Origin of the sequence: Psychroserpens sp. XS_ASV72, from assembly GCF_041224425.1 — a bacterium.
GTDB lineage: Bacteria > Bacteroidota > Bacteroidia > Flavobacteriales > Flavobacteriaceae > Psychroserpens.
On the sequence record NZ_JBGFGL010000071.1, the window covers coordinates 1 to 57,671 of the forward strand.

The 57,671-nt window shown below is 35.0% G+C and carries 58 protein-coding genes, 2 tRNA genes and 1 pseudogene (1 of these 61 running past the window's edge); 33 read left to right on the top strand and 28 right to left on the bottom strand.

Annotated features, from left to right (window positions below; translation table 11 throughout):
• Positions 1-145, top strand: a 145-nt coding sequence (locus AB9K26_RS03720; RefSeq protein ID WP_369971537.1) for a T9SS type B sorting domain-containing protein, incomplete at its 5' end; no start/stop codon positions are given.
• A gap of 8 nt (positions 146-153) precedes the next feature.
• Positions 154-1,164: a type IX secretion system membrane protein PorP/SprF gene (locus tag AB9K26_RS03725; protein WP_369971197.1), complete on the top strand. Its 1,011-nt coding sequence runs from the start codon at positions 154-156 to the stop codon at positions 1,162-1,164.
• Positions 1,165-1,330: 166 nt separating this feature from the next.
• On the opposite strand, the gene AB9K26_RS03730 is transcribed toward AB9K26_RS03725, so the two are convergent.
• Positions 1,331-2,488 carry a hypothetical protein gene (locus AB9K26_RS03730; protein ID WP_369971198.1) on the bottom strand — a complete coding sequence of 386 codons (1,158 nt, stop codon included), beginning with the start codon at positions 2,486-2,488 and terminating at the stop codon, positions 1,331-1,333.
• A gap of 209 nt (positions 2,489-2,697) precedes the next feature.
• On the opposite strand from AB9K26_RS03730, the gene AB9K26_RS03735 reads away from it, so the two are divergent.
• Genes AB9K26_RS03735 through AB9K26_RS03745 form a run of 3 tightly spaced genes read left to right on the top strand, consistent with a single transcriptional unit; the run spans position 2,698 to position 6,136 of the window.
• On the top strand, positions 2,698-4,836 hold the full coding sequence (locus AB9K26_RS03735) for a histidine kinase (RefSeq protein WP_369971199.1): 2,139 nt from the start codon (positions 2,698-2,700) through the stop codon (positions 4,834-4,836).
• Positions 4,837-4,872: 36 nt separating this feature from the next.
• Positions 4,873-5,607 (top strand): LytR/AlgR family response regulator transcription factor, encoded by a 735-nt coding sequence (locus tag AB9K26_RS03740; protein ID WP_369971200.1) that lies wholly within the window; start codon positions 4,873-4,875, stop codon positions 5,605-5,607.
• A 16-nt stretch (positions 5,608-5,623) separates the two neighbouring features.
• Positions 5,624-6,136: a gamma carbonic anhydrase family protein gene (locus tag AB9K26_RS03745; RefSeq protein ID WP_369971201.1), complete on the top strand. Its 513-nt coding sequence runs from the start codon at positions 5,624-5,626 to the stop codon at positions 6,134-6,136.
• Here AB9K26_RS03745 and murI read toward each other — a convergent pair whose 3' ends face one another.
• From murI to AB9K26_RS03785, 8 genes are all read right to left on the bottom strand, one after another.
• Positions 6,137-6,913 (bottom strand): glutamate racemase, encoded by a 777-nt coding sequence (gene murI, locus AB9K26_RS03750; protein WP_369971202.1) that lies wholly within the window; start codon positions 6,911-6,913, stop codon positions 6,137-6,139. It lies immediately after the preceding gene.
• A 68-nt stretch (positions 6,914-6,981) separates the two neighbouring features.
• Positions 6,982-7,491, bottom strand: coding sequence for an OmpH family outer membrane protein (locus tag AB9K26_RS03755; protein WP_369971203.1), 510 nt, complete (start codon positions 7,489-7,491; stop codon positions 6,982-6,984).
• Between the two features lie 32 nt (positions 7,492-7,523).
• Positions 7,524-8,579, bottom strand: coding sequence for an OmpH family outer membrane protein (locus tag AB9K26_RS03760; protein ID WP_369971204.1), 1,056 nt, complete (start codon positions 8,577-8,579; stop codon positions 7,524-7,526).
• A gap of 158 nt (positions 8,580-8,737) precedes the next feature.
• On the bottom strand, positions 8,738-11,236 hold the full coding sequence (gene bamA, locus AB9K26_RS03765; RefSeq protein ID WP_369971538.1) for an outer membrane protein assembly factor BamA: 2,499 nt from the start codon (positions 11,234-11,236) through the stop codon (positions 8,738-8,740).
• A 58-nt stretch (positions 11,237-11,294) separates the two neighbouring features.
• On the bottom strand, positions 11,295-12,035 hold the full coding sequence (locus AB9K26_RS03770) for an isoprenyl transferase (protein WP_369971205.1): 741 nt from the start codon (positions 12,033-12,035) through the stop codon (positions 11,295-11,297).
• Positions 12,036-12,725 (bottom strand): DUF6089 family protein, encoded by a 690-nt coding sequence (locus AB9K26_RS03775; RefSeq protein ID WP_369971206.1) that lies wholly within the window; start codon positions 12,723-12,725, stop codon positions 12,036-12,038.
• Positions 12,726-12,824: 99 nt separating this feature from the next.
• On the bottom strand, positions 12,825-13,709 hold the full coding sequence (locus tag AB9K26_RS03780; RefSeq protein WP_369971207.1) for an NAD kinase: 885 nt from the start codon (positions 13,707-13,709) through the stop codon (positions 12,825-12,827).
• Entirely contained in the window at positions 13,709-14,365 is a 657-nt protein-coding gene (locus AB9K26_RS03785; RefSeq protein ID WP_369971208.1) for an acetoin utilization protein acuB, read from the bottom strand. Before AB9K26_RS03785 ends, AB9K26_RS03780 begins: the two co-directional genes overlap by 1 nt.
• 88 nt (positions 14,366-14,453) lie before the next feature.
• Here AB9K26_RS03785 and AB9K26_RS03790 point away from each other — a divergent pair, with 88 nt between their 5' ends.
• From AB9K26_RS03790 to clpX, 6 genes are all read left to right on the top strand, one after another.
• Positions 14,454-15,167: a pyridoxine 5'-phosphate synthase gene (locus tag AB9K26_RS03790; protein ID WP_369971209.1), complete on the top strand. Its 714-nt coding sequence runs from the start codon at positions 14,454-14,456 to the stop codon at positions 15,165-15,167.
• Complete coding sequence (locus AB9K26_RS03795) at positions 15,167-15,940, top strand: alpha/beta fold hydrolase (RefSeq protein ID WP_369971210.1); 774 nt, start codon at positions 15,167-15,169, stop codon at positions 15,938-15,940. The genes AB9K26_RS03790 and AB9K26_RS03795 overlap by 1 nt, the downstream gene beginning before the upstream one ends.
• Before the next feature lie 11 nt (positions 15,941-15,951).
• Positions 15,952-16,305, top strand: coding sequence for a phage holin family protein (locus tag AB9K26_RS03800; protein WP_369971211.1), 354 nt, complete (start codon positions 15,952-15,954; stop codon positions 16,303-16,305).
• Between the two features lie 76 nt (positions 16,306-16,381).
• Positions 16,382-17,704, top strand: coding sequence for a trigger factor (tig, locus tag AB9K26_RS03805; RefSeq protein ID WP_369971212.1), 1,323 nt, complete (start codon positions 16,382-16,384; stop codon positions 17,702-17,704).
• Between the two features lie 88 nt (positions 17,705-17,792).
• Positions 17,793-18,467, top strand: a complete 675-nt coding sequence (gene clpP, locus AB9K26_RS03810) for an ATP-dependent Clp endopeptidase proteolytic subunit ClpP (protein WP_369971213.1) — start codon at positions 17,793-17,795, stop codon at positions 18,465-18,467.
• 39 nt (positions 18,468-18,506) lie between these two features.
• Complete coding sequence (gene clpX / locus AB9K26_RS03815; RefSeq protein WP_369971214.1) at positions 18,507-19,739, top strand: ATP-dependent Clp protease ATP-binding subunit ClpX; 1,233 nt, start codon at positions 18,507-18,509, stop codon at positions 19,737-19,739.
• A gap of 273 nt (positions 19,740-20,012) precedes the next feature.
• Here clpX and AB9K26_RS03820 read toward each other — a convergent pair whose 3' ends face one another.
• Positions 20,013-21,545 carry a GH3 auxin-responsive promoter family protein gene (locus tag AB9K26_RS03820; protein ID WP_369971215.1) on the bottom strand — a complete coding sequence of 511 codons (1,533 nt, stop codon included), beginning with the start codon at positions 21,543-21,545 and terminating at the stop codon, positions 20,013-20,015.
• Positions 21,546-21,589: 44 nt separating this feature from the next.
• Here AB9K26_RS03820 and AB9K26_RS03825 point away from each other — a divergent pair, with 44 nt between their 5' ends.
• Together AB9K26_RS03825 and AB9K26_RS03830 are read left to right on the top strand one after the other, a co-directional pair.
• Positions 21,590-22,384 (top strand): DUF2797 domain-containing protein, encoded by a 795-nt coding sequence (locus tag AB9K26_RS03825; protein WP_369971216.1) that lies wholly within the window; start codon positions 21,590-21,592, stop codon positions 22,382-22,384.
• A 74-nt stretch (positions 22,385-22,458) separates the two neighbouring features.
• Positions 22,459-22,692 (top strand): hypothetical protein, encoded by a 234-nt coding sequence (locus AB9K26_RS03830; RefSeq protein ID WP_369971217.1) that lies wholly within the window; start codon positions 22,459-22,461, stop codon positions 22,690-22,692.
• A gap of 90 nt (positions 22,693-22,782) precedes the next feature.
• Here AB9K26_RS03830 and rpsU read toward each other — a convergent pair whose 3' ends face one another.
• From rpsU to AB9K26_RS03850, 4 genes are all read right to left on the bottom strand, one after another.
• The gene (gene rpsU, locus AB9K26_RS03835; RefSeq protein WP_369971218.1) at positions 22,783-22,977 is read right to left on the bottom strand and encodes a 30S ribosomal protein S21; all 195 of its coding nucleotides are present in this window, start codon (positions 22,975-22,977) and stop codon (positions 22,783-22,785) included.
• 24 nt (positions 22,978-23,001) lie between these two features.
• Positions 23,002-23,865, bottom strand: coding sequence for an RNA polymerase sigma factor RpoD/SigA (locus tag AB9K26_RS03840; RefSeq protein WP_369971219.1), 864 nt, complete (start codon positions 23,863-23,865; stop codon positions 23,002-23,004).
• A gap of 135 nt (positions 23,866-24,000) precedes the next feature.
• Complete coding sequence (locus AB9K26_RS03845) at positions 24,001-26,643, bottom strand: AsmA-like C-terminal region-containing protein (protein WP_369971220.1); 2,643 nt, start codon at positions 26,641-26,643, stop codon at positions 24,001-24,003.
• Between the two features lie 108 nt (positions 26,644-26,751).
• A complete protein-coding gene (locus AB9K26_RS03850; RefSeq protein ID WP_369971221.1) occupies positions 26,752-27,456 on the bottom strand; it encodes a queuosine precursor transporter in 705 nt (234 codons plus the stop codon).
• A gap of 69 nt (positions 27,457-27,525) precedes the next feature.
• Between AB9K26_RS03850 and folK the strand changes: the two genes are divergently transcribed.
• Positions 27,526-28,656 (top strand): 2-amino-4-hydroxy-6-hydroxymethyldihydropteridine diphosphokinase, encoded by a 1,131-nt coding sequence (gene folK, locus AB9K26_RS03855; protein WP_369971222.1) that lies wholly within the window; start codon positions 27,526-27,528, stop codon positions 28,654-28,656.
• Positions 28,653-29,141: a GyrI-like domain-containing protein gene (locus tag AB9K26_RS03860; RefSeq protein WP_369971223.1), complete on the top strand. Its 489-nt coding sequence runs from the start codon at positions 28,653-28,655 to the stop codon at positions 29,139-29,141. Before folK ends, AB9K26_RS03860 begins: the two co-directional genes overlap by 4 nt.
• An 18-nt stretch (positions 29,142-29,159) precedes the next feature.
• On the opposite strand, the gene AB9K26_RS03865 is transcribed toward AB9K26_RS03860, so the two are convergent.
• Positions 29,160-29,825, bottom strand: coding sequence for a class I SAM-dependent methyltransferase (locus AB9K26_RS03865; protein ID WP_369971224.1), 666 nt, complete (start codon positions 29,823-29,825; stop codon positions 29,160-29,162).
• 547 nt (positions 29,826-30,372) lie between these two features.
• Positions 30,373-30,903: pseudogene (locus AB9K26_RS03870) on the bottom strand (RNA methyltransferase); the annotation flags it as partial.
• Positions 30,904-31,024: 121 nt separating this feature from the next.
• Between AB9K26_RS03870 and mutS the strand changes: the two are divergent.
• From mutS to AB9K26_RS03900, 6 genes are all read left to right on the top strand, one after another.
• Entirely contained in the window at positions 31,025-33,637 is a 2,613-nt protein-coding gene (gene mutS, locus AB9K26_RS03875) for a DNA mismatch repair protein MutS (RefSeq protein WP_369971225.1), read from the top strand.
• Between the two features lie 94 nt (positions 33,638-33,731).
• A tRNA-Gly gene (locus AB9K26_RS03880) sits at positions 33,732-33,803 on the top strand.
• 36 nt (positions 33,804-33,839) lie between these two features.
• Positions 33,840-33,924: transfer RNA gene (locus tag AB9K26_RS03885), tRNA-Leu, on the top strand.
• Between the two features lie 384 nt (positions 33,925-34,308).
• Positions 34,309-34,743 (top strand): Rrf2 family transcriptional regulator, encoded by a 435-nt coding sequence (locus AB9K26_RS03890; protein WP_369971226.1) that lies wholly within the window; start codon positions 34,309-34,311, stop codon positions 34,741-34,743.
• Positions 34,744-34,795: 52 nt separating this feature from the next.
• Positions 34,796-35,524, top strand: a complete 729-nt coding sequence (gene ric / locus AB9K26_RS03895) for an iron-sulfur cluster repair di-iron protein (protein ID WP_369971227.1) — start codon at positions 34,796-34,798, stop codon at positions 35,522-35,524.
• A 141-nt stretch (positions 35,525-35,665) separates the two neighbouring features.
• Positions 35,666-36,805 carry a hypothetical protein gene (locus tag AB9K26_RS03900; RefSeq protein WP_369971228.1) on the top strand — a complete coding sequence of 380 codons (1,140 nt, stop codon included), beginning with the start codon at positions 35,666-35,668 and terminating at the stop codon, positions 36,803-36,805.
• A gap of 22 nt (positions 36,806-36,827) precedes the next feature.
• Here the strand turns inward: AB9K26_RS03900 and AB9K26_RS03905 are convergent, their stop codons facing one another.
• From AB9K26_RS03905 to AB9K26_RS03960, 12 genes are all read right to left on the bottom strand, one after another.
• Positions 36,828-38,831, bottom strand: coding sequence for a TonB-dependent receptor plug domain-containing protein (locus AB9K26_RS03905; RefSeq protein WP_369971229.1), 2,004 nt, complete (start codon positions 38,829-38,831; stop codon positions 36,828-36,830).
• A 112-nt stretch (positions 38,832-38,943) separates the two neighbouring features.
• Positions 38,944-39,807 carry a hypothetical protein gene (locus AB9K26_RS03910; protein WP_369971230.1) on the bottom strand — a complete coding sequence of 288 codons (864 nt, stop codon included), beginning with the start codon at positions 39,805-39,807 and terminating at the stop codon, positions 38,944-38,946.
• Between the two features lie 97 nt (positions 39,808-39,904).
• The gene (locus tag AB9K26_RS03915; RefSeq protein WP_369971231.1) at positions 39,905-40,300 is read right to left on the bottom strand and encodes a hypothetical protein; all 396 of its coding nucleotides are present in this window, start codon (positions 40,298-40,300) and stop codon (positions 39,905-39,907) included.
• 54 nt (positions 40,301-40,354) lie between these two features.
• Entirely contained in the window at positions 40,355-40,786 is a 432-nt protein-coding gene (locus AB9K26_RS03920) for a hypothetical protein (protein ID WP_369971232.1), read from the bottom strand.
• Between the two features lies 1 nt (position 40,787).
• The gene (locus AB9K26_RS03925) at positions 40,788-41,570 is read right to left on the bottom strand and encodes an ABC transporter permease (RefSeq protein ID WP_369971233.1); all 783 of its coding nucleotides are present in this window, start codon (positions 41,568-41,570) and stop codon (positions 40,788-40,790) included.
• Positions 41,563-42,270, bottom strand: coding sequence for an ABC transporter ATP-binding protein (locus tag AB9K26_RS03930; RefSeq protein ID WP_369971234.1), 708 nt, complete (start codon positions 42,268-42,270; stop codon positions 41,563-41,565). The genes AB9K26_RS03925 and AB9K26_RS03930 overlap by 8 nt, the downstream gene beginning before the upstream one ends.
• Positions 42,264-43,505, bottom strand: coding sequence for a nitrous oxide reductase family maturation protein NosD (locus AB9K26_RS03935; protein ID WP_369971235.1), 1,242 nt, complete (start codon positions 43,503-43,505; stop codon positions 42,264-42,266). The genes AB9K26_RS03930 and AB9K26_RS03935 overlap by 7 nt, the downstream gene beginning before the upstream one ends.
• 6 nt (positions 43,506-43,511) lie before the next feature.
• Positions 43,512-43,943: a nitrous oxide reductase accessory protein NosL gene (locus tag AB9K26_RS03940; protein ID WP_369971236.1), complete on the bottom strand. Its 432-nt coding sequence runs from the start codon at positions 43,941-43,943 to the stop codon at positions 43,512-43,514.
• A 5-nt stretch (positions 43,944-43,948) separates the two neighbouring features.
• Positions 43,949-44,557 (bottom strand): hypothetical protein, encoded by a 609-nt coding sequence (locus AB9K26_RS03945; RefSeq protein WP_369971237.1) that lies wholly within the window; start codon positions 44,555-44,557, stop codon positions 43,949-43,951.
• Positions 44,558-44,646: 89 nt separating this feature from the next.
• Positions 44,647-46,599 (bottom strand): Sec-dependent nitrous-oxide reductase, encoded by a 1,953-nt coding sequence (gene nosZ / locus AB9K26_RS03950; RefSeq protein WP_369971238.1) that lies wholly within the window; start codon positions 46,597-46,599, stop codon positions 44,647-44,649.
• Between the two features lie 27 nt (positions 46,600-46,626).
• Positions 46,627-47,211, bottom strand: a complete 585-nt coding sequence (locus AB9K26_RS03955; protein WP_369971239.1) for a fasciclin domain-containing protein — start codon at positions 47,209-47,211, stop codon at positions 46,627-46,629.
• A 24-nt stretch (positions 47,212-47,235) separates the two neighbouring features.
• Positions 47,236-47,715 carry a c-type cytochrome gene (locus AB9K26_RS03960; RefSeq protein ID WP_369971240.1) on the bottom strand — a complete coding sequence of 160 codons (480 nt, stop codon included), beginning with the start codon at positions 47,713-47,715 and terminating at the stop codon, positions 47,236-47,238.
• 119 nt (positions 47,716-47,834) lie between these two features.
• Here AB9K26_RS03960 and AB9K26_RS03965 point away from each other — a divergent pair, with 119 nt between their 5' ends.
• From AB9K26_RS03965 to AB9K26_RS04020, 12 genes are all read left to right on the top strand, one after another.
• Entirely contained in the window at positions 47,835-48,266 is a 432-nt protein-coding gene (locus tag AB9K26_RS03965) for an Rrf2 family transcriptional regulator (RefSeq protein ID WP_369971241.1), read from the top strand.
• A 224-nt stretch (positions 48,267-48,490) separates the two neighbouring features.
• Positions 48,491-49,096, top strand: a complete 606-nt coding sequence (locus AB9K26_RS03970) for an MCP four helix bundle domain-containing protein (protein WP_369971242.1) — start codon at positions 48,491-48,493, stop codon at positions 49,094-49,096.
• 16 nt (positions 49,097-49,112) lie between these two features.
• Positions 49,113-49,694, top strand: coding sequence for an HD domain-containing protein (locus tag AB9K26_RS03975; RefSeq protein ID WP_369971243.1), 582 nt, complete (start codon positions 49,113-49,115; stop codon positions 49,692-49,694).
• A 63-nt stretch (positions 49,695-49,757) separates the two neighbouring features.
• Positions 49,758-50,852 carry a sensor histidine kinase gene (locus AB9K26_RS03980; protein ID WP_369971244.1) on the top strand — a complete coding sequence of 365 codons (1,095 nt, stop codon included), beginning with the start codon at positions 49,758-49,760 and terminating at the stop codon, positions 50,850-50,852.
• 8 nt (positions 50,853-50,860) lie between these two features.
• Entirely contained in the window at positions 50,861-52,189 is a 1,329-nt protein-coding gene (locus AB9K26_RS03985; RefSeq protein ID WP_369971245.1) for a sigma-54-dependent transcriptional regulator, read from the top strand.
• A 729-nt stretch (positions 52,190-52,918) separates the two neighbouring features.
• Positions 52,919-54,226 carry a Glu/Leu/Phe/Val dehydrogenase gene (locus AB9K26_RS03990; protein ID WP_369971246.1) on the top strand — a complete coding sequence of 436 codons (1,308 nt, stop codon included), beginning with the start codon at positions 52,919-52,921 and terminating at the stop codon, positions 54,224-54,226.
• A 20-nt stretch (positions 54,227-54,246) separates the two neighbouring features.
• Entirely contained in the window at positions 54,247-54,666 is a 420-nt protein-coding gene (locus tag AB9K26_RS03995) for a GreA/GreB family elongation factor (protein ID WP_369971247.1), read from the top strand.
• An 11-nt stretch (positions 54,667-54,677) separates the two neighbouring features.
• Entirely contained in the window at positions 54,678-55,097 is a 420-nt protein-coding gene (locus AB9K26_RS04000; protein WP_369971248.1) for a hypothetical protein, read from the top strand.
• 13 nt (positions 55,098-55,110) lie between these two features.
• A complete protein-coding gene (locus AB9K26_RS04005) occupies positions 55,111-55,500 on the top strand; it encodes a hypothetical protein (RefSeq protein WP_369971249.1) in 390 nt (129 codons plus the stop codon).
• Positions 55,501-55,658: 158 nt separating this feature from the next.
• The gene (locus AB9K26_RS04010) at positions 55,659-56,489 is read left to right on the top strand and encodes a hypothetical protein (protein WP_369971250.1); all 831 of its coding nucleotides are present in this window, start codon (positions 55,659-55,661) and stop codon (positions 56,487-56,489) included.
• Positions 56,490-56,692: 203 nt separating this feature from the next.
• Positions 56,693-56,827: a hypothetical protein gene (locus tag AB9K26_RS04015; RefSeq protein ID WP_369971251.1), complete on the top strand. Its 135-nt coding sequence runs from the start codon at positions 56,693-56,695 to the stop codon at positions 56,825-56,827.
• Between the two features lie 36 nt (positions 56,828-56,863).
• Positions 56,864-57,671, top strand: partial view of a hypothetical protein gene (locus AB9K26_RS04020; RefSeq protein ID WP_369971252.1) — the 5' portion only. Its footprint extends 767 nt past the window's final position; only the first 808 of its 1,575 coding nucleotides appear in the window; its start codon is at positions 56,864-56,866; its stop codon lies off the right edge, out of view.

The following is a 57,671-nucleotide window of genomic DNA, read 5'->3' on the forward strand; positions in this document are numbered from 1 at the left end:
GATCAGCCCTACCGGTGACGGTTGGGACGGAACCTACAACGGCAGCCCGATGCCAACGAGCGATTACTGGTTCGTGGTGGAGTACGGCGAGCCGAACACAGGCGAGAGAAAAGAGTTCAAAGCCCATTTTACCCTGAAAAGATAAAGATAGATATGAATTTATTTAAAAGACTTAGTTTACTAGCTAGCTTAGCATTATTAACAACATTAGGAAATGCACAAGAAGGATTACCAATTTATGCTGATTATCTAACAGATAATTATTATTTGATCCATCCTTCAATGGCAGGTGTCGCAAACTGTGCTAAAGTAAGATTAACAGCACGACAACAATGGTTTGGACAAGATGAAGCTCCATCTTTACAGACATTGAGTGTTAATAGTAGGATAGGAGATTCACCATCTGCAGTTGGTGCTATTGTTTACAATGATAAGAATGGGTACCATTCGCAAACAGGTGCATATTTAACATACGCCCACCATCTTATGTTTTCAAGAAATGAAATTGATCTGAACATGCTTTCATTTGGTTTAAGTGCAGGTCTTATTCAATATAAGCTTGATGAAACAGAGTTTTTAGCGGATGGATATGATCCTATTATTGCTGGTGTTGAGCAAAGTGCAACAAACTTTAATGTAGACTTTGGGTTTTCCTATCACTATATTGATTTTTATGCCCATGCTACTATTAAAAATGTCTTAAGTAATGAAGGGATTAATTTTAATGAACAAGGTCTGAGCTATGACAACTTAAGAACGTATTTACTTTCTTTAGGAAACACCTTTAGTAGCTATGGTAGTGATTGGAGTTATGAGCCTTCAATTATGTACATGTATAGAGATGCTACCGAGGAATCATCAATTGATATTAATGCCAAGGTATACCGAGAAATGGATTTTGGTAAGCTTTGGGGTGGTTTATCGTATAGAAGAAGTTTTGATGGTGCCGAGTTTTTAGAAGGCACAGGAGTAAGTAGCCAAAAGTTGCAATACTTCACACCGTTTATTGGAGTTGATTATAACAACTTTGTGTTTGCTTATACGTATTCATATCAAGCAAATTCTGTAGTCTTTAACAATGGAGGGTTTCACCAAATTACTTTAGGTTATAACTTCAATTGTAAGCGTGAAAAATACGAGTGTAATTGTCCTGCAATTAATTAATACAATTGCTGTAGAAAACACCAAAAAAGTCTCGAGGTTAATCGAGACTTTTTGCGTTAATGATCGAAGCTTTGTTGGAGCTCTTCAAAATATTTATTTTGAAAGCGACTGCTGAGAGCATGACCTTCTTGTTTTTAAAACGAGAAGGAACGCCCAAATTTTAATATTACCATTTATACTTTTTAGCTTTTGCTTGTGTTTTGATGGCTTTAATCATAGCATTATCAAGCCTACTTTCATCATTCTTGTGTTGCCCAATAATATAATCCCGACGCTTTTGATTAAGGGTTTGGATTTGATATTGGATGGATTTACGCTCTTCCGATTTTTTGGAAATATAGGCTTCGACTTCTTCAGCAGTTTTACCTTGTAAGTTTTTAGGTAGGTCTTTTTTATCAATAGACTTAAAGTCAAAGTCTTTTTCTTGAGCAGCATCAACCAAATCCCAAGTGGCATTCTTATATAGATGAGAACTTTTGCTTACGGTTCTACTAACGGCATTTTCTGAACTATATCCTTTTGCATTGTCATCTTGTTGTGATTGGAGTTCCATTTTTGTTTGCCCTAGGCTTCCATAAGCAATATAAGTATTGTTTAATTGTTGGTTTAGATTAAGAATTTGATCATCAAAAGGTGTTGACACATAAGTTGTTGCTTTGTTGTGATTAATTGCCATGTAATCACCATGAGCTAAATCTGCGCCTTCTTTCCAATAGGTTGAAATACCTAGATTATAGTCTCCACAAAATATTGTATTAACCGTTACATCATTATCTAGTGCCAGTTTAGATGCCATTTGATAGTTTACAGACCCTTGAGTATAAGGCTCATTACCTGCTATAAAAATAAATTTTAAGTCGTCTGGATTGTTTCCCCAGGAAAGTTGGTTTACTGCACTTTGAATCACATGACCACAATATTCATTACCTCCATTGGTGGTAAGGGAAAATAATTGTTTTGAAATTTCATCTAAATCGTCACTGAAACCTAAAACCTGACGAATATAACCTTCTCTACTGTTAAGATTATCATTGCCATATTCATATAATGCTATTTCGAGTTTTGGTTTTTCATTGCCGCATTTTGCATAAGACAACTCATTGACAATATCCCATAATTGAGCTTTGGCTTGATCTATTAACCCATCCATACTATTACTGGTATCCAGTAAAAGTGCAACTTTGATATATTGTTGTGTGGATTCGTGAATCTTAACTTCAGCAAGAGCAGTAGAAGTTTTTTTATTAGCGTTTTCGTTGGCATTGCATGATAGACTTGTAATAGTCATAACACTTAGTAGAAGTGTTTTAAGGATTGTTTTCATTTTAAAATGTTTTAAGATTGATAGTATAAAACTAGATGCAACATTTTTAAAATAAAATCCGCAATGAGCGAGTGTTTCTCTTTAATTAGTAAAGCCGTATTTAAAATGAGTGAAATAGACTATTTAGAGAATGAAATCGTCCAAAATGCCATTTTACTATTTTATTTAATGGATTAAAGTATGTAAGTTAGTCAGTGCAAATTATAGAAATGAAACAGATTACCATCATATTACTATTACTTGTTTGTGGGTTGTCAACAGATGTTGTTTTGGCTCAGGAAAAAGACCAGCTCCTAACCATTAGAGGCTCTGTTAGAGAAAGCGATACGTATTTACCGATTCCTAAAGTAAACATCCAAATTAATGGAGGTGCTTATACGATTACTGATTCTGAGGGACGTTTTAGAATCCAGGCTCAAATAGGAGATGAACTTGTTGTTAGGCACAAAGATTTTGAAACAGTATACCATACCATTACGAGTAATGAGCGTATTACAGTTGAAGTTGAACCTGCTGTTAAACGACCTACAAATTCTAGATATAAGCGAAACACCAAGCTTTTTAATTCACTAATTGATTCAGTATTAGCATATAAAAAAGAAGATGTAGCGAAAAGCATCAAGTTTGTTGGAGAAGCTTTAACGCAAAGCAATTCTGTGGCACAAAACGCTGAAGCCTATCAGGTTTTAGCTGAAGTCTATATGCATTGGAAACAATATGATTTGGCGGTTACAAATTACAGAATTAGTCTTCAAAATGTTGAAACCAACGATGCAAAATTAGGATTGGCAAAAGCTTATGAACTCAATGAAAATTATCAAGAGAGCATAGATACATACAAGGCTATCGATAAAAATAAACTTGGTAACTATCAATTGGTAACTTTATATGAAGGTCTAGGCGATACATATAACAATATTAAAGATTATGAGGCGTCGCTTGATGCTTACCAAAAAGGCTTGGACGTTGCTAAGAAACATTTGATTTCTCCTAAGATTACCGATTTAAGCTCTAAAATTGCCCAAACCTACAGTGCTGCAGGAAAAACACAAAAAGCTGAAGAGTATTTTGATAGTTCGATGAATTTGGCTTCAAAGGAAAACAAAAAGCGCGCCTTACAAGAAAAAGTAACTGTTGCCGATTTTCAGAATACCAACAGAAATTATGAAGAGGAAATTCAACTTAGAAAAGAAATCATTGAAGATGTTATTGGGATTCAAAACGATTCCATAATCGACAATTCCAGTGCGCTCACACCTCAAAAACAAAATTATAAAATTGGAAGTGCTTATGCTTTGCAAAACGACTACACTAATGCCATTCCATACTTAGAGCGCAGTATAGAAGAAGCCGATGACAAAGAAGATCTTATTGTTAAAAAGGACGCGACTAAGAAGCTTTCAGATGTTTTTGTTGACGCTGGAAATTATCAAAAGGCTTTAGAAACATTTCGAGCTTATACGGAAGTTGTTGATGAACTCTACATCAAACGTGAACAAGAATTATCTCAAGCAGATCGTTTTAGAAGAAATATAACAGAACAGCAAAATAGAATCACAAGTCTTGAAAGTGACCGTGCCCTAAATAGGAGTTTGGTTGAAGAACGAAACAAGAACCAGCAAATCATTATTTATTCTTTAATAGCTGGAATTTTATTGTTGACTGTGACGGCATTTGTGATGTACAAATACATTAAGCAACAGCGATTGGCCAATAATCTTTTGGCATTGAAATCACTTAGAAGTCAGATGAATCCACATTTCATTTTTAATGCCTTAAACTCTGTCAATAGTTTTATAGCATCCAGTGATGAACGTACTGCTAATAAATACTTATCAGATTTTTCGCGTCTTATGCGTTCGGTTTTAGAAAACAGTGAAGAAGATTTTATTCCATTGGAAAAGGAAATCGAGCTACTTGATTTATACGCTAAATTGGAACATTTCAGGTTTAAGGATAAGTTTGATTACAGCATTATCGTTGAAGAAGATGTGCGTGTTTATGATTATAAGATTCCGCCGATGCTTCTTCAACCATACATTGAAAATGCAGTTTGGCATGGCTTGCGTTACAAAACTGAAAAAGGGCATTTAAATATACAGATTGCCAAGAAAAGTAAACATGAAATTACTATAACCGTTTCCGATGATGGTATCGGTAGAGCACGCTCTAAGGCTTTGAAAACAGAACATCAACAAAAGCAAAATTCAAAAGGCATGGGTAATATTAAAAAACGTGTTGCTATTTTAAATGAAATGTATAAAGACAAGGTTGATGTATCTATTGAAGATTTTCAAGATCAAGATGATGTGGGTACCAAAGTTGTTGTTACCTTAAAAAAGGATTAATCAAAAAATAAGTTCCTGCTTCCTCAGGCTCATACCATGAAACTAAAATCTATTATAGTTGAAGACGAAGAAACCAGTAGAGATATTCTAAGGAATTATCTTAAAAAATACTGTCCGAATATTGATATTATAGGAGAGGCATCAAATATTGACGATGCTCTGGTGTTAATAAGAACCCATACTTTGGATCTGGTGTTTTTAGATGTGGAAATGCCTTACGGAAATGCATTTGATTTGTTGGATAAGGTTGGTGATGTAAATTTTGAAACCATTTTTGTAACGGCTTATGACCATTACGCTATCGAGGCCTTGAACGCACATGCTTCTTATTATTTAATGAAGCCTATTTCCATTGATGATTTGATCAAGGCTGTAGATTATGTTACAGACATCAAATTGAAGGAGGAAGCACTACAAGATCAGGTGTTAGTACCAAATACCAATAGCGTAAATGGTAAGATTACAATACCACAGCAAAATGGTTTTGAGGTTTTGGAAACAGCTGATATTTTGTATTGTAAAGCAGATGATAACTATACCGAGATTTATTTAAATAATAATAAGAAGCGACTTGTGAGTAAAACATTAAAGTACTTTGAAGACATTTTAAGTGAAAGCGGATTTGCGAGAGTACATAAAAGTTACCTAGTCAATGTTAATGAGGTTACTAAGTATCTCAAAGGTAAAGGTGGTTGTGTCGAATTGAGCAATGGGAAACAAATTATGGTATCAGCCTCAAAAAAAGCCAATTTATTAGCGTATTTCAAATAATTTAAAAAAGGAAACAATGCCAATTATAAAACCAGTTAATAATATACATCCTCAAATACCAAGCGATTGTTTTATTGCCGATAATGCAACAATAGTTGGTAATGTCACGATGGGTAAACAATGCAGTATTTGGTTCAATGCTGTTGTTAGAGGTGATGTACACTTTATAAAAATGGGAGACAAGGTTAATGTACAGGATGGAGCCGTCATTCATGCTACCTATCAAAAATCACCCACTACAATTGGTAATAATGTTTCAATTGGTCACAACGCCATCGTTCATGGATGTACCATTCATGATAACGTGCTAATTGGCATGGGAAGTATTGTTATGGATGATTGTGTTGTTGAGCAAAACTCAATTATTGCAGCAGGTGCAGTTGTAACAGCTAATACAAGAGTGGAAGCTGGTAGTATTTATGCTGGGATCCCAGCCAAGAAAATTAAGGATATTAGCGAAGAGTTGATTTCTGGAGAAATCGATCGAATAGCCAACAACTATGTAAAATACTCCAGTTGGTTTAAATAGCTAGAAGTCTAGAGATTTTACTTCAAATTGATTCTCAAGAATGTCTTTTAGAATGGACACGCGACCATTGGTATAGAATATATTTTTTGAAGCCTTTTTACGAAGATTCAACAGCGTGTTCTGTTCTAGAATATTTTTGGTTTGACGAGCAACTGCTAATCCAGAGTCAATTATTTTTACATGCTTCGGAAGCATTTCCAAAAGTAAGGGGATAAGATAAGGGTAATGGGTGCATCCTAGAACAAGATAGTCAATGTTTGCTTTAAGCATTGGTTTGAGATAAGCTTCCAACAAAGCTTTCATTTCTTCGGAATAGGTTTTTCCATCTTCAATAAGTGGTACGATACCTTCACCAACTTGCTCAACTACATTGATACCATTACTATACAAGTCTGTCGTTTGGTGAAACAATTCACTAGACAAGGTTCCTTTTGTAGCGAGTATGCCAATAGCTTTTGTTTGAGTATTTAACGCTGCAGGTTTAATTGCAGGTTCTATACCAATAAAAGGAACATTATAATTGTTTCTTAAGATTTTGATAGCATTAGTGGTTGCCGTATTACACGCCACAACAATGAGTTTGCAATTTTTCGATAACAATAATTCGGTATTCTTGATACTAAGATCAATAATCTCTTGCTTACTTTTATTACCATAAGGCGCATATTTACTATCGGCTAAATAAATAGTGTTCTCATAAGGCAAAAGGGCATGAATTTCCTTAAAGATGGAAGTGCCTCCAATTCCAGAATCAAATATACCGATAGGTTGTGTCATAATGATACAAAAATAAAAAAGCCACTATTAAGAAGTGGCTTTCATATTTATATTTTTAAGCGTTTTGATTAAAATCCAAGTTCTTTTTTAACATCTGGTAATAAATCTTTTCCATCTGCTACCAATACACCACCACCTTGAGTAGAGTCTAATACGTATTGAAATCCTTGGGCTTTGGCTACTTTATCGATAGCTGCTTTGGCTTTCTCAAAAATTGGCTTTAACAAATCAGCTTCTTTCTTTTGAAGGTCTTGCTGCGCATTCCCTTGATATTGACGGATACTTTGCTCAATTTGCTGAACTTCTTGAGCTCTTGTAGCATTTTCTTCTTCTGTTTTGGTATCCATTTCAGCTTGATATTGTTTTACCTTGTTTTGCAAATCAGTCATCATGGTCTTGATTTCAGCTTCATAGGTTTTAGACAGTTTTTCAATTTCTGCCTGTGCAGATTTCATCTCTGGCATCGCCTCAACCAACTGCGTTGTATTTATATGTGCAATTTTACTTTGTGCTGTTGATAAGCTAGTCGCTCCAACAAAAATTAAGCATGCAAATAAAAGGGTTTTTAATTGTTTCATTTTCAAATTTTTACGTGTTATAATTATTGTTTTTAGTTATCTTCATTAGGGACCGAATCTTTAGCTTTACGTTGCGCTTCGCGCTCTTCTTTTGCTTTTCTTCGTTCTTCTAAAATCTTTTTTCTTCTTTCGTCTAAGGCCTTTTGCCTTGCTTCACGATCTTTAATTTTTTGTTGTCTTTTTTCTTCAGCAAGTTCCGCTGGTGTTTTTTCTGAGTCGTCTTTTTTGGAAGCCTCCTCTTTGTCTCCTGATTTTCTTGCAGATTGAGTTGAATCTTTAGCTTTGTTACGATTAGCATTGTTCATACTATCGCGTTTGGCCTTTGCTTCAGCTCTTTCATCTAATATTTTTTGACGACGCTCTGCTGCAGCATTTTTTAGAGAATCTCTACGTCTTTGTTGTTCTTCTTGACGCTCTGCAATGGCAGTTTCACGAGCTGATTTTTTTTCTTCCAAAGCCTTCTGACGTTCGTCAAGTTCTTCATTTATTTCAGGTACCACTTCTTCTTTTTCAGCTTCTCTTCGCTCTGCTCGAGAATTAGCTTGTGTACGTTTTGATGTTCTAGTAATGCTTCGAATAACCAATTCACTAATATCAAATCGTTCAGCTGAATAAAGCATTACAACATCGGCAGATTTATCAAAAATAAAATCATACTTTTTATTTCCAGCAATTTCTTGTACTGCAGCAAAAATTTGATCTTGTATAGGTTGCATTAATTGTTTCTTCTGAATCATTAAGTCACCATTAGGACCAAATCTTTTTTGTTGGTAATCTAAGATTTCTGCTTCTTCGTAAGTAATGTCTTCTAAACGTTCTTCATAGAGTTCTTTTGTTAAAAGAACACTTTCATTTTCAAGCTGTTTTTTCTTTTGTTCAACAGCATTTAAACGTTGTTCAATTTCAGCTTTCCATTGCTGTACCTTTTGTTCTAGTTGTGATGTGGCTTGTTGATACTCTGGAATATTCTGTAAAATATATTCGGTATCAATATAACCTATTCTAACACCACGTTGTGCATTGGAAATAAAGCTCATTAGACTTAAACAGGTCACTAAAAAAAGAACTTTATACTTCATCTGTTTCATATTATGATTTATAGATATCTACTTTTAATAATTAAATGACAGATAAAGATAACGATTCCGCCATTGTTTTGCTTTTCAAAGTAACGAAATATATTCTGAAAAATTTTAACACTGCCATTAAATCGTCCATAATGCATATAGAAAATATCGTGCCAAAATTAAAATTGTTGACCAATTATGAAGTGAGTTTCCCATCCGTTTTTGGTATTTGTACCAGGAATAGGATCAAATCCGTGACCAAAATCAATACCAAGTAATCCAAAGGCAGGCATAAAAATTCTAAGTCCGAAACCTGCAGAACGATTAAGACTAAAAGGATTGTAATCTCTAAAATTATCATACGATGCGCCTCCTTCAGTAAATAGCAATCCGTAGATTTTGGCTTGTGCACCAAGTGTAATAGGATAACGTAATTCCAAAGAGAATTTATTATATATGGTTCCACCATCAACGGAAGATAAAGACTGATTAGGATATCCTCTAAGCTGAATAACCTCACGACCATCTAGAGAGAAATTACCCAAACCATCACCTCCTAAGAAGAAACGCTCAAAAGGGATAAGTCCTCGGTCGTTATTATAGGCACCCAAGAAACCAAATTCTAAACCAGACTTGATTACTAATTTATCTACGATACGCGTATACCAATCTCCCTTAACCTTGATTTTGTAAAATTCCAACCAATTAAAGCGTTCTTGATCAATTTCACCTATACGTTCCAAATCATCTGCATCGGAAGGGTCTAAGCCATCACGTTCATCAGCAAGTGCTTTGTAATCTACATTGTTAAACAACGAATATGGGAAAGACATTTTAGCACTAATGGTAAAGCTAGAACCACCTTCAGGATAAATAGGGTCTGTGTAGAGGTTATTTCGACTCAAACCGATAGTATATGATAGGTTATTTGAATAACCATCGCCAAAAGTGAATAATCCAGTATTGTAATTTTTTAGATTGTAATGTTGAAAACCAATAGCTTGTGATAATGTAAAATAATCATCAGGCACTTTAAGACGTTTAGCCAATCCAACAGAAAGACCAGTAATGTTAAAGCGTCTATCTCTGTCGGCACCTCTTGTTACAGGGTCAAAAAGAAATTGCTTTGTGTGCGACAATGATGTCGATAGCTGTACTGGACGTTTACCTCCAAGCCAAGGTTCTGAAAACGAGAAACTATACGTTTGGAAAAACTGTGACGCTTGTAAGCGTAAAGCTAAAGTTTGTCCATCTCCCATTGGCACAGGCTTGTAAGCTTCTTTTTTGAAAATATCCTTAATGGCAAAGTTGTTAAATGATAACCCAAGCGTACCAATGAAGCCACCACCTCCGTAACCACCTTGAAGCTCTATCTGACTTGAACCACGTTCTACAACACTGTATTCTAAGTCTACAGTTCCTTCATTAGGATTCATGTTTTTGAAATCAGGTGTGAGTAGTTGGGCATCAAAAAATCCAAGCTGACCAAGTTCTCTAATGGTTCTAATAACATTTGCCTTACTGTATAATTGTCCAGGCTTAGTTCGTAATTCTCTGTAGATTACATGGTCGTTGGTTCTGTCGTTTCCTGTAACGGTAACATTGTTGAAGTATGCAGGTTTTCCTTCAGAAATACGTATTTCCATATCAATAACGTTACCCTCGGCACTCACTTCTACTGGGTTTATGGTAGAGAACAGATAACCATTATTTTGATATAAATTAGTTAAATCAAGTGCGTCAGGTTTCGTGTCGTCTGCAATACGTTTTCTAAGTTCAACACCATTATAGGTAGACCCTTCTTTTATACGTAACACCGAATGTAATTGCTCATCGGTGTAGACGCTGTTTCCAACAAAAGTTATCTTACCAAACTTATATTGCTCTCCTTCCTCGAGTGTGATATCCAAACGAATGGAATTATCATCAACATAAGTAATGGAATCAGAAATAATTCTTGCATCCCTATAACCGTTTTCTTTGTATTTGTCAACAATACTAACGAGGTCTTCTTTGTAGTTTTCCTCAATATATTTTGAACGTTTAAGAATGCGAATAAAATTCTTCTGTTTTGTATTTTTCATAGCCTTGCGAAGCTTTCTGTCTGAAAGCTTGTTATTGCCATGAAAAGTGATTTTGTCAATCTTTACCTTCTCACCCTTATCAATGTAAACCAACATGTCTACACGGTTTTTAGGAATGGAATCGTTTGTAGCATCCTTTGTGGTTACTGTAACCTTTGTGTTAAGGAATCCATCCTCTTTGTATTTGTTGGTAAGGTAGTTTCTTGTAGTAGTGATTAAGTTTTCGGTAACTTTTACACCTTTATTGAGATTATTATCCTTTATAAGATCTTCTTTTTTACCTTTTCTGACACCTTGTATTTCAACATTGTTCAATTCTGGTAAGTCAGAAAGATTGATTTCTAGATAAGCTTTGTTGCCATCTGTTTTAACCAAGTAAACATTAATACTGCTGAATAATTTACTATTCCATAGTTTTTTAATGGCATTACTGATTTTTTCACCTGGAATTACAATTTGTTCGCCTTCCCTTAGTCCAGAAAAGGAAACAATAGTGGCTTCACTAAAGTTGGTATCACCTGATACAGTAACCTCTTCTAAAATATATGTTTGACCATTATTGAATGCAATGTCTTGAGCATTAAGAGAACTCATAACGACAATAAATGCGAAAGTAAATAGGTGCTTAAAAAAAGTTTTCAAAAGTAATTTGTTAGCTAAGTTGTTCACTGGTTTTTCCAAATCGTCGTTCTCTGTTTTGATAATTGATCAAAGCCTCATAAAGGTCCTCTTTGGTGAAATCAGGCCACAAGATATCAGTAAAATACAATTCGGCATAAGCAATTTGCCATAAAAGGAAATTGCTAATACGTTGTTCACCACTCGTTCTAATTAGCAAATCTACGTCTGGTAAATTTTGCGTGTAAAGATGCTTATTTATAATTGATTCGTCAATACTTTCAACAGAAATTATATTATTTTTAACGTTCGTTGCAATATTCTTGATTGTGTTTATAAGCTCTTCTCTTGAACCATAGCTTAAAGCCAGAGTTAGAGTCATATGCGAATTGTCTTTTGTTTTTTCAATGACTTCGGAAAGCTCTTCACGAGCTTTTTTTGGCAAGTCGTTAAGACATCCTATTGCAGAGAGCTTTATATTGTTGTCTTGTAAAGTCTTGATTTCCTTTTTTAAAGATTTCACTAATAACTTCATCAAAGTCTGCACTTCAATTTTAGGTCGTTTCCAATTTTCCGTAGAAAAGGCATATAAGGTTAAATGTTTGATACCTAACTCTGCACTCGCTTCAACAACTTGCCTTACAGACTTGGTGCCACTTTCGTGCCCCATAACCCTGACAAGTCCTTTTTGCTTGGCCCAACGTCCATTTCCATCCATGATGATTGCAACATGGTTTGGTAACCTTTTTAATATGATTTGTTCTTTTAAATCCATTTAAAAATTACAATAACACGGCCTTTGTCCGAAAGTATAGGTTAGTGTCAACCCAGTAAACACATACCAATCATTACTATTGGTGTTTCCTATACTGAATTGACCGTTAAAGTCACCATCTGGAACACTACCATCAATTTCATCTGAAAAAGTATATCTGGCACCAATTTCAGCACCTAAAATGATATGATTGGTTATATTGGTTTTAATCCCCAAAGTTATAGGAATACCGTAGGCCCAACTACTTGTGTTTTCATCTACGATGTCTCCATTCAGGTCATAGTAAAAATTATCATGTTTAGCCACAGATATACCAGAATAGAGATAAGGCGTGACTTTCATTTCTGAAGTATGAAGGTCGAAATCAAAAAAAGTAAACTCCATACCTGCAGAGAACTCAAGCAAATTGGAGTCAAATTCATAATTTCTTTGGATTCGTCTCGGGTCGTCAGAATCTTTGTCATAGCCTTTAAGATCAGCATAGATTACCGAAACTCTCCATGAATGTCTCGGACTCCGATTCCACTTCAACATCAATCCAAGAGCAGCTGTATTTGGGGATATATAATTAGTAGCTCCAACATCACCAATAAAATTACTTCCACCAACAAAACCACCAACTTCATATATTTGGGAATGACTGGAATTCAAACAAATTAAACTTAATAATAACAAGATTAAGTATCTCATAGATTTTTAAAAGTTTGCAAATATAATAATTATGTTTTGCCTATAACAATTTGAGGCAAATAGTCTTACAGATAAACAGTTTTTGCAAGATTTTATTGTTTAATTACGCTTGTCTTCGCCCCAAAGCATTTTTTTTCTTAGTGTATCAATAAAGCTTTCATGGAACAGCTCTACCATCTTGATTTTAAAATCCGCTTTTTTAATGCTCACAATGGTCGAATTGTGTAAGGAGGCTATTCGGGAATCTAACGATATAAGGTAAAACTCTTCCCTGCCATCTACTTTAAGTCTAATTTCTGTAGTGTCAGGAATTACCAATGGTCTTGCATTAAGGTTATGAGGTGCTATAGGTGTTAGAACAAAACTATTGGTTTCAGGGGTAATTACAGGACCGCCACAACTTAAGGAGTAACCTGTAGATCCTGTTGGTGTTGAAATTATCAAGCCATCGGCCCAATAGGAAGTTAAGTATTCTTCATTTAAATGGGTTTCAACAGTAATCATGGAAGTTGTGTTCTTTCTGCTCACTGCTATTTCATTTAAAGCGAAATTTGTTTCCACAATGTCCTTATTCTCAGGAATGGTTTTGACACATAAAAGCGTCCGTTCTGAGGTTTTGTAATCACCTTTCAAAATACTTTCAACCGCAGATTCAATTTGTTCTGTTTGAATCGTCGCTAAAAAACCTAATCGCCCTGTGTTTATACCTACTATTGGAATTGAAAGATCTCTAACGTAGGTGATGGCTCTTAAAATAGTACCATCACCTCCTATACTTATAAGTAAGGAGTAACTGTTGTCTAATACTTGAAATGTTTTGAAATCTTCAAGTTTTGAAGGTGATTCACTTTCATGTTTAATGATATTGAAGAAATCATTTTCAATAAATACATCTTCATTTTTATGGGCAAGCACAGTTAAAAGACGTTCTATGCTCTCCTGTGTGTTGTTGTGGTAATATTGACCGAATATGGCAATTTTCATTAGATGTCAAGATATTTTCGAAGGTACTCAGATCGCTCTTTTAAATTCTCGATATAAGTATCTTCCTCGTGCCCAGAAATGATATTGTAACTGTACCTTCTAAATGTTTGGATGACATCATTGAGACCAGCGTTCCCTATTTTTAAAGTGATTTGAACAACTCCATTTTCCATTTTGGATACAAAGGCACCCAATATTTTAGCATCATTAGATTCTACAATCTGACTGATCTCACTGAAGGAATAATCTACAATACCCTTTTCAATAATCAAAACACCTCCAGGTTCTGAAAAGAAAGGCGTTTCATTAAACAAACCAATAATATCATTAAGCTCATAATAACCTAAATAGGTGTTTTTGTCACTTAAAACTGGCATGATATTGCAGGAGTTAATCGCAAACATTTCTAGAACGTCTAACCAATTCGTATGGGTTCTTACAAAAAAACCCTCAATGGCATAATTGCATTCTGAAATAGAGCGATCGCCATCAAAACAATGCGCATCAGTTTCAGAAATACAGCCCAAGTAGGAGCCGTTATTTTGAATAGGAATATGGGAATATGTCAGCTCATTAAACATCATTTGCAAGTCACTAACCTTGTCTGTAATGTTTAAAGGTTTAATGTCGTTTAGTATGAATTCTCGTAATGGCATTTAAATCAAATTTCTCATGCAAATTAATTAAAAATAAGCACAAAAAAGCACGAATGACTTTGTATTTTTGTGACATAAACTCAATTTAATGACGAAGCTAAGTGTAAATATCAACAAGATTGCCACCTTGCGCAATTCAAGAGGTGGAGATGTGCCAAATGTTGTTCAATTTGCTAAAGATGTACAACGATTTGGTGCCGAAGGAGTCACGGTTCATCCTAGACCAGATGAGCGCCATATCAAGTATCAGGATACTAGAGATTTAAAACCGGAAGTATATACGGAATTCAATGTTGAAGGTAATCCTATCAAATCTTTTATGGATTTGGTGCTTGAAGTGAAACCAACTCAAGTTACCTTGGTTCCAGATGCTGTTGATGCCTTGACTTCTGATGCTGGTTGGGATACTGTTAAAAATAAAGAGTTTTTAACAGGTGTGATTTCAGAGTTTAAATCCAACGGTATTCGCACCTCTATTTTTGTCGATCCTGTTTTGAAAATGATTGAAGGTGCTAAGGCTACTGGAACTGATCGAATTGAACTCTACACCGAAAGCTATGCTCATCAATATGGTTTAGGAAATCAATCCGCTATTGAACCATTCACAAAAGCAGCTGAACTGGCCAATGAAATTGGTTTAGGTGTTAATGCTGGACATGATTTGTCACTCAAAAACATCAAGTTCTTTAAAGATAATATTCCTGGGCTTTTAGAGGTTTCCATTGGTCATGCCTTAGTAGCCGAAAGTCTATATTTGGGTATTGAAAATGTTGTTCAGATGTATCTCCATAAACTTAAGTAATGATATTACAATCTAATATACTTGGCGAAGGAAAACCGTTTATTATCCTTCATGGATTCCTAGGAATGAGTGATAATTGGAAAACACTAGGGACAAGATTTAGTGAAGTCGGATTTCAAGTGCATTTGTTAGATCAAAGAAATCACGGAAGAAGTTTTCATGATGACGAATTTAATTATGAAGTTCTAGCTGAAGATCTAAAAAAATATTGCGATGAATATGAACTGAAAGATTGTGTGCTTTTAGGGCATTCTATGGGTGGAAAAGCAGCGATGTTGTTTGCGACTCTTTACCCAGAATACGTCTCAAAATTGATTGTTGCTGATATTAGTCCGCGTTTTTATCCTGTCCACCACGACACCATTCTAAATGGTTTGAGCGCCTTAGATTTTTCTAAGATTGAAAGTAGAGGTGAAGCAGATGACGTGCTTTCTCAATATGTTCCTCAAACAGGTGTGCGACTATTTTTATTGAAAAACCTGTATTGGGTTGAAAAAGGACAGTTGGGACTACGTATTAATTTAGAAGTGTTAAAAGATAATGTTACCGAAGTAGGTGAAGCCTTACCAATGCACGCAAGGTTTGAAAAACCAGTGTTGTTTCTTCGAGGCGATAAAAGTGAGTACGTTATGCCTAATGATGAGCCTTTAATCAAGCAACATTTTCCACTAGCTGAAATCATTACTATTGCTAATGCTGGTCATTGGTTACATGCTGAAAACCCAACTGATTTTTATGATGCTGTGACAAAATTTGTTACATTTAATACATAAATCGTAAACTTATGAACCTTATCATCCGACTTTTAATTACAGCAGGCATTGTTTTGCTATTGGCGCATTTTCTACCTGGAGTAGCTGTAAGTGGCTTTGCTGCAGCAATTATTGTTGCAATTGTTTTGGCATTGTTGAATGCTATCTTAAAACCAATACTCGTGATTCTTACCATACCAATTACTATAGTAACCTTAGGGTTGTTTTTGTTGGTTATTAATGCTTGTATCGTCTTATTGGCAGATAAATTTATCGACGGATTTGGAGTGAGTGGTTTCTGGACTGCATTGCTATTTAGCATCTTACTTTCATTTACTCAGTCTATAGCCTATTCGTTGCTAAAAGAAGAGAAAAAAAAGAGCTAACAATCAGTAGGTTAAAATATTGTTGGGTTGTAAAAATTGTCGTATTTTTGCAGCCCAATTTTGATATGATTAAATAATGAACATCACAAGAGAAAACATTGATGCATTAAATGCAGTGGTAAAGGTTGATATCGCTAAAGAAGATTACAGCGATAAAGTTGAGAAAATACTAAGCGATTACCGCAAGTCGGCAAACATTCCTGGTTTTAGAAAAGGACATGTGCCAATGGGTATGGTTAAGAAGCAATACGGTAAAGCAGTTTTGGTTGATGAGGTTAACAAGCTTTTACAAGAAGCTTTAGGAAAATACCTAACGGAAGAAAAATTAGACGTACTTGGAAATCCATTGCCAAAACCTCAAGAGGATTTAGATTGGGATGCAGATTCTTTTTCTTTTGAGTTTGAATTGGGATTGGCTCCTGATTTTGAGGTTGACTTAAAAAGTAAAAAGCCAATTACGCACTACAATATTGTTGCCGATGATAAAATGATCGACAATCAAGTTGAGCACATTAGAAAGCAATATGGTAAAATCATTTCCCAAGATACTGTTGCTAAAGACTCTGAAATCACAGGTGTTTTTGAAAACGAAGAAAAAGGAATCAATAACACAACGACCATAACTTTAGATAAGTTTAAAGGAAAATCTACTGAAAAACAGTTTGTAGGTGCTAAAGTTGGTGATGTAATTACTTTAAAAACAAAAGGCTTATTTAATGACGATCACGATTTGATGACCTATTTAAAAGTGTCTCATGATAATGCTCATGGATTGGACATTGAAGTTAATTTTACCATTAACGAAATCAACACAAGAGAGCTTGCTGACTTAGATCAGGAATTGTTTGATAAATTATTTGGAAAAGGAAACGTTACTTCTGTAACCGAATTAAAAGAAAAGATTAAGGTTGATTCTGAAAAACAATTTGCGCAACAAGGTGATCAAAAGTTGCTCAACGATGTTACCGAATATTTAGTTGATAACACCAAATTTGAGTTGCCTGCTGAATTTCTTCAAAAGTGGATGCAAACAGCTGGTGAGGAAACCATGGATGCTGAACAGGCTAAAGAAGAATACGAAAAGTCTGAAAAAAGTATGCGCTACCAATTAATTGAAGGTAAACTGATTGAAAAATATGACCTTCAGGTTAATTTTGAAGATCTTAAAGCACATGCCAAAGACATGATCAAAGCACAAATGGCACAATTCGGACAAATGAATCCATCAGATGAAGAACTTGAAGGGATTGCTTCGCGTGTCCTGTCAAATAAAGATGAGGTAAAACGTATGTCTGAGCAATTAATGAGTCAGAAACTGTTAAACCTTTACAAATCCGAAGCGAACTTAAAGACAAAAAAGATAACTTACGACGACTTTGTAAAAGAGTTTTACGGTTAGAAAATAGATATTAATTAGTATATTTGAGCGTAAAACTTAACGGTTTTACGCTTTTTTGTTTCACATCAACTTAATTGAAAAACATTACATGAATTACGCAAAAGAATTTGAAAAATTTGCTATAAAAGATCAAGGCATCAGTAGCACATACTACGATAAAATCGTTAGTAGTATGTATCCAACTTCATTAACACCTAACATTATTGAAGAGCGCCAAATGAACATCGCTATATTTGATGTGTTCTCACGTTTAATGATGGATCGAATCATTTTTATGGGAACCGCAATTAACGATCAGGTGGCTAATATCATTCAAGCACAATTGTTGTTTTTGGAAAGTACAGATGCTTCAAAAGATATTCAAATTTATATCAATTCGCCAGGAGGAAGCGTGTATGCAGGCTTAGGAATTTACGATACCATGCAATTGATCAAGCCTGACGTAGCAACTATTTGTACAGGGATGGCAGCATCTATGGGAGCTGTTTTGTTGTGTGCTGGAGAAAAAGGAAAACGCAGTGGTTTAACACATTCTCGTGTTATGATTCACCAACCTTTAGGAGGTGCTCAAGGTCAAGCTAGTGATATTGAAATTACAGCTCGTGAAATATTGACCCTTAAAGAGGAGTTATATAAAATCATAAGTAAACACTCTGGTCAGGATTACGATAAAATTTACGAGGATAGTGATCGTGATTATTGGATGAAAGCCGACAAGGCAAAAGAATATGGAATGATAGACGAAGTGCTGTCAAAAGGATAAATACTGTAAGACTTTAGGTTTTACGTTTGAAACAAACACATGGCAAAGGAAGAATTAGAATGTTCGTTTTGTGGTAGGAAAAAGCCAGAAACCAATTTATTGATCGCTGGTCTCGACGCTCATATTTGTGACCGTTGTATCGAACAGGCGCATGGTATTGTTTTGGAGGAATCCAAACAGATGGATAATGCGGAACTGTCTTCTGAGTTAATGCTCAGAAAGCCATTGCAAATCAAGGAATTTCTCGATGAATATATCATCGGACAAGAATATACCAAAAAGGTAATGTCAGTTGCCGTTTATAATCATTATAAACGCTTGCTGCAACCACCAAGTGATGATGATATTGAAATCCAAAAGAGTAACATCATTATGGTTGGTCAAACAGGAACGGGAAAAACACTAATGGCGAAAACAGTCGCCAAAATGTTGAATGTTCCTTTGGCCATAGTTGATGCAACCGTATTAACGGAAGCTGGATATGTTGGTGAAGATGTAGAAAGTATTTTAACGCGTTTGCTTCAAGCTGCAGATTATAGTTTAGAAAAAGCTGAAAAAGGAATTGTCTTTATTGATGAAATCGATAAGATTGCTCGAAAGAGTGATAACCCATCAATCACGAGAGATGTTTCTGGAGAAGGTGTGCAACAAGCACTCTTAAAACTTTTAGAAGGAACAACGGTTAACGTGCCACCTAAAGGAGGAAGAAAGCATCCAGATCAGAAATTCATCGAAGTCAACACCGAAAATATCCTCTTCATTGCAGGAGGTGCTTTTGATGGTATTGAAAAGAAAATTTCTAAACGACTAAATCTTGCCGCAATTGGTTATAAAGCGGCTCATGAAGATGCTAAGTTAGATGTCGATAATTTACTGAAATATATCATTCCAAAAGATTTAAAAGACTTTGGATTGATTCCAGAAATCATCGGTCGTTTACCTGTGCTTACCTATATGAATCCTTTGGATGCTAAAACGCTTAGAGCTATTTTAACCGAACCAAAGAATGCCATTATCAAACAGTACAAAAAGTTGTTTGCTATGGATGATATCGAGTTTAGTATTACAGATGGTGCATTGGATTTTATAGTAGATAAAGCTATTGAGTATAAGTTAGGAGCTAGAGGTTTACGTTCCCTATGTGAAGAAATCTTAACCGATGCAATGTTTGAATTGCCAAGTGGTGAAGAGAAAAAGCTTCATGTGACTAAAACTTATGCTGAAAACAAGCTGGAAAAGACAACATTGAAACGTTTGAAAGCAGTTTCTTGACACCTAGTTTCAAGTGCTATAAAAAATTAAAACCACTCTTTAGGAGTGGTTTTTTATTTGGATTTAAAAATTAATATTGCTAAACAATATGTTGATGTTATTCTAAACTTTCAAGGGTTTAAACTAACAGCGTTTTTGTTTGTTACGATGTAAATATAAAGTCAATTCTAGCATTTATACAACTGCTTTTTACTGTTTTGGACGAATCGAATTAAATACTCGTTATGTGGTAAAATTCTGATACCGTTCGTCGGAGAAATTGTTAAAAGGTAATCAACTTGTTGAAGTTGCAGTTGCATTAAGCTGAAGTAATTCATCCATATATTCCCTGTTGTTCGATAAACGAGGAATTTTATGTTGACCACCAAGCTTGTTATGTTTTTTTAACCAATCGTAAAATAAGTGCTCTCTGGCTATGTGAACCTCAGGCATGTTTAAGGTCATGTTGTTATAACGCTTGGCCTCATAATCTGAATTTAAGGATTGGAGCGCTTGATCCAATTCTTCCTTAAATTGATCTACGTTTTGTGGCGGATTTTTAAATTCTATCAACCATTCGTGCGATCCTTTTTCTTTACCTTTCATAAATACAGGAGCCGCTGTATAGTCTACAATTTCAGCATTGCAGGATTTACAGACACGTCTAAGCGCGTCCTCGGCATTTTCAATAATGAGTTCTTCACCAAAAGCATTGATGTGGTGTTTTGTGCGTCCAGAGACCTTTATTCTATAAGGATTGGTAGAAGTAAACCGAATCGTATCACCAATTTTATATCGCCAAAGTCCTGCATTAGTGGTTATAATTACAGCGTAGTTCACATCAGTTTCAACCTCACTTAATGGAATCACTTTTTGATTTGGAGTTCCATAAGTATCCATCGGAATAAATTCATAGAAAATACCATAATCTAACATCAATAATAATTCACTGCTATTGTTTTGATCCTGAATTGCAAAGAAGCCTTCCGAAGCATTATAAATTTCGTAATATCTAAAATCCGATTTAGGTAGTATCGCTTTATATTGATCGGCATAAGGCACAAAACTCACACCGCCATGAAAATACACTTCCAAATTAGGCCATACGTCAAAAAGATTTTCTTTTCCAGTGGTCTCCAATACATTATTCAATAACACCAACATCCACGAAGGCACACCAGCCAAACTGGTTACGTTTTCATTGATGGTCTCATCAACTATAGCTTGCATTTTAGTTTCCCAATCACTCATTAATGACACACGATTACTGGGTGTACTACTGAACTCGGCCCAAAAAGGCATGTTATCAATCAATATGGCAGACAAATCGCCAAACACAGTACCGTTTTCTTTGTAGAGTTCTTTACTGCCTCCAAGTCGAAGGCTCTTTCCAGTGAACAATTGTGAATCTTCGTTGTTGTTGAGATACATACAAAGCAAATCTTTACTTGCCGCATAATGACAATCTTCCAGAGATTCTGCACTCACAGGAATAAATTTACTTTTGGCATTGGTTGTGCCACTAGATTTAGCAAACCATTTTATCGGACTTGGCCAAAAAATGTTGGTTTCACCCAATCGAGAACGTTCAATGACATTTTTGTAGTCCTCGTAGGTAGATACTGGAATTCGTTCTGAAAAGGTTTTGTAGTTCTTTATAGAGTCGAAATCGTATTTTTTTCCAAACTCGGTATCCTTAGCTTTATTCAATAAGTGAAATAGTAATTCATTTTGCACTTCATTTGGGTATTTTAAAAACAGTTCGATTTGGTGAAATCGCTTTTTTAAAAACCATGATGCAATTGAATTTACTAAAGGAATCGGCATTTTTCTAGTATCTTTATGTTTTTAAAAATAATACTTTTTTTTATATGTTTTATCAAGGTGTTTTAACAAAAATGGAAACCGAATTCGCACATCCTATCCAATATTATTTGGTTATGGAGAATGACTTCTTGAATATGAATCAGTTACTTGGTAAAACTCTTTCGATGGAATTCGTAAAATACCAATGTTTAAAATGTGGTTTGAACAAACCTATTTACAGACAAGGGTTTTGTAAGGAAGATTTTTTTGATATTCCACAAGCAGGAGAGTGGATTATGAGGCCAGAATTGAGTACCGCACATTTAGGTAAGGAAGATCGTGATTTGGAATATGAAAAGAAAGTACAGTTGCAACCACATATTGTGTACTTGGCTAACTCAAGCAACGTTAAGGTTGGCGTGACGCGTAAGAGTCAAGTTCCTACACGATGGATTGACCAAGGTGCTCATGAAGCCATTGAAATTGTTGAAGTACCCAATCGTTATTTAGCTGGTATCACAGAAGTAGCCTTAAAAGATCATGTTTCAGACAAAACCAATTGGCGAAATATGCTTAAAAATGACGTTAAGGATGAAGATTTGGTCGAGTGGAGAGAACGTCTGAAGACCTATATTCCCGAAGAGGCGCAGGCGTATTATATTGCTTCAAATTCTGAAACCAATTTAGAGTTTCCAGTTCTTCAATATCCTGAAAAACCACAAAGTCTCAATATCGAGAAAAAAGGAAATTATACTGGTAAATTGGTTGGTGTAAAAGGCCAATATCTCATTTTTGAAGATAACACCGTTTTTAATGTAAGAGCAAATGAAGGCCTTGTCGTAAAATTTACCATATCATAAACATTAACGTAATTTTATAAGTCGATAGTTGTTATAAGCCTCTGCTTTTTAGTATTTTAGAAATAAAAAAAGCTATGAAGGTTCCAGTTATGTTTTATGTGGTATTGACCACAATTATGTTAGTAACACTCACTATTATGGTCTCTATGGATTTGGCCTTTAGTTGGGTATTTTATACCATGTGTATCGGACAATTATTTGTCCTTATTATGGTTTATAAAGTCTTAAGGGATACTTATACTACCAATAAAACCTTTAAGGACTTTTATGAAGATCATCCTATTTCTCAATATGAAAATTTCAGATAGAACCATCTGTATAAACCAAAAAAAGCACATTGTTTTTAAACAAAACGATGTGCTTTTTTTATTACAGTATGTAGTCCTTTTAATAAGAGATTATACGTCTTCTTGATCTCTTAAGTTTTGGATATAAGCTGCTTTTTGTATTTCTCTTCTACGCTTTACTGAAGGTTTGGTGAAAAATTGATTTTCACGAATGTTTTGCATCGTTTTAACGTTTCTGTGTTTTCTCTTGTAACGTTTCAATGCACGTTCGATGCTTTCGCCTTCTTTTACTAAAATTTTTATCATCTATGTGTTTTAATGGTTAATGGTTTACCCTAAATAGGTTTTTAATATTTTGTTTTTTGAATCTTGACGCAAACGTCTAATTCCTTTTTCTCTGATTTGTCTAACACGTTCTCTGGTCAAATCAAAAGTAGCTCCAATTTCATCTAAAGTCATTGGTGGCTCGTTGCTTAGTCCAAAGTTTAAGCGAATGACATCACTTTCCTTTTGAGATAACGTATTTAAGGCACGATCAATTTCAACGCTTAAGGACTCGCTCATAAGTTGTTTGTCTGGATTTGGAGATTCACCAGACTTTACAACATCGTATAAGCTAGAAGTTTCCCCTTCTTTTAAAGGTGCATCCATTGACAAGTGTCGTCCTGAGTTTTTCAGTGACTGCTTCACTTCTGTAACAGTCATATCCAATTCCTTAGCAATCTCCTCAGCACTAGGTGCTCTTTGATGGGTTTGCTCTAAGTGGGAAAAGGTCTTGTTGATTTTATTAATGGAGCCAATCTTATTCAATGGTAATCTTACAATCCTAGATTGCTCAGCCAAAGCTTGTAATATGGCTTGTCTAATCCACCATACGGCATAAGAAATAAACTTAAAACCTCTGGTTTCATCAAAACGTTTTGCAGCTTTAACTAAGCCAGCATTTCCTTCATTGATTAAATCTGGAAGTGTCAGACCTTGGTTTTGATATTGTTTAGCAACTGAAACTACAAAACGTAAGTTAGCCGTTGTGAGCTTATCTAGAGCGGCTTGATCTCCTTCTCGTATGCGTTGGGCAAGTTCAACTTCTTCTTCAGCAGTAATCATTGGAAGTTTACTTATGTCCTGTAGGTATTTGTCAAGTGATTTAGATTCGCGGTTGGTAACTTGTTTGGTAATCTTTAATTGCCTCATGTACTAGTTTTAAAAAGTTCGCAAGCTACAATCTAACTTTTAATTTGAAAAAAGCAAATAAATCTTTACTTCTTTGTAAAAATCTAACAAAAAAGTAGTTGGTTTTAAGATTTCTATAACGTTTACAGCTGAAAATCAGTTGTTTTGAACCGAATCTTTCTTTTTGTTTTTTCCGCCTAAAATATTACCAAGAACATTTTTGACTCCTTCTTTAATAGGATCGCTTTTGGTTTTTGTAGTATCAGTTTTTACAGTTGTGGAATCATTTTTAGAATCTTTTGTGTTGCCACCTAAAAGTCCGCCCAATAAATCATTGACTTTGTCTTTGCCTTTCCCAATGAGTTTTTGCTTTTCAATTTCAATAAGTTGTTGGGTCAAATTGGAAACACCACTGGTCAAGTCGGTTTTAACTTGCGGACTCGAATAATTTCCTGTGATATTGGCAGTGACTGGAATAGTGATATTTGAAACTTGATCATCATTAATTTTTCCAATAAGACGGTTTACCTCACTTCCCAAATACTTCGCTGGTACATCAAAAACCGCTTGGTAATCTATGGTTTTGCTGAAGCTGTGAGAACCTGATACCTTAATGCCAATATCCTTATATTTTAAATCAAAAGGCTTCACATTCACCTTTCCTTCTGAAAAGTCAAGATTGGCCTTCAAATCCTTTAGGTCCAATTTACTAAAGTCTACAAACGATAAGGCTCCTTCTAGTTTATTCAATACTGAACCTTCCTTTGGATCTATTTGAGTAGTCAATAATTCAGCAAAAGCATTTCCAGTTAAGGTATTTAAGTTTGGAGAAAACTCATGATCTAAAGTTCCTTGAAGATTGATAAGTGTATTCAGTTTTCCTTGTAAGGCTTTGGCAATTGGTGCTAGATTTTGAAACAATTCCATCCCATTAAATGATTGGGCGATATCAAAGCCATCTGCTCCAAGATTCAGGTTGAAAATAGGTGTATCTGTTTTGGTTGACACTTTTCCAGTAATGGCTAATTTTCCACCAAACAAATTACTGGTCATGTTTTGTAAATTGGCTTCTTGGTCTTTGATGCTTAAGAAACCTGTAACGTTGCTAAGCGTTAAATTGTCATAAACCACTGTATTGGCTTTGGCATTAAGGCTACAATCTAGAAATTCAGGAATTTTCAACGATTCTCCATCAGAGGTTGTTTTATTGGAACTTTCTGTAGCCGATTCATCTTCGACCATGAAATCACTGATTACAAAATTATTGGATATTACATCAAATTGACCTTGTAATTTTCTATCACTTAACAAAAAACCAAGTAGGTTTTTAATATTTCCTGTAGCTGAAAAATCGCTGCTTCCAGTTCTAGCGTCAAAACTATTGAGTTTGACATTTCCAGGATTAAAGCTCATATCAGCTTTATTGATTTGAATCGGATTGACAATGTCTTCCGAAGAAAATACAAAATCGGTTATGCTGGCTGTACCTTTATTTTTAATGCGTTCATAAGCATTGGTTTCAATGGCATTCATGTCAAACTGTGTATTGAGCTTAGTTTTCAAAACACCACTGAGTTGCTTATCGAAATCGATAGGATAAGCCTTGGTCAAATTTCCAAGATTCAAAGTACCATCGATATTGGCGTTGACAAAGATGTTTTCAGTTATATTTTGAATCACTGCTGAAGATTTGAAGACATCATTATCAATTTTAAAGTTCAATGTTTTAATGTCAACGTAAGTGTCTTCAGGCTTTCCAGTTTCATTTTTAATGGCTGTGTCAATCGTGATTTGATCGACACGCTTAGGTAAGTTTGGATATTTGAAAGAAGCATTTTTTGAAGCAATTTTTATATCTAAAGTTGGAATGGTCTCTTCTGTAATTTTACCTTTAATGATGCCATTCACCTTAAAATCACCTGAAGTTTCCACATCTTCAATGTTCTTTGAGTACGCTTCAGGAATCACGGCAAGAAAATCCTTAAAAGAAGATTCCGGATTTTCAAATGTGATATCGATGTCTTGTCCGTCTTCCAATATTTGTACATAACCTTTAAATTCTAGAGGTAATTGATTGATGTAACCTTTGTTATCTTTAAAAGTGTACTTCTGTTTGTTCAAATCCATGCCAATAAGTGCATCTAAAGTCACAATATTATTGGTGAGATATGAGGTGCTGTCAATGCTCATGCTCACATGGCTGGTAGTTTTTGTGTCCAGTTCTGAATCTTCCGCAGAGAATATGCCATGGCCAGAATGGTTGAGCTCTGTAAGGTATAATTCGGTTTTAGAAATTGCGTCCAAATACGTTAGCGCACTGTTGTTAATGGAATAATCTTCTATGTCAAAAGAAAAACCAGTGCTGTCTTCTGAAGCAGAGGAAGCGTTTTCATTTTCTTTGGTAATATCGTAATTGATGTTTCCTAAAGCATCGGTTTTCAGAGTTAAAAGAGCTTCATCCACAGTAATGGTATTGACCACAATTGGCTCCTCATCAGCAGTTTTGAAAAGTTCCTTAACCGACATGGTAAAGGCTATATTTTTTGCCGTGGCAAAGGTTTCACCTTCAAAAGGTTCAAAATTGGTAATGATCAAATCATCAACTTCAACATGTGCTTGAGGAAAACTGCGAATCAAGCTTAAGCTAACGTCACTGAATTCCACTTTGGCGTTTACATTTTCATTGATGAAACGCTTAACCATGTCTTTGATTTGGGATTGAAATGCAAAAGGAATGGCAAGAAGCAATAAAAAAATGATAAGAATGCTTATGCCAATAATCTTGAGTGCTTTTTTCATACGTGTGTTGTCGGTTTATGCTATAAATATATACGAAGCTTAGATCACTTTGGCTTAAAATACATTAAAGTTTAGTAAAATTTTAACCTCTTCAGAATAATGATGCGGTTAGAGTAAATTGATTTCCTCGTTGACTTTCAATTTGAATCGCCTTCTGAAAATATAAACCCCTAAATACAAAAATGGTGTGTCAAGTGCCGCAACGATAACCTTGAATAGAAATCCGCTAATCAACAAGCCTTTAAAACTACTCCAAGGTAAAACACCAAAAGAGCACAATAGAAACACAATGGAAAAAGTATCTACAAATTGTGAAAACCAAGTAGAAAAATTATTCCGAAGCCACAAATGACGACCTTGGGTCAAGCGTTTCCAAAAATGATAGATTTGAATATCGATGAATTGTGCAAACAAATAAGCAGACATACTTGCAAACACGGCAATGGCGGAATTTCCAAAGACCAGAGTAAACGTATCATCTGTTACAGGTGAATTGGCAATGGCAGGAACACTATCTGAAACTAAAATAATCAATAGAGAAAAGACAGAGGCAAAAATACCAGCAATAACAACTTGATTGGCGCGTTTTTTTCCATAAATCTCACTAATTAAATCTGTAATAAGAAAGGTTAACGGATACGGCAATAAGCCAACTGAAATTTCAAAAAGCTTAGCGCCAAAGATTTCTATGTCAAACGGATACCAATAAAAGAACTTTTGGAATATCAAGTTGGAGACCACCAAAGACGTAATGAACATTGCGGCTAAGAATAAATAAATTTTTTGAGCCAGAAGTTTGTCTTTTGTAGTCATAAATTGTGAATAAATACTTACGGTAAATATACGCCAAAGTGAATTTCTTTTACTTATTTTGAAATTCCTATGAATCCACCTAACCTCGTTTACATAGCTCTTGGTAGTAATAAAGGCGACAGACTGAAGTATCTGCAGAAAGCCATAGACTTGATTTTTGAACGTGTTGGAAAGGTATGCAGTATTGCAAAAGTGTATAATACACCTGCTATGGGATTTAAAGGTGACGATTTTTTAAACACCTGTATTTCCATTGAAACCCATTTGTCTGAAAATGATCTTTTGGAAGAGTTGTTGACTATTGAAACGCAGTTAGATCGTAAAAGAAGTACTTCAAAAGAATATGAGTCCAGAACTATAGATTTAGACATTCTACTTTACAGTGATGAGGTTGTAAAACATAAAAACTTACAGATTCCTCACCCAAAATTTCAGGACCGCATGTTTGTGCTTCAACCTTTGAACGATATCGCTTCTAAAGTGGTGCATCCAATAGTGAAGCAGAACATAGCTGAATTGCTAGAGAATTGTTCTGACGAAAGTTTGGTAGAACCCATTAATATTTGGTTGAAAAACCCTTCTAAACAATTTGATTTCACCAAACGAAATTACATTGCTATTGAAGGGAATATTGGTGCTGGAAAGACAAGCTTATCGCACAAAATCTCTCATGATTTCAATGCCAAATTGATTTTGGAACGCTTTGCCGACAATCCGTTTTTGCCAAAGTTTTATGAAGCACCACAACGTTATGCCTTTACTTTAGAAATGTCATTTTTGGCAGATCGCTATCAGCAAATTTCCGATGATTTATCGCAATTGGATTTATTCAAGGATTTTATTGTGAGCGATTACGATATCTACAAATCGCTCATTTTTTCAAAAATCACCTTACCAGAAGACGAATTCAAGCTGTACAGAAAATTATTCTATTTGATGTACAAAGATATTGCGAAGCCAGATTTGTATATCTATCTCTATCAGAACACAGAGCGTTTGCAAGAAAATATCAAAAAGCGTGGTCGTGATTACGAACAGAATATTGACAGTGCATATTTGGAAAAAATCAATTCAGGGTATTTGGAATTCTTGAAAAATCAAAACGAATTGAATGTGAAGATTATTGATATTTCAGAACGTGATTTCGTTAAGAATAGAGCAGATTACCTTTGGATTCTAAATGAAATTTGTAACGCATGATGCCTTTCCGAGTTGAAGTTATTCCAAATCGATATATAGCTGGTATGCGAACCAAAACTTGTATGGTTCATATCATGAAAGACACTCAGGACATTGCAAAGCAATTTATGCCTCGACGTCATGAGGTAAATCACAGAATAGGAAATCATGTGTTTTCCATTCAAAATTTTGGACCTGATTTTTCACCTGCAAATCCACATTCCGAATTTGAAAAATGGATTGGTATTGAAGTTAGTGAAATTGATGCGCTTCCGAAAGACATAAAGTCCTTTGTTATTCCAACTGGCACTTATGCTGTGTTTGACTATAAAGGATCTATGAAAGATTTTTCAGCATTTAGAGCAAGGATTTTTCAAGAGTGGTTGCCTAATTCAGACTATATTTTGGATGATAGACCGCATTTTGAAATTGTAGATGAAAATTATCGCAAGGACTTAAACAATACCGAAGAGTCAGTTTGGATTCCTGTTCAAAAGAAAATCTGATGTCTTTTAGTATTGGTTTTATAAAGTCAATAGCGTCGTAACAATCTGACTTTTATTGTCTTCTAAGATGGTTTTGCACATTAAGGTATTATCGTGGCTTTCTAAATCGAAAGGTGATCGAAGCAAGTCAACACCACTGTTGTATTTAAGTCTGTTGCCCTGGCTAGAGATGATATCTTTGTTGGGTTCAAAAGAATCTCTTGGAATGTGTTCCGTAAGGATAATGTATTTGTAGGTTTTGATGTTTTCAACAATACTTTGGATTTCTTCATTTGACAAATGTTGAAGCACTTGTCTTAAAATGATGCAATCTGCAACAGGAAGCTGGTCTTTTGAAATATCTAAACACTGAAATTCTAGATTTTTATTATTGAACTTGGTTTTGTTGCGCTTTATCAAAGCTTCTACGATATCGATGCCAGTGTAAGATTTGGTGTATTTCAATAATTGCTTACCAACATTGAAATCGCCACAACCTAAATCACAAACGGTTAAATTGTTATTATGCGATTTCAAAAAGCTAATTACTGCTTTAAGGTATGGCTCTACAATGCTTGGGTTATGAGAACCTTCACCAGAGTAGAAATCAAAGTCGCTTCCGCCCCAAAGATGCTGTTCGTAGATTTGGTTCATAACCGCTTTGGTGGGCCAAGGTTGTTTTGTTCTCTTAGATTGGTCACTCATTCCAAATTGCTTCACCATTTTCGCCAGAGACTGGAGGCATTCCTTTTCTCCCTTTAGCATGCCAAAAGATAAACTCTTTTTCGTATTCAGAAATTCGGCCAGTTTCAAACTCCTTATGGATTAATGAGGTGATTTCATCAAAATGTTGGCTTGGAGCATGAACAAATAACATATAAGCTTTTGAAGTATATGCATCAAGTCTTTTGTTGTTAGGAAAGCCATATGTTTTTGTAAGGTTAATTAATGTACTACTGTTTAGGCTATCATTTTTCTTGATAATAGACCAAATGCTATCCGTTTTTTTATCGTACCAGTCAAATTCGTCACCAGATCCTTTTTTACCTTTAGATAATCGTTTCATCATAAAGCCTTTATCCAATCCGTGAAGAGAATCAATTTTGTCAAATCCATGTCTTACACCCTGATCCAATTCATACATAGAGTCAATCACTTTATTTAGATATACTTTTTCAGAATCAGATAACTGAAAATTTGTTTCTTTTTCTTCACAACTTAGGAACGAGATAAGTAGAGCGAAAATCAGAGCTATTGACTTTAATTTTGAGAATAAATCCCAAACCACAACACCACAGCTTACCGAAATGTTTAAGGAATGTTTGGTCCCAAATTGCGGGATTTCGATGACGACATCACTAGCATCCACAACCTCTTGTGCGACACCTTTTACCTCATTTCCAAAAACCAAAGCGTACTTTTGATTGTCTTCAGGTTGAAACTCATTGAGCATGGTCGCATTTTCGGCTTGTTCGATAGATATGATTTTTATGCCTTCGTTTTTTAGTTTATGGATTACATCCATGGTATGTTCATTGTGTTCCCAATCTACAGTCTTGGTGCTTCCCAAAGCCGTTTTTCTAATGTCGTTGTGAGGAGGTTGGGCAGTAATGCCGCAGAGGTGGATTTTTTCAATCAAAAAGGCATCGCTGGTTCGAAATACAGAACCAATGTTATTCAAGCTTCTAATGTTGTCTAATACAATGATAAGCGGTGTTTTCTTAGCCGATTTAAATTCGGAAACATCCAATCGGTCAAGTTCACTGTTTTTGAGTTTTCTCATGTTAAAATCTTGTACGTTTTGTAGATAACTTCTTTGTTTTACACTTTATAAAGCCTTAAAATATAAGTACATTAGCAATCTTGTCGTTGAGACAAAAATACCAATTAAAAAAGATAAACCCTTGGCGAAGAAAGCAAAAAAAGAAACCCCTTTAATGAAGCAGTACAATGCTATTAAAGCTAAGTATCCTGATGCCTTGTTGTTGTTTCGTGTGGGTGATTTTTATGAAACATTTGGTAGCGATGCCGTGAAGGCTTCAGATATTCTTGACATTGTTTTAACGAAGCGTGGCGCTGGAAGCGACAGTGAAACAGAATTGGCTGGTTTTCCACATCACTCCTTAAATAGTTACTTGCCTAAATTGGTCAAAGCTGGTTGTCGTGTCGCTATTTGTGATCAGCTTGAAGATCCAAAGCAAACCAAGACGATTGTGAAACGAGGTGTTACTGAATTAGTAACGCCTGGTGTAGCCTTAAATGATGATATTTTACATTCGAAGCAGAATAACTTTTTGGCTTCCGTTCATGTTACCTCAAAGTATTTAGGGATATCGTTTTTAGATGTTTCAACTGGCGAATTCTTTATTGCCCAAGGAAATGCCGAATACATTGATAAACTGCTTCAGAATTTCAAACCTAGTGAGGTTTTGGTGTCTAAACCCAACCGTTTAAAATTTGCTGAGGTTTTTGGAAATGATTTCCATGTCTTTTATATGGAAGATTGGGTATTTCAAGATGATTATGCCAATGAAACCTTACTAAAACATTTCAATACAAAATCCCTCAAAGGTTACGGTATTGACGACCTTTATGAAGGTATTGTGGCTTCTGGAGCAATCCTTCATTATTTAGGTGAAACGCAACACCATAAATTAGAACACATTACGTCTATACAACGATTGGTAAAAGGCGATTATGTTTGGATGGATCGATTCACCATCAAGAATTTGGAATTGTACCATTCTTCTAATCAAAATGCAGTCACATTAATAGATGTTATTGATAAAACCATCTCGCCAATGGGCGGACGCTTACTCAAGCGTTGGTTGGCATTGCCTTTGGTCGATCTTAAAGCCATTGAACAGCGACATGATGTTGTAGCGTTTCTTAATGAGGATCAGAATTTGCGTACTAAGTTTCAAAATCAGCTTAAGCAAATAGGAGATATTGAACGATTGATTTCCAAGGTAGCCACTGCCAAGATCAATCCGAGGGAAGTGGTGCAGCTCAAAAACGCCTTGGAAGCTATTGTGCCTGTAAAGGCACTTGCGAGCCAATCGAAAAACGCATCCTTAAAAGCTTTAGGAGAGCAGATGGATGGTTGTGAAGAACTCCGTGAGCTTATCAAACAAACTTTAAACGAAGAGGCGCCTGTTAATATTCAAAAAGGACATACGATTTCATCAGATTTTTCAGCAGAGCTAAAAGAACTTAGAGAGCTATCCACTTCGAGCAAGGAGTATTTAGATGACATGCTTGAGCGTGAATCCCAACGAACAGGAATTACTTCACTTAAAATTGCTTCAAACAATGTGTTCGGCTATTATATTGAAGTGCGACATACACATAAAGATAAAGTACCTGAAGACTGGATTAGAAAGCAAACCTTAGTCAGTGCAGAACGTTATATTACTGAAGAGTTAAAAGAGTACGAGGCTAAGATTTTAGGTGCTGAAGAGCGTATTTTACTCATTGAGCAGCAACTTTTTTCTGAGCTGGTCAACTGGATGGTTCAGTTTATCAAGCCAGTTCAAAAAAATGCTAGTTTGATTGCTCAATTGGATTGTCTTTGTGGATTTTCAAAGTTGGCCTCAGACCATCATTATGTGCGTCCGAGCATCACTGAAGATTACATCTTAGATATCAAAAATGGTCGCCATCCAGTGATTGAAAAACAATTACCACTTGGTGAGCCTTACATTGCGAACGATGTGTATTTAGATCGTGAACAGCAACAAATCATCATGATTACTGGTCCGAACATGTCTGGTAAATCGGCTATTTTACGTCAAACGGCTTTAATTGTGTTGTTAGCTCAAATGGGAAGTTTTATTCCAGCAGAAGCGGCAACTATCGGATTGGTCGATAAGATCTTTACACGTGTAGGCGCTAGTGATAATATTTCCATGGGTGAATCAACTTTTATGGTCGAGATGAACGAAACCGCTTCCATTTTGAATAATATTTCTGAGCGAAGCTTGGTGTTACTTGATGAAATCGGAAGAGGCACTAGTACTTATGACGGGATTTCCATTGCATGGGCCATTAGTGAGTATTTACACGAGCATCCATCTAAAGCAAAGACCTTGTTTGCTACGCATTATCATGAATTGAATGAGATGACGGAGACTTTTGATCGGATTAAAAATTTCAATGTTTCAGTTAAGGAATTGGATGACAATGTTTTGTTTCTAAGAAAACTGGTTGAAGGTGGAAGCGAGCACAGTTTTGGTATTCATGTCGCGAAGATGGCAGGTATGCCGCAGCAAGTCATTCATCGGGCAAAGAAAATATTGAAACAATTGGAAAAATCACATTCTAGTGAAGAGTTGACCGATAAGGTAAAGACATTGGATAATGACATGCAATTGAGTTTTTTCAATTTAGATGATCCGCTTTTGGAACAAATTCGTGAAGAAATCGTAACGATTGATATTGACACCTTAACTCCAGTTGAAGCCTTGATGAAGCTAAATGAAATCAAGCGTATGCTCTTGAAAAAGAAACAGGCTTAAAAATTATAGTTTTTTTAAAAAAAGGCTTTGCTTTTCTGATAAAAGTCTTAAATTTGCCCTCGCAATAAAGAGAACGTTCTTATACATTGCTAATGCGAAAGTAGCTCAGGGGTAGAGCATCACCTTGCCAAGGTGAGGGTCGCGGGTTCAAATCCCGTCTTTCGCTCTACACACCATATACTAGTCAAGTCGTGACTATAATGCTGAAGTGGTGGAATTGGTAGACACGTTGGACTTAAAATCCAATGTCCGTTTAGGACGTACGGGTTCAAGTCCCGTCTTCAGTACAGATGAAAAGCCGAAACTCATGTTTCGGCTTTTTTGTTTTCAAAATTACCGGGAGCTTGCTTCCGTAGGAACTTTGAAAGCAAAATAAAAAACTTAAGTTTAGCTTTTCTCAAGATGTTGATAAGGAACTCGCCAAAGGCATTCCCCGTCTTCAGTACAAAGGGATAAACTGTAAGGTTTGTCCCTTTTTTTATTCTATTTGAAACTATTAACAATATTCGATACGTTATAATGACGTGTTAATTTGATGTACCCGATTTATGAGGTTATTTATTATAATTGTTTGATTACTCAGGCTTATAGGGATCAATATATCACTTAAATAAGATAAATATATCCGAATTAAAATATTATTTCTTAACTTTGTACAATAATTTAAAAACATGTTTTCAAAGGCTTGTGAATATGCTATTAAGGCTTGTATTTTTGTCGCAAAAAGTTCCATGCGAAATGAACGTGTGACGCCAAAACAAATCGCTGATCAAATAAATTCTCCAGTTGCTTTTACAGCTAAAATTATGCAAGATTTAGTTAAAAGCAATTTGGTTGCGTCGTACAGAGGAGCCTATGGTGGTTTCGAAATTGAACAAGCTAAAATAGCTGAGATTTCATTATCCCAAATTGTTGAAGTTATCGATGGAGATAAAATATACAATGGTTGCGGGTTAGGATTGGATGTATGCAACGAAAATCATCCTTGTCCTGTACATGAGCAATATAAAGCAATTAGGGAAGATTTGAAGCAACTTTTAAAAACTACTAATTTGGAGCAATTGGCAGTAGGCATTGAAACAGGTGACGCTTTCCTAAAAACATAAAAAAATTTAAACTTAAATAAGATAAAATCATCCGAATTAAAAAACTAATAATATGGAACTCACAACGAACAATGAGAAACAAATAGGAGCTTACGTGGCAGAAGATTTTAGAACTGCCGCAGTATTTTCCAAGTTCAAAATTGATTTTTGCTGTAATGGGAATCGTACTGTATCAGAAGCGTGTAAAGCAAAAGGTCTTGATGAAACAAGGGTAACAGAAGAATTACATTCGATATTAAATACTGTTTCTGAAGAAACCATTGATTATCAGTCATGGCCTTTGGATCTGCTCATAGATTATATTGAAAAAAAGCACCATAGGTATGTTGAGGAAACAATACCTGTACTTCGCCAGTTTCTTGATAAGCTCTGTAAAGTGCATGGCACGAGACATCCAGAACTTATTAAAATCCGCGAACTTTTTACCACTTCGGCTGGAGAATTGGTATCTCATATGAAAAAAGAAGAGCTTATTCTTTTCCCTTTTGTGAAACGCATGGTCGAAGCTAAACTAAGACACACAGTAATCGAGTCACCGCAATTTGGAACTGTTGAAAACCCAATTGCTATGATGATGCATGAACACGATAATGAAGGCCAGCGTTTTAGACTAATAGCAGAGTTAACAAACGACTATACTCCTCCAGCAGATGCCTGTAATACATTCAGAGTTACGTATGCTATGTTAGATGAGTTTGAGAAGGATCTGCATTTACACATTCATTTAGAAAATAATATTCTGTTCCCAAATGCAATTAAACTAGAAAATGCACTCAAATAAACTTTAAAACTAAACCTTAGTTAAATCCCAAAGCGTTGCTGTGTCTGGGATTTTCTTTTTAATTTTAACAGTAACAAAAACTAAAGAACTGTGCTTAAAAAACTAAGTCTGATTTGTCTAGTTAATTTTTTTATAGCGTCATTGTTAGGACTTACCCTACGTTACACATCATTCGGTAGTTTCAATGTTAATTACAGATATCTCACTCACGCACATTCACACGTGGCCATGTTGGGTTGGGTATACTTAATGCTTTTTACCTTTGTGATTTTCATTTTTGTTGAACAACATCGAAAAAAATACATACGACTTTTTTGGGTGACACAAATTGCGGTTTTAGGCATGCTCTTAAGTTTTCCTTTTCAAGGATATGGTGTGGTATCCATAAGCTTTTCCACCTTGCACATATTGTGCAGTTATGTGTTTGCATTCTGGATATGGAAAGATGTAAATAATAGTACTGATGCATCAACAGTGATGTTAAAATCTGCATTGATTTTTATGCTGATATCTACTATTGGTGTGTGGTCCTTAGGTCCAATTATTGCCATATATGGTAGCGGTTCAACATACTACGACATTGCCATTCAAGGCTTTCTCCACTTTCAGTTTAATGGCTGGTTTCTGTTTGGTGCTTTGGCTTTATTGATAAAACAATTGAATATAGAGAACAATAGATTGTTCAAGTCATTTCATCTTTTATTAATCCTGTCTACAATAGCAACTGTTGCATTGCCAATTCACTGGTTTCAACCTCATATGGCCTTAATCTATAGTAACGGTTTTGGTGTGGTTATACAATGGGTTGCAGTTATTATGTTACTCAGGTTGATTTATGTTAAAGTTAAGAGCTCTAGATCTAGTTGGTCATACTTAGGTGTTCTAACTTATGCGTTTGTATTCTGTAGTCTGCTGTTCAAGGTCTTGACCCAGGGCGTGTCCTTAATTCCAGAATTAGCAGGAGAACTGTACCAGTATCGAAATTTTATTGTTGGGTATATTCATTTGGCAATGCTGGGTGTTATTACCGGTTTGTTGTTGGCATCACTATTAAAAAATCTCCAATCTCAGAACCGTAAAATCATACAATGGGGTTTTTATTTATTTTACTTTGGATTTGTCACCACTGAATTTATTATTTTCTACCAAGCTCTAGGATATTATCTGAAAAATCAAGGGATGAATCATTACCATGGGTTTTTGTTTTGGGCAAGTACTTTTCTTGCCTCTGGTATTCTTTGTATTCTAATGGGTACGTTTACATCATCTTTTAAAGATTAATATACAGGTCATCATTTGATTGCTAAGGAAGCAAATAAGAAATATTAATATAAAAGTTTCTTCCTTGTCTAGGAATATTATTCCAGTCTGCAAACGTAGAATAATTAGTGTCCAAAATGTTTTCTATACCGTATTTTAAAATAGTCCGTCCGTATTTACCATAAAAGGCATTTCCCATGTTGAGATTCAAAACGGCGTATGAAGCCGTTTCATTTTCACCGTAAAAACTACTGAATTGACTTTGATTGCCATTGCCTTCAAGCTGTAATGCGACGTTAAAATGTTGTTTTTTGTAATTCAGTTCTGCAAAGTAACTAAAGGGTCTTATTAGCGGTAAAAATTTGCCATTGCTTCCTTTTCCGTAATTATACCCAATACTGGTGTTGGCAGATAAATGGTCTGAAAACGTATAACTTCCATTAAGATAAATGTCAAAAATTGAAGCATGGTCTAAAGCCTCGTAAATTCGCACACCATTAGCGCCAATTGTCATTGAGCTTATGTTTGGTGCGATTTCGCCAATAATATAATCTGAAATATAGAAATATGAACTCTCTATGCCTAGCTGTAAATTGCCAAAAGTTTGAGTGTAACTGAAATTGGTTTCCAGGGCTTTTTCGTTTTTTAGATTTGGATTTCCAATGTAGTCAAAGTTATCAAAACTATTAAAGAGGAAGAATCCGTAACCTTCACTAACGGAAGGAGTACGTTCACCGTAACCTAGTCCAAAAGACATCTTTTTTTTGTCATTTTGAATGGTAAATGCCGATGATAAACTCAAGAGAAATCGCTGTTGTTGATCATCGATATCAGGATGAAAGATTTGAAGGCTTTCCACACCAACCTCATCAGCTATTCTATTGCTATGGTATCCTAATCGCAATGTTGAAGACAGAACATTAGCGTCATTAATATGCCAATCATCCTTAGCAAAAACGCCTGTGTATAGGGTTCTAATATCTGGCCAAGTGAGCATAAACATGTCCGGTTCATTTGGGTTGTTTGAAAACATGGTCATCTCTGCCAGAGACCTATTATAAAAACCGTTGACATTGAAGGTTAAGTGGTGGTTTTTCTTGAGAAAATCGGCTTTGCTATAAAATCCATACGTATCGCTCCAGCCTGGCATATCCATTCTAATGGGTACATCTAGTCGATTGCTATCGTCCATGATGTGCGTGATGGTATTAAAGTAAAGTTTGGTTTCCAAAGATTTCAAGCTTGTTTCTTCTGGTCGGTAATAGTGCGTTAGCGAAGTAATTAGAGCTTCCGCTAATGAGACATCCATGGGCAAGGCAGGATAACCAACGTCTGTAGCTTTGTCATAAATGATGTTAGTATCAATGTGTTGTGTTTCAGAAAATTTGTAGCCCGATTGCAACGACATATTAAATTTTTGGAATTGGGAGAACATCACTTCTTTATTTCCGCCCGCTTTGTAGTTGTCAGATTTCCTGAATATGCCATCTGCACTAATATAAAACCTATTCCCTGTGTATTCCAGATCCAGACCCGTAGCAAAAAAATTGCCATTTGTTTCATAACCTAAATCGGTACTCGTTTTTAGTCCTGAACCATTAAACTTGGATGCGGGAAGTTTGAGATCGATACCACCACCAACACAGTGTCCGTTCTCTGTTCCTGATTGACCAGAACCTATGGTCACCTTTTCCAAATTGGAAACGTCCACATAAGAGGTAATAGGATCCATTTTATCGGTACAGGCACCAAAAATTTGCATACCATCAATGGTAACGACCAAACGGTCACTAACCATATTGTTAATGGCTGGCTCCCAAGCGTAGTTACCTCGTTTTATCATGGTAATCTTATTGGATTTCTCTAAATAGTCATCAATACTGGATAAGGTTTTTTCTTGTCTTTTGTTACTTAACTTTCTTCTAGTAACAATAACGACCTCTTCGAGTTTCGTGGTGTCATTTTCAGTTTCCTTAACTGTTTTCTCTTGCGAAAATCCATGGTTAAAGAACATGCCATAAAGGATTATGAAGATTAGCTGTTTCATAGCTAACATGTTTTAAGGTTATAAGGTTTCTTTTGAAGAGTGTAGCCGAGAGTTGTTTTAACTCTCGACTTAAAACTCTACAGGGATTTATTTTTGAAACTGAAGCGGGTCTTTAAAACTCAAGCTCTAAGTAAAGGCTACTGGACTCGTTTTGTTCAGATACATCCTCACCTTTTAATACTTCGTCTTCAGCATTTAAAAGCTTTAGGTTTAGCATCCAGTAACCTGTCATGGTTAATGATAAGTCTCCGTAATATAAGCCATCAGTACTGTTAAAGGATAAATCAGTATTATTTGGCGAGCTGTGATTACCCATACCAGGCATACGTGGGTCTAATGCAATAGTATAACTTTCAACCACTGGAAATGTCATCATGTTTTCCATTTTAAACAAACCTACTTTCATTTGATTAATGGCAATTCTTGGATTTTTAGGCTCTATTAAAGCTAGGATATAGCGTGTGTTATCAGAACCCATAAAGCTTGTAACATTTTGGTTTTCGTATTGCATTACTTCAATAGTTTCCGTCATACTGTATGCTTCACCATTGATGTTGTAATCTACGGTAAGTGACCAACCTGAGCCATCAGCATTAGTCATTTGGTAAATGATAAAGCCTTCATAAATGGTATTTTTTCCCAAAGCTTTTGTAATGTTGGATTTTGGACAAGAGTGCTGCATTGTTGGCATTTGCATTACAGGCATCCACGATAAGGAAACATTTTCGAGATAGGTATTTGTGGCGTTGTCTTTAACTCTAAGGCTTATGGCATTGTATCCTGTTTCGAACATTCCGTTTTTATTGAATAGTTCAATAGTATGGTTGGCATTGGTGAAGTCTTGAATCTTTGAAAGTCCGTCAACTTCACTTGTAAGTGTGGGATTGTCATCCTCATTATCATTAGAACATGACGTAGCAAAAACAGTTAATAATATTATGGGTATTAATTTGTATATAAATTGTATTGATTTCATGATATTTTAGTTTTAATATTAGACTAGGGATTCTTTAGCTTACTTGTATATTGAAGTAAGAATTGGAATCAAATCAAATGATTTTTATGCTAAAAAACTAATAGAAATTGGGAGGAGGTGTATCTATATCGAGATACATTTGAATGGTCTTAGGCGTATAATAAGACGTCATGTGTTGTCTAGACAGAAGGGCCAAATACGGCATTTTAATTTCGTTAATGCAAGTCACAAAGAAAATATCCAAAACGAGAGGTTTTTGCTCTTGAAATGGTGTTTCAGATGATGATTCAGTATTGTTTTGCGACAGTTCTTTTCGCAATTGGCATTTACCGTTGCAACCTTTTTGTTCTTCCTTTTGAATACATAAGGTTTGGGCTATATAATCTTGGTTTATCACAAAATCGGAGACAATAACTATAGTATTGATATTGCTTGCCATGAGTACTGTGGAAAGCGTCAATGCAATGACTTTATGTAGTATTTGTTCTATCACAATACAAAATTAAGACAAAAATGTCTTAAATAAACTGATTTTTATCATTTGGTGTCAAATTTTAAAAAACTCAAAATATTTGGCAACTAGAAACTGTAGTCGTTTTTTTCTAATCGCTGCCGCTTTAGAGTCACCTATATCTCTTAATTCCGAAATTTCTTCAAGTATTGGAACCAAAACAATGTGTAGCTGATCATGAGGGTCGCCCTTCATGTCACAGTTTTTGATAATGTAACTTGTTTGCTTTGAGAGGGCATTTCCCAAGGTTTTGACATCTGTTGTTTCAGTACTTGCTTTTAAAATCGAATCTATGCGCATCATTCCCTTGTGGGTTTCCTCATTGACGATCCATTTTTCTCCATTGTTAAGCGCCAGTCCTTCCAGCTCGAATAAGGTTTCTGTTATGTTGTTCTTATTTTGTTTGCATCCTAAAACAGCTATGCAAACGAGCAAAAGTAGAATCTGAATAGGTTTTTTTGTAGGCATTTTAAAAATCTTTTTTCTTCGATTTGTAGACAATTCTTAAAACGGGCAAGGTTACCCATAAGATCAAAGTGATTAATGATATGATCAAGCCAAAGGAAGTGCCAAAGAACTGTTTAAATACAGCACCAGTGTATCCCAATAAGGCGGAAATATCTAGTTTTAGTAAAATTAATGTTCTTGACAAGTCTATAGGGTTTAACATGGTTCCAATTAAGGATACCTTATCCAATGGGTAATCTTCAAATAGGATCAGCGACATTAAGAATAGCCCGTCGTAAATAATTGCAAGGAATAACCACATCAATATGGCATAGCCAAAGCCTTTTATTTTATTTTCGTTAGATAAGGCAATGTTAAATGCCAATGCACTGAAAATAAATGTTAGGAACACACCCACAATAAGTAATAAGGAAAAATCCCATATGGCGTTCGATTTAAATAACCCATAAATTACAAATGGTAGTCCAAGTCCTAAAATGAGACTCATTGAAAGTGATAAAGCGACACCTAGATACTGTCCCAAAAAAATGGAAGACCGTTGCACAGGTTGAGCCAGTAATAATTCTGTGAATTCTTTTGAATTATAATAATACATCACCCCAAAAATTGTACCGATGAGTGGGACTAAAACAATAATCACATTCATGAGTGTGATAACAGCTTTAGATAAATCATTGTTGAGAAAAAGAAGTACAATACCTAGTAGTAAATAAAATGCCAAGTAAACATAACTCCAACTGCTTCGCATTAAATCATAAAAACTGTATTTTAAAATCTTAAGCATGGTTTTCTTTTAATATATTAGCAATGGCGTGTTCAAAATCAACTTGTTTGGTTTTGTTTTTTAGATCTTCAATGCTTCCCTTGAAGTATATTTTTCCTTCGAGGATAAACACAATTTCATCGGCCACTTCCTCAACGAAACTCATAATATGAGACGTGATTAAAATGGCCTTGCCTTTTTTCTTTTCTCTAGTGATCAACTCCTTTAGACGAATCAAGGAAATCGGGTCAAGACCTGTTGTGGGCTCATCCATAATTATTATTGGACTATCAAACATAAAGGTGAGAAGTATATTAACTTTTTGTTTAGTGCCACCCGATAGAGTGCCCAGCTTTTTGTATAAGAAGGGCTGTAGCCTAAAGATTTCAATCAATTCTTTATCCTTATCGGTTTGACCTCTAAGGTCCTTGATCATTTTAATTAGCTCTATAACCTTAAGATTGCTAGGGAAATTTGCAATTTGTGGCAAATAGTCTATTTTCTTTCTATAGCTTGAATTTCTTTTGATATTGGTATCGAAAACCTTTATATCTCCACCATCTGGAATGACCATCCCTAAAACACTTTTTATAATGGTGGTTTTCCCTGAACCATTTGGTCCTAATACGGCAAAAATCCCGCCTTTATTTATGGTAAGGTCAATCCCATTGAGTACTTGGTTTTTTCCAAATGCTTTTTGTAAATCAGTAATTTCTACCATGTGACCTGATGCATTAGAGGTTTGTTGTCAATTAAGTTTTCTGGCGTAAGTACTGGAGAAACTTTTTCTGAAAAGTCGATGACATCAATGAATAAACTTCGCAAAAGCACAATACTTTCCGGTGTTCGATTTACCAAATATGAAAATAACTTAACGGGTCTGTAAGGCACATCACCAATACCATCTTTATCTAAATCATATCCAGTGTAATTGCTCCAATAGTTATTCTCAAACTTATTGCTATTCAGTTTTCCTGAATAGGAGAGGTCAAAAGAATTGTAAAGGAAATTATTGCGCGAATAGATATTGTCGTAGCAGGCACCATGAACTTTAATAGCATAACCATTATTTTTAAAGATGTTTTCGGTGTAAGTAATTCGGTTAGTGCCATCTGCATTAATACCAATGGTATTGTCTTCAAAAATATTATGTTTTAATTCGGCATCATTGATCTCTTTTAACAGTATTCCGTATGATGCTGTTCCCCAATTTTTTTTGAAAATATTACTGAACATTTTTATGTGCTTAGAAAACATCACAGCTACACCAGCACCATTGGCTTCAAATGTATTGTTTTCATAAGTATTGTCGTTTGAGAACATAAAATGAAGTCCATAACGCATATTCTCTGTAGAATAGTTATTGGCAATATAGCTGCTATTTCCGAATTCCAGATAGATTCCATCTCGCATACGTCTAACGTCGTTATCAACGATTTTTACATTTTCGCAGTGCCATAAATGAATAGCATTTCCAGAATCTGCTTCAGCTTTGCCTTCACCGGAAATAGTGTTGTTCTTGATGATGCCATCTTTTGATTTTTGGATTAAGAAACCAAAAAATGCATTTTCAACTGTAATGTTTTCAATGAGAAAATCATAAGATTTAAAAAGTAAAATACCTGCAAACTCCTTTGTATAGCTTACTTTGATGTTTTTGATCGCTAGGTTTTTTATAACGATATCGGTGGCTTCAACAGAGAAGCCGTAGCCCTTGTTCTCGGTGTCTATGATTGTACCTGCTTCTCCTGAGATATATAGCGATTTTTTATAGATAACAATATTGGATTCTTTGTACAATCCAGCCTTTATAAAAAGAGAGTCTCCGCTTTTAGAATTGTCCACCGCTGTCTGAATTGAATTAAAATCACAGCCAGTGTTGCAAACGGTTTTATTGGTTGCCGATACAAAGTAGCTTATGCTTAAAAAAAGAGCAATTTGAAAAACACATCTCATAAATTATTATTTATTGAGTTTACGGCATATGCCATCCCAATCAAAATATTGTGACGAATTGCTGTTTATCTTTTTTCGAGCCATATCCATTGATTTGAAGCCTGAAAGATTGGCTCCCATAGGGCTTGTAATTTCATCACAAATAAGATAACCCGCAGTTTTGGCATTGATCATTGTACCGGGATTGTCATAATTCGCAATTAGTAAGTTGCTCTCTTTTTCAAGATCCTTCTTGTCTTCCAAAAAGTGAATCATGCATTCAATGGCATCAAACTTATATTGTTTGCCCTTGTCAGTTACCATTTGTGCGGCATGAGTTTTTGTAACGATTGTCATTTGACAGAAATGGCACATATCTGACCCATAGTTTATGGGTTGTGGATCTTTACTGCAATTTAAAAATATACAAATAACAATTAAAAGAGTAAATCGTTTCATGCTTTTTACTTATGTGATTTTTTATTGCCAATCCAATAGGCTACGAACGTCAATAGCATTCCAGACCCCATCATGTAAGCGCCTGTATGTGGGTACGAATGTGCTACAAAATTCAATATATGTCTTGTGCCAAAGAGCGGTGGCTTATAGCTTAACGGATTACCCTCTGCATCTGTCATTTTCATGATTGCCTTTGGGTCTAAGTTCGTTCCATAGTCTGTCATCCATGCATTAAAATCGTACATACCCAATATGCCCAATATAATCATTAAAATAAGCCATCCCAAAAACCATTTGGGAGAAACTTTATTAAAAAACCCCAGAACACCAATACAAACACCAAGTAATGCCATACTGCCTACAACAGTAGGGAATACTGAAAATTCCCACATCTCATCAGGTTTTGGTAATTTACTCATACCAATATAATGGTTAAGACCATCAATGTTTTGTAAATCGTGTTTTTCCTTACCTTCTAATCCATCTAAATGAATATTCATGCCTATACCATTTGGATATTGCGGTGCTTCTAAAGTTATGCTCCAGAGAGGGAATACAAATAGACCTAAAAGCAATGCAGAACCTATGATCATTAATATACTAGCGGATTTCATCTTTGCTTCATTTAAAAATTATGGGCGAGCAATACACTCGCCCATGTTTGAGTTAATTAATCTGTAACACTAAAACTATTTAACTCATTTTATTCATCTAGGGTGTATTTCAAAGGGGTGTCAGAGTTCTTCGCAGATACTCTAACGTAGCCTTGCATTTCTTGGTGTAGTGCAGAACAAAAATCCGTGCAATAGAAAGGCCAGACGCCTTCGCGTTTTGGTTCCCAAACTATGGTTTTGGTTTGGCCTGGCATAACAAGAATTTCTGAAGTGTTAGCGCCAATAATCGAAAACCCGTGAGGAACATCAAAATCTTGTTCAAGGTTGGTAATGTGGAAATAGACCTTGTCACCAACTTTAATGCCCTCAATGTTATCAGGTGCAAAGTGACTACGAATAGTGGTCATTCTTATATGAACTTCATTGCCGTTTCGAGTGACCTTGGCTTCAGATTCGTTCTTAGCAACATAAGGATGTTCGTTTTCAGACAACTCATAGTATTTCTTGCTTTTCTTTTTGATGATGTCTGCACGTATACCAGCAGCGTAGTGAGGCTCGCCATGAGTAGGGAAATCTGATAACAGTTCCATTTTATCGCCGGAAATATCATAAAGCTGTGCAGAGTGCTCTAATTCAGGACCTGTTGGTAAGTAACGATCTTTGGTAATCTTATTTAGAGCAACTAAATATTTACCAAAAGGCTTACGTGAGTTTCCTCCTGGAATCATTAAGTGACCAACAGAGTAGAATGTAGGTTGTCTGTCAAGAACCTCAAAGGTTTCAAGACTCCATTTTACAACTTCAGAAGAGATAAAAAATGTTGTGTAAGCATTTCCTTTACCATCAAACTCAGTATGTAATGGCCCTAAACCCGGTTGAGTAACGACTCCAGCAAGTGTGTTTTCATAGCTTAAGACAGGGATTCCATAAGAATTGTCGACAAAATCCTTGTTGTCAATCGCTGTAATCATTTTATCGAAATCATAAACACTTAAGTCCGTAGATAATTTACCACTACCAACAATATATTGTCCTGAAGGATCTACATCACAACCATGAGGAGATTTTGGAATAGGAATGTAAAACACAGCACCTTCAACTTCTCTAGGGTCCACCATGGTTACACCTTCTTTGATCGTAGAAGTAGCAGTGTGTGTTTTTTCATCATAAATATTATGAGCATAGGTTCCAGAAACCTTTTTTCCACCACCATTCTTGACGTATTCAGCAATTTTTTGCCAGTTCACTGCAGCGATGTAATCTTTGTCATTTTGTGAAGCATTGACTTCCATTAGAGTATTGGCTTCTTCGGTATTGTAACTTGTAAAGAAAAACCAACCATGAGATTTGTTACGTCCAGGATGTGCCAAATCGTAATTAAATCCAGGCATATTAAGCTGAAATTCCAAATTCATTCTTCCATCTTCAGCAATGCTTACAAAAGAAAGCGGACCTTTGAATTCACCTTTCATGTCACTAATAGGCATGTCGCGTTGTGGATTAGGTACGGCAAATCTAGTACCAGCTACAATGTATTCTGTGTTTTCAGTAACAAAAGAAGAAGCGTGATTACCTGCTGAATTTGGTAATTCTATGATTTCTTCAGTTTCAAATGTAGCTAAGCTTATTCGAGCAATTCTAGGGGTGTTGTTTTCGTTAATGAAAATCCATCGTCCGTCCAATTCACCATTGGTTTGAGAAATATCTGGGTGATGGGCATCTCCCCAAGGAACAAATCCAAAGGAGGTGTTCAACATTGCTTTGGTTTCTTCAGAATAGCCGTAACCAGAGGTTGGAAATTGAGAGAAAACGGGAATTTCTTTCAACATTCTACCACTAGGCAGACCAGCTACTGTAATGTTTCCGCTATATCCTCCTGAAAAGAAGGCGTAATATTCGTCGTGTTCACCAGGTGCTACATAAACCTGTTCGGCTTTGCTTGCAGACATAGCACCAGAATTTTTTGCATTATTGTTATCGCCGCAATTGGTAAAAAACATTAAGGCAACAAGAGCTAATGCGTAATTGATTAATTTCTTCATTTTAAATGATTTATTTAGTTAATAGTTTTAGTTTTTTGGGAGAATTACGTCTTCAACAACATGTACCCAGCCGTTACTAACGTTTACTGTAGCAATAATTTTTGTACCACCTACGTATAGGTCACCATTTTGTTGAGTGACTTCTATATATTCACCAGAAGCCATATAAAGTTTTCGGTTTTTATCGGCATTCTTTTTCAGCATATCAATTGGATAATTACTTGGTGCCACATGATTTGTAAGTATGAGAGCTAATTGACCCTTGTTTTCAGGTTTTAGAAGGTTGTTAAGGGTAACTTCGTCAATTTTAGCAAATGCTGCATTGTTAGGTGCAAAAACTGTTAATGGTCCTACATTAACCAGTGCGTTTTCTACACCAGCAGCCTCTACGGCTGCTACTAATGTTGTGTGATCTTGTGATTGCATTGCTAATTGAAGTGCATTTGGTGTACTACCTTCATCCTTAATAAAAGCTTGTCCGGTTTTTTCGTTGGAAATTTCGTTGCTTTCGGTTTGGTTTGTTATGTTTTTCGATGATTCTTTCGAATTATTACAGGCTAAAAAACATCCCAAAAGGATAAGGAAAATTGATAATTTGATTAGTGTTTTCATGATTTATTTATATTAAGACTATAATTAGAGTGTTCTAAAATATTCAAGAACAGCTCTAGCTTCCTCTTGAGTCAAATTCTGATTGGCCATAGGAGAACCGTTAAATTCTACAAGCAAATCTCTTGCTAATTCATCCTCTTTAACCATGACTTCTGGGTTTAAAATCATATTCATGACCCATTCAGGTGTTCGACGCTCTAGAATCCCTTTTGGAGAAGGACCTATGAATTTTTTCTCAGCTTTATGACAAGCGGTACACATTTTTTCGTAAACCTCCTTGCCGTGAGCGGCCATATCTGTATTGATTTCAGCTTCCAATGTCACTGAGGTAATAGGGCCAACGCCTTTATTGGTAAGGTTTATTCTCTTAGAGGCAGGTTCTTTTTTTTCAACTTTTACAGGGGCTTTTTTGCCATAGTTGCTTTCTTGTTTTTTATTATCTCCTCCACAACTTAGTGCTAAAGAGGTTAATATTACTGCTGTAAATTTTAAAGCTGTTTTCATGGTATTTTATATTTATTAAAGCAAAAATATCCAAAGTAGGCATCAAAAAATATGACAAAAATCATATTTAAGATAAAAATATCTTTTTTATATTTGAACTTATCTATTTTAAGCGAAATATGTTTTCAAATACAACAAAATATGCTATTAAGGCAAGTTTATACCTTGCAATTCATTCGAGTAAGGAAGCTAAATTAGTTATCAAGGATATAGCAGAGCCTATCAATGTGCCGCAGGCTTACATTGCCAAAATTCTTCAGTCGCTTTCTAAAAAAGGTATTATCTCTTCAACAAGGGGGCCAAAGGGTGGTTTTTACTTGAGTTCAAATCAGTTTCAAACAAAAATAATGGATATTGTTGAAGCTGTTGATGGTGAAGAGCGAATCAATTCCTGTTTGTTGAGTCTAGAAAAATGTAATAGTGAAAATCCGTGTTCTTTGCATCATTTGGCTTATAAAGAGAAGCAAATTATCAACACAAATTTACGTTTAACCACGTTGGAAGAATTGAGAAATCATGTATTAAGCGGAAAATCCGTATTACCGTTGTGATTTCAACTTGAATTACAACTATGTTTAGGGTAATTTTACAATCAAAAGATAGCTGCTAACCTTTTAATCAAAAAAATGGGTAAATTTGTCTCAATCGGGTAAATATTACCCAATATTAAATAGGCGGTTATTTTTTAAGTATCTGATTTATAAATATTTAAAAATAAAATTTAATTCTGGTAAATTTATTGCTTTAGTTAAAAAATATTTAAAATCATTAAACAATGTCTAAAAAAAATTCATTTTCTAACCGTATTAACATAGGATTTGCACTACTGGTTGTATTTCTATTGGTTTTTGCTACTAATAGAATAGATAAGCGACATTTCGAAACCGTTCAAGATACATTAACGACCGTTTATGAAGATAGAGTGGTTGCACAAGATTATGTGTATAAAATGAACAATATTATGCACCAAAAACAATTGCAGCTCAAGGATTCAAGCAAAACTGATAATCAGAATAATCTAAATAAGGAATTTGCGACTTTAATTGATGTGTTTTCAACCACTAAACTCACACCTCAAGAGTCTAAAACATTCGAAGATTTAAAGAAAAATTTTGAAACATTAAAGACCAATGAGAGTAAAGACAACACTAAAATGTTAGCATCGAATATTAATGCTATTAAAACCGATTTAAACAATTTAGCGCTCATTCAGCTCACAGAAAGTAAGTACAAGGTAGGCATAGCACAAAAGAGTTTGGATACTAATAATTTAATGTCCACTCTTGAGATGGTTTTTTTGGTATTAATAGGCTTCATTGTGCAATTTGCTCTTTTCTATAGAGTCAAAAAGGCGATGACGACGGAAGTTGAAAGTAATTAGAGTATTAATATAAGATATGAATGATAATATAGTATTACGGGCTTCAGTCTATGTAGCACAACTTTTATTGGAAAAGCAGCCCAAAAGCAGAGTGTTTCACAATCTTCATCATACGCTTACTGTACTTGAAGGTGCAGGGAAAATCAGTAGAAAAGAAAATGTATCTAAAGAAGAATTAGAAATTGTTTTACTCGCAGCAGCATTTCACGATTCGGGTCATGTAGAATGCTACAAAGGTCATGAAGCGGTAAGTCAAAGAATTGCTAAGAAATGGTTGACAGCGCAAAACTATTCTAAAGCTAACATTAAACTTGTTTTAGGTTGTATAGCAGTAACAGAATTACCGCAAAGACCTAAAAATCTCTTAGAAGAAATTTTATGTGATGCAGATTTGATTCATTTGTCCTATGAAAGTTATCCTATCTTTCAGGAATTACTTCGTGCAAAATGGGAAACGGAATTAGGTTTGGTCTATTATAACGAAGATTGGATAGCAAGCAATAATAAATTTTTAGAATCTCACAAGTACCATACCAACTACGGAAAAACCGTTTTAGAGCAAAACAAAATAATGGTTTCAAAAATTATTTATTCGTAAATCGTTGGTCTATTTAACCTAAAAATCTAATAAAAATACACTATATAAGATATTGAAAGCAAGATGAATAACACAGAATCTGCATTAAAAGAACGTATAAAAGAACTCACCTGCTTGTATGAGGTATCTTCCATAATTGCTAATACCGATTTTGAATTTATTGAAGATACCCTAAAAGCTATTGCTTTCAGTTTGAAAAAAGCCTTTCAATATCCTGAAAAAACAGATGTATTGATTAAATCTGATACATGGGCTATTGAAACCAATCCTTTTTCTGAAGACCATTTAACTATCACCTCTAGCATAAAAATTTTCAATGAAGTAAATGGTAAGATCATTGCTCATTTGAACACGTCTGAAATCGAGGAAATCAATTTTTTAAAGGAGGAACAATCCCTATTGGATAATGTGGCCCTTAAAATTGGAAACCTCTTTGAACGCATAGAAATCCAAAAGAACGAAGCCTCTTTAAAACGCCAAATGGAACATGCTGACCGTTTGAGTATTTTGGGTGAAATTACTGCAGGTATAGCACACGAACTCAATACACCATTGGCCAATATACTTGGGTTTTCTGAACTACTAAAAGACGATTTAAAGTCTGATAAAAAAGCAGTTTCAGACTTGGATAAGATTATACAAAATGCCATTTTCTCAAGGGAAGTCGTAAAGAAACTTATGTTTTTTGCTTGTGAAATGCCACAGGAGAAAAAAAGTATCAATCTTGTACCGAATATAAAAAATGCCATTAAGCTTCTCGACACCACCTTTAAAAAAGAACAGGTAAATTACAAACTAATATTTGAAGGAGATGAACTATGGTTACGTGCTGATTCAGTACAGTTGACACAGATTATTTTTAATTTACTTATCAATGCTATTTATTTTTCGCCCAAAAATGGCTTAGTTACCATAGGTGCCCAAAGTTCTAAAAAGGACATTATTTTAACTATTTCTGATGAGGGTGAGGGCTTTAAAGAAGAAGATATGGATAAAGTGTTTCAGCCCTTTTTCACTACCAAACCACAAGGCGATGGCTCTGGTTTAGGGTTGAGCGTTGTACATGGTATCGTTGCCTCACACCAAGGTTCGATAGTAGCAAAGAACAATTCTAAGAAAGGTGCAACTTTTATCATAAAATTACCAAAAGACTCATAGTTTAGAAGATGAAATTAAGAAACGAAAATATACTTATTGTGGATGACGATGTTCATATCTTGGAACTTTTACAACGTCACTTACAATCGTGGAATTACCATGTGTTTAAGGCTATTTCTGTAAAAGAAGCAGTAACCATTTTAAAGGATACTCAAGTCGATTTGTTGATTACCGACTTAAAAATGCCAGAAGTAGATGGATTTGAACTTATTAAATTTGTATCGGAGCATTATCCAAAAATGCCAAAATTGGTCATTACAGGATATCCATCTGTTCAAGATTCACTGGCTGCTATTAAATCTGGTGTTATAGATTATCTTACCAAACCATTTACAAAAGACGAACTGAAATCAGCACTGGATAAAGCTTTAAGGCTATCATCTAATAAAAAGGTTGTCGCAAAATCTGCCTCAGAAAACAGAAATGAGGCCTACGGTGAAATCATAGGGAATTCTGAAAAGATAAACGATGTCATCCAAATTATAGAACGTGTAAAAGATAATAAGGCCACAGTTTTTATAAAAGGTGAGAGCGGAACAGGTAAGGAACTCGTGGCTAGAGCTATTCACTATCAAGGTAAGTTTTCGAGAGCACCATTCATAGCTGTAAACTGTGGTGCAATTCCTGAGAACTTACTAGAAGCAGAATTGTTTGGGTACGTTAAAGGAGCATTTACAGGTGCAGATAACAATAGAGATGGATTTTTTCAAGCTGCAAATGGCGGCACCATTTTTTTAGATGAAATCGGTAATGCATCTCTTGCTGTTCAATCTAGATTGTTACGTGTGCTTCAAGAGAAAGAGGTTGTAAAGGTAGGAGCAACAAAGTCCGAAAAAATAGATGTTCGCATTATAGCTGCCACCAATAGTGATTTAAAGGAAATGATACAAAAACACACCTTTAGGGAAGATTTGTTTTACCGATTGACTGTTGTGGAGATTGAAATTGCGCCTTTACGAGAGCGAAAAGATGATATCCCACTGTTGGTAGATAAATTTCTGTTCAAATATGGAGTGGAATACAAAGACCGTTTTCTAAAAATCACACCTGAAGCTTTAGGCATTTTAAATCGCTACGATTGGCCAGGTAATATTAGGGAACTCGAAAACATTGTGCAGCGAGCGGTAATTATGTGTGATAAAATCATTGATATTGAGCATTTGCCAGCACATTTAAAATACAGTTTAAATATTCCTTCTGGAGAACTTGTTCCGTTAAAAGTCATTGAAAAGCAATACATCGAAAAGGTATTAAGAGCTACCGGAAATAATAAGACCAAAGCAGCAGAAATTTTAGGGATAGACCGAAAAACCATTCGACAAAAATTATCAGATTAGGCATGATGATATTGGTCGTTTTTTACACAGCTGAGTAAATAAGTACCAGTAAATAAATTTGCTAAATTAAGTTCAAAAACCTCAAAACCCTTTTGTATAAAGGGTTTTGAGGTTTTTGAATAAATAATATGGCACATTTGGCACACCCATTGCCTTTAGGTATGTAAATAATAATAATAATTTTTTAAGATGAGCCACATTAATATTTGTCCGAGTTGTATACATCGCAACACTTGTGTGTTAACCGCACAAAAAGATAAGGTATGGTCTTGTAGCGAGTATGATGAAAATACATTGGAAGAAGATGTTTTAGAAACTCATAACATACCGAAACAGCAAAATAAAAACGTATTAGAATTAGTATAAATTTTTAAATAATAAAGCTATGATTTTTAATGCATTAATAACAGCAGTAACTACTAAAAATTCAGTTAAGAAAAGACAATCTTCAAGAAGTAGATACATCAACGAGAAGTATCAAGAACGAAGTATAATTAATAGATATTTTAAATAATAAATTCTGTTCTCTCTTCCCTTGAGAGTAGATGAATAAAAAAGAAAGCAATGTTTTATCAAAAATTAATGTCAATTTTTATCGACACAAAAAAAAGAAACTACAGACTAGTATTCAATACTATTAGAACGAGTCCTTACCGATTTGCTAATCGTATGAAGCAAAGACAATAAAACAATTACAAACATATTGACCAACAATAAAAAAAGAAACCAATGGCAATAGCAACAGCAGAAATAAAAAAAGAAACCAAAAAAGTACCTTTAAGAGGTATGATGGATAACGTCATGGAGCAATTTGATAGTGCTGCAGACCAGATTAATCTTCACCCAAACATCAGAAAGATTCTTAGTATTACTAATAATGAGATTATTGTGAATTTTCCAGTGAAAATGGATAATGGTGAGGTAGAGATTTTTACAGGTTATCGCGTACAACATAACAACGCCTTAGGGCCATACAAAGGAGGTTTAAGGTATCATCCAACTGTAGATATAGATGCTGCGAGAGCTCTAGCGATGTGGATGACTTGGAAAACATCTTTGGCAGGCTTGCCTTATGGAGGCGGAAAAGGCGGAATTAAATTGGACCCATCAAAATATTCCCAGGCAGAATTAGAGCGTATTACAAGACGTTTCACTTTTGCATTGGCAGATAACATTGGGCCAGAACATGATATTCCCGCGCCAGATGTCAATACCAACAGTCAGACTATGGCATGGATGGCAGATACTTATATGAGTACACGTCCACCAGCAGAACGTACTGCCAATCAACATGTCGTTACAGGAAAACCTGCAGGCAGTGGTGGTTTGGAAGGTCGTGACAGGGCAACAGGATATGGCGTATACCTATCCATCAAGTTTTGGTCAGAAAAAAACAACAAACCACTTGATGGCAAAAAGTTTATTGTACAAGGTTTTGGTAATGTAGGCTATTGGGCTGCATACTTCTTAGAGAAAGATGGTGCTAAAATGGTAGCTGTGCAAGATGCTTTTGGCAGCATACAAAACCAGAAAGGAATTAGTGTTGAAGACCTATTCAATTATGTACAGCTTAACGATGGCAGTATTGCCGATTACCCAAAGGCAAAACCTGTTTTGGATAAAGACAAGTTTTTTACTCTAAACTGTGACATCTGTATTCCAGCGGCTTTAGGCAACCAGATAACCAAAGAAAATGCACCAAGAATAAAAGCAAGACTTATTGCAGAAGGCGCAAATGGCCCAACTAATGTAGAAGGTGAAAAAATTCTTCTAGAAAGAGGTATAACTATTATTCCAGATATTCTGTGTAATTCTGGAGGTGTTGTTGGTAGTTATTTTGAATGGCTACAGAACAGAAATGGAGAACTATGGCAATTGGATGAAGTCATGGCTAAGTTAGATAAGAAACTTAAAGAATCTTTCGATAAAGTCTATGACTATGCCAAGCGAGAAAGCCTGGATATGAGAACCGCAGCTTATTGTTTGGCTATTGAGCGAATAGAGAGAGCTTATATACAAAGAGGAATTTTTCCTTGATAATTAAAAGAATTTAAAAAATGAAATACGGAAGTTTAATTTTAGAAAAGAAAGAATATGTGTACCTAAAACGCATACTCAACATCTCAGGCTATGCCGAGGATCATGAAACTCAAAGGTGTTTGGCTAAATTATCAGAAGAGTTAAAAACGGCACATATAGTAGATGAAGATGAAATGCCTTACGATGTTGTTAGATTTAACAGTAAGGTAACCGTCGTTTTCAATAATGGAATCCAAGAAACTGTGCAGGTTGTTATTCCTATGGATAGGGATATTAAAACTAATAAAATATCAGTACTAACACCAATGGGATCAGCGTTGTTCGGTTACTCGGAAGGCGATACTGTTTTATGGGATTTTCCTAGTGGCAAACAGCAAATTAAAATTACTGATGTGCAACAAGAAGAGACCTACAAAGGAATAGATGTAGCAATTTAATAACATTAGCAATGGAAACTTTAAAAAACGATATACACGATCACGATTCAGATTTAGATATTACCCATAAAATCAACACGATGGAATTGGATAATTGGATCAATCACTTAAAATATATTTTAAAAGAACTGAATAATCTCATAGGTATATGTAATCAAGAGCTTAACCAAAAGTTGGATGACAATAGTGTTATTGAGCGTTTTGAAAAAAAGAAGAAGGAAAATGATACTTTGCTTAGCGCACTTTTAAAATACCGTATTTCGAGATCCAATATTATTGAATGTGAAGATACACAATGTGATATGGTTTATATAACAGAACACGAAAGTTATAGACGAAGTTACCTGTATCATCTAGATAAGTATAGACGCTTGAAAGATGAGTTTTTTAACAAGGTAAAAGGACAATTTACGCTCTTAAAAATTAGCTGATTTCAGATTTTATTTGAATACGATTTCTATATATAAAGTTGATGCTTACAGAAGATTGTGTATCTCAAAAGACCTAAAAGAATTGGAATTGTGGATGCATACGCTGGAAAGTTTTAATCATGAGTTAGACCACTTCACTTGTTTGGAAAAACAATTGATTAAAAACGGTTCAATCTCAAATGAAATTAAAGCGATAAGAAGGAAAAACATTTTAACCATGGCCTCATTGTGTAAATATGAGCAAGAGTTGAAAACAGAATATGAGTATGGTAAGACAGAATATAATGAAGTTAGGTTAAAGTATCATCTTCAGAAACGAGAAAACTATTTGAAACTAAAAGAGGAATACAGCACTTTTAAAAATAAAGTATTCAACATACTTAAAAGGTTTAGGGCAATGTAAAGGTGCTAATATACTCAGGCGCACAAGGCCATGGTTGGTTAATAGTAAATTGATTGATAGCAAATTGGTTAGTGTTATCATAGGTTTTGTGTATAACCGCAAAGCTGATTGACTTTGCGGTTTGCCTAAGTAAAAATTAATAATTAAATCACAATACAATGAAAAAAATTTTAATTCCAACGGATTTCTCACTTAACAGTTATCAAACTATATATTCAGTCTTGAAGCTGTTTAAGGATAACGTATGCGATTTTTATTTCCTAAACACCTATTCTTACAATATTTCAGGTTTAGATGCCCTTGGTTTACTTCATGTAGATGAAGAGTGGTTCGATAAACCAGAAGAAGAATCTATCCAAAAATTAGGTAAATTAATAGAGCACTGCACTTTTAAATCTAAAGATGCTAAACATAGATTTTATGGTATAACAGAGCACTCAAGTCTTTTGGATGCAGTTAAGAACCAGCAAGGATTATTGAATATTGATTTGATAATCTTATCGGGCGGTACTAATAAAAAATCCGATAAGGAGAATGAAAGTATCTTAGAAAATGTACGTAGTTGCCCAATTTTGTTATTGCCTTCACATTCGTCCATAGACAGAAAGATAAGCATGACTATTGCTTCAGATTTTAAACAAAGAATCAATACAGGTCGAATAGACCAATTTAGGAAAGGCTTAGTTGGTAAAGACATTGAGATAGGAATATTGGTTCTAGACAAACAGAATCAATTGTCTGAAGCTGTAGCTGATAATTTAGAAGTCTTTGTTGTGTATTTGAGACAATTTCAAAACACTAAAATAAACCTAGATTATGCAGAGACAGATGGCCAGCTAAAAGCTTATGCATCATTACATCCAAACGGGATTATGTGTTTGGTAGATAAAAAACCTAGTTTTATGAGAAAAATAGGAGTGTTTAAATCTGATATAGTTACAAGATTAAAGCAACTAAACACCAATTCTGTTTTGGCGATTCATCAATAATTTTAAAACTTTTATTAGTTAGTTAGAGAAGTACAGAATCATAATTTTGTTAGTTATTAGATAATCCTTCAGATTCTGTATTTCATTCAAGCCGTGAAAGCTTTGTCTTTCACGGTTTATTTTTTTAGTCAAATTAGATCGACAAAATTGTATAATGGGTTATAATAATTTAACTTACTTTGATTAATCAGAATGAGAAATTAATGTTTAAACTCGGAATTACTTTTGAAGCCTGTTTCCCAAACGAAGAACGAGGAACACTTAATGACTACTTGTCTGGAATTAATAAAGCAGAGCTACTTAAAATGGGCTCATTCTTTTTAGGTTTCAACGTATAAAAATCAAGATATTCTGATATCTCTCATTTTCTGAGGATGTTTTTCAGTTCGGAAAACGCTGAGTTTGCTGAGACCATATATGCTAATATTTTAGAGTATGTGAGCAGTACAGAAAAACCTCTGGAAATGTATGAAGTGCCTTATGTGGTATCTAGCTTAAAGTTATTTGAGTTTATTTTTGATGTCATACCAAATGACCAAGAAACTACAAAAACAAATAAAGAAATAGAGCAAGAAACATTTAAGGCTTACGTTCTCTTAAATCAAATTACAATAACAGATAGGTATCTGTTGGGTAATCAAATAAAAGAAGAAAATAACATCAGACTCACGCCAGCTCAAGCACTTTTAGAAATCACATTTCACAATAACGATCTTATCAATTTTAGAGTAGAAAAACTTTATGAATGCCAGTTTAAAAGAGACTTGTTATATTTTGAGTTTTTAGAGCAAAGAGATGATTGTAAGGATTTGTTAGTGGCTTTTTATCAATATTATGAAGTAACAGATTATAAAGACTATCTAAAACGCTTATTTGGTATTGTGCATGCTGTTTTAATGATGGATAAAGAATCTCACGTAGAAATTCATTTAGAAGAACAGGAAAGTATGACATTTATTGATAAGCATGTGGCTAATGTCGACGAGCACATCACCGAAGTAGATTTTTTAAATGTGCGCAGTAATCCCTTGTATAAATATGCAGAAGGTAAGTACAGAATTATTTCGCCTTTATTTACCATAGAAATGATGTACAATGGTCTATTTTTTAGATTGAAAGCCATTAACGAGCAGTTGCCAGTTATAGACAGAGTTTCTGGTTTCTACAATCTTAAAACATATG

Excerpts from the sequence above, each read along its gene's own strand:
- AB9K26_RS03725 (WP_369971197.1), top strand. The coding sequence starts at position 154 with ATGAATTTATTTAAAAGACTTAGTTTACTAGCTAGCTTAGCATTATTA.
- AB9K26_RS03730 (WP_369971198.1), bottom strand. The coding sequence starts at position 2,488 with ATGAAAACAATCCTTAAAACACTTCTACTAAGTGTTATGACTATTACA.
- AB9K26_RS03735 (WP_369971199.1), top strand. The coding sequence starts at position 2,698 with ATGAAACAGATTACCATCATATTACTATTACTTGTTTGTGGGTTGTCA.
- AB9K26_RS03740 (WP_369971200.1), top strand. The coding sequence starts at position 4,873 with ATGAAACTAAAATCTATTATAGTTGAAGACGAAGAAACCAGTAGAGAT.
- AB9K26_RS03745 (WP_369971201.1), top strand. The coding sequence starts at position 5,624 with ATGCCAATTATAAAACCAGTTAATAATATACATCCTCAAATACCAAGC.
- murI (WP_369971202.1), bottom strand. The coding sequence starts at position 6,913 with ATGACACAACCTATCGGTATATTTGATTCTGGAATTGGAGGCACTTCC.
- AB9K26_RS03755 (WP_369971203.1), bottom strand. The coding sequence starts at position 7,491 with ATGAAACAATTAAAAACCCTTTTATTTGCATGCTTAATTTTTGTTGGA.
- AB9K26_RS03760 (WP_369971204.1), bottom strand. The coding sequence starts at position 8,579 with ATGAAACAGATGAAGTATAAAGTTCTTTTTTTAGTGACCTGTTTAAGT.
- bamA (WP_369971538.1), bottom strand. The coding sequence starts at position 11,236 with ATGAGTTCTCTTAATGCTCAAGACATTGCATTCAATAATGGTCAAACA.
- AB9K26_RS03770 (WP_369971205.1), bottom strand. The coding sequence starts at position 12,035 with ATGGATTTAAAAGAACAAATCATATTAAAAAGGTTACCAAACCATGTT.
- AB9K26_RS03775 (WP_369971206.1), bottom strand. The coding sequence starts at position 12,725 with ATGAGATACTTAATCTTGTTATTATTAAGTTTAATTTGTTTGAATTCC.
- AB9K26_RS03780 (WP_369971207.1), bottom strand. The coding sequence starts at position 13,709 with ATGAAAATTGCCATATTCGGTCAATATTACCACAACAACACACAGGAG.
- AB9K26_RS03785 (WP_369971208.1), bottom strand. The coding sequence starts at position 14,365 with ATGCCATTACGAGAATTCATACTAAACGACATTAAACCTTTAAACATT.
- AB9K26_RS03790 (WP_369971209.1), top strand. The coding sequence starts at position 14,454 with ATGACGAAGCTAAGTGTAAATATCAACAAGATTGCCACCTTGCGCAAT.
- AB9K26_RS03795 (WP_369971210.1), top strand. The coding sequence starts at position 15,167 with ATGATATTACAATCTAATATACTTGGCGAAGGAAAACCGTTTATTATC.
- AB9K26_RS03800 (WP_369971211.1), top strand. The coding sequence starts at position 15,952 with ATGAACCTTATCATCCGACTTTTAATTACAGCAGGCATTGTTTTGCTA.
- tig (WP_369971212.1), top strand. The coding sequence starts at position 16,382 with ATGAACATCACAAGAGAAAACATTGATGCATTAAATGCAGTGGTAAAG.
- clpP (WP_369971213.1), top strand. The coding sequence starts at position 17,793 with ATGAATTACGCAAAAGAATTTGAAAAATTTGCTATAAAAGATCAAGGC.
- clpX (WP_369971214.1), top strand. The coding sequence starts at position 18,507 with ATGGCAAAGGAAGAATTAGAATGTTCGTTTTGTGGTAGGAAAAAGCCA.
- AB9K26_RS03820 (WP_369971215.1), bottom strand. The coding sequence starts at position 21,545 with ATGCCGATTCCTTTAGTAAATTCAATTGCATCATGGTTTTTAAAAAAG.
- AB9K26_RS03825 (WP_369971216.1), top strand. The coding sequence starts at position 21,590 with ATGTTTTATCAAGGTGTTTTAACAAAAATGGAAACCGAATTCGCACAT.
- AB9K26_RS03830 (WP_369971217.1), top strand. The coding sequence starts at position 22,459 with ATGAAGGTTCCAGTTATGTTTTATGTGGTATTGACCACAATTATGTTA.
- rpsU (WP_369971218.1), bottom strand. The coding sequence starts at position 22,977 with ATGATAAAAATTTTAGTAAAAGAAGGCGAAAGCATCGAACGTGCATTG.
- AB9K26_RS03840 (WP_369971219.1), bottom strand. The coding sequence starts at position 23,865 with ATGAGGCAATTAAAGATTACCAAACAAGTTACCAACCGCGAATCTAAA.
- AB9K26_RS03845 (WP_369971220.1), bottom strand. The coding sequence starts at position 26,643 with ATGAAAAAAGCACTCAAGATTATTGGCATAAGCATTCTTATCATTTTT.
- AB9K26_RS03850 (WP_369971221.1), bottom strand. The coding sequence starts at position 27,456 with ATGACTACAAAAGACAAACTTCTGGCTCAAAAAATTTATTTATTCTTA.
- folK (WP_369971222.1), top strand. The coding sequence starts at position 27,526 with ATGAATCCACCTAACCTCGTTTACATAGCTCTTGGTAGTAATAAAGGC.
- AB9K26_RS03860 (WP_369971223.1), top strand. The coding sequence starts at position 28,653 with ATGATGCCTTTCCGAGTTGAAGTTATTCCAAATCGATATATAGCTGGT.
- AB9K26_RS03865 (WP_369971224.1), bottom strand. The coding sequence starts at position 29,825 with ATGAGTGACCAATCTAAGAGAACAAAACAACCTTGGCCCACCAAAGCG.
- AB9K26_RS03890 (WP_369971226.1), top strand. The coding sequence starts at position 34,309 with ATGTTTTCAAAGGCTTGTGAATATGCTATTAAGGCTTGTATTTTTGTC.
- ric (WP_369971227.1), top strand. The coding sequence starts at position 34,796 with ATGGAACTCACAACGAACAATGAGAAACAAATAGGAGCTTACGTGGCA.
- AB9K26_RS03905 (WP_369971229.1), bottom strand. The coding sequence starts at position 38,831 with ATGAAACAGCTAATCTTCATAATCCTTTATGGCATGTTCTTTAACCAT.
- AB9K26_RS03910 (WP_369971230.1), bottom strand. The coding sequence starts at position 39,807 with ATGAAATCAATACAATTTATATACAAATTAATACCCATAATATTATTA.
- AB9K26_RS03920 (WP_369971232.1), bottom strand. The coding sequence starts at position 40,786 with ATGCCTACAAAAAAACCTATTCAGATTCTACTTTTGCTCGTTTGCATA.
- AB9K26_RS03925 (WP_369971233.1), bottom strand. The coding sequence starts at position 41,570 with ATGCTTAAGATTTTAAAATACAGTTTTTATGATTTAATGCGAAGCAGT.
- AB9K26_RS03930 (WP_369971234.1), bottom strand. The coding sequence starts at position 42,270 with ATGGTAGAAATTACTGATTTACAAAAAGCATTTGGAAAAAACCAAGTA.
- AB9K26_RS03935 (WP_369971235.1), bottom strand. The coding sequence starts at position 43,505 with ATGAGATGTGTTTTTCAAATTGCTCTTTTTTTAAGCATAAGCTACTTT.
- AB9K26_RS03940 (WP_369971236.1), bottom strand. The coding sequence starts at position 43,943 with ATGAAACGATTTACTCTTTTAATTGTTATTTGTATATTTTTAAATTGC.
- AB9K26_RS03945 (WP_369971237.1), bottom strand. The coding sequence starts at position 44,557 with ATGAAATCCGCTAGTATATTAATGATCATAGGTTCTGCATTGCTTTTA.
- nosZ (WP_369971238.1), bottom strand. The coding sequence starts at position 46,599 with ATGAAGAAATTAATCAATTACGCATTAGCTCTTGTTGCCTTAATGTTT.
- AB9K26_RS03955 (WP_369971239.1), bottom strand. The coding sequence starts at position 47,211 with ATGAAAACACTAATCAAATTATCAATTTTCCTTATCCTTTTGGGATGT.
- AB9K26_RS03960 (WP_369971240.1), bottom strand. The coding sequence starts at position 47,715 with ATGAAAACAGCTTTAAAATTTACAGCAGTAATATTAACCTCTTTAGCA.
- AB9K26_RS03965 (WP_369971241.1), top strand. The coding sequence starts at position 47,835 with ATGTTTTCAAATACAACAAAATATGCTATTAAGGCAAGTTTATACCTT.
- AB9K26_RS03970 (WP_369971242.1), top strand. The coding sequence starts at position 48,491 with ATGTCTAAAAAAAATTCATTTTCTAACCGTATTAACATAGGATTTGCA.
- AB9K26_RS03975 (WP_369971243.1), top strand. The coding sequence starts at position 49,113 with ATGAATGATAATATAGTATTACGGGCTTCAGTCTATGTAGCACAACTT.
- AB9K26_RS03980 (WP_369971244.1), top strand. The coding sequence starts at position 49,758 with ATGAATAACACAGAATCTGCATTAAAAGAACGTATAAAAGAACTCACC.
- AB9K26_RS03985 (WP_369971245.1), top strand. The coding sequence starts at position 50,861 with ATGAAATTAAGAAACGAAAATATACTTATTGTGGATGACGATGTTCAT.
- AB9K26_RS03990 (WP_369971246.1), top strand. The coding sequence starts at position 52,919 with ATGGCAATAGCAACAGCAGAAATAAAAAAAGAAACCAAAAAAGTACCT.
- AB9K26_RS03995 (WP_369971247.1), top strand. The coding sequence starts at position 54,247 with ATGAAATACGGAAGTTTAATTTTAGAAAAGAAAGAATATGTGTACCTA.
- AB9K26_RS04000 (WP_369971248.1), top strand. The coding sequence starts at position 54,678 with ATGGAAACTTTAAAAAACGATATACACGATCACGATTCAGATTTAGAT.
- AB9K26_RS04010 (WP_369971250.1), top strand. The coding sequence starts at position 55,659 with ATGAAAAAAATTTTAATTCCAACGGATTTCTCACTTAACAGTTATCAA.
- AB9K26_RS04015 (WP_369971251.1), top strand. The coding sequence starts at position 56,693 with ATGTTTAAACTCGGAATTACTTTTGAAGCCTGTTTCCCAAACGAAGAA.